Origin of the sequence: Photorhabdus sp. P32, from assembly GCF_038085095.1 — a bacterium.
Classification (GTDB): domain Bacteria; phylum Pseudomonadota; class Gammaproteobacteria; order Enterobacterales; family Enterobacteriaceae; genus Photorhabdus; species Photorhabdus luminescens.
On the sequence record NZ_JAZGJN010000290.1, the window covers coordinates 57,672 to 115,342 of the forward strand.

Below are 57,671 nucleotides of genomic sequence, written 5' to 3' on the forward strand. Positions count from 1 at the left end.
CAAGCCTTGCCCGGCGCCGATAACCATATTCGGGACCGAGAATCACCGGCTTGGCAGAAACCGTTACACCGGTTTCCCGTCTAATCAGATGTTCGAGGACGCTGGCTTTACTTTCACGTTGTAAATCCGGTGTAACATGTTGTTGCTGACAACCGCCACATACGCCAAAATGCGGGCAACGGGGATTTACACGATATGGACTGTCAGATAGACGCTTAACCAACTTTGCTTTGGCAAACTGGCGCTTCTCTTCCGTTAGTTGTACCTGTGCTTGCTCACCGGGCAATAATCCGGCGACAAAAATAGTTTTACCCTGATGGCGAGCTACGCCCTGCCCCTGGGCATCCAGATTATCAGCAGTGACTGTGATGATATGTCGATTTACTGTTCGGCGATTGGGGGAATAAAATTGCACCATGATTCTTACGGACTATGAATTATTAAGTTCTTATTTTCCCATAATGGACGATTATGACCAAATATAGCTTACGCATCCGCATGATGAGCCTGATTCTAGTGCCAATTTTACTGGTTGGCATGTTTTTCAGTATCTCATTCCTCTGTTATCACCATCGTGAACTGAAAAACCAAATTGTTCGATCTGGGATCAGTATTATCGAACCCCTTTCTATTGCCAGCGAAATTGGCATAAACCTGCATAACCGTGAACGTGTCAATTCATTGATAACCCGGCTTCATCGCAGAAATTCTGAGATAGTTCGGGCAATTGCCATTTTTAATGACGATAATGAACTATTTGATATATCAAACTATAAATACAATTCAGCTCAACTACAGATCTCGCCAGATATGCCTCTGCCAACCACCTTGACAAAAACGGAGGTTAAAAACAGTATTATCTTACGCATACCCATTATCTCAGAACACCACTTGTCTCAAAATCAGCAACATTCTGACACCCCATCTTTACGTCCGATTGGTTATATCGCCATTGATCTTGATTTACGGTCAGCTCATTTACAGCAATATAAAGAGATCATTATTTTTATATTACTCTTACTCATTTGCCTTGGTTGGGCATCGCTGTTCGCCTACCATTTGGTTCGTAAGATCACAAAGCCTATCAGCGATATGGTCAGTACTGTCGATAAAATTCGCCAAGGACAATTAAACAGCCGTGTCAACGGGAAATATTTTGGTGAATTAAATACGCTGAAAAATGGCATTAATGCAATGGCCAAATCGCTTTCCAGCTATAAAGAAGAGATGAAAAACGATATTGATCAAGCAACGTCGGATCTGCGGGAAACAATGGAGCAATTCGAAATTCAGAACGTTGAACTGGCGATAGCGAAAAAACGCGCTCAAGAAGCGGCCAGAATAAAAACGGAATTTCTGGCAAATATGTCTCATGAATTACGCACACCACTTAATGGCGTCATTGGCTTTACCCGCCAAACACTGAAAACACCTTTAACAATACAGCAAACTGAATACCTGTATATTATCGAGCGTTCCGCAAATCATTTACTGAATATTATCAATGATATATTGGATTTTTCACGGCTTGAAGCGGATAAATTGGTATTGGAAAACGTTCCATTCCTTTTACAGGATACAATTGATGAGGTCATGGTGTTACTGACACTGAGCGCCAAAAGTAAGAATATTCAGCTAACTCACCATGTTGATCCCCAAATACCGAATCTGGTCGTAGGCGATCCTACGCGCCTCCAGCAAATATTCACCAATATCATCGGTAACGCAATTAAATTCACTGAACAGGGTTCTGTGGAGATAAAGATCAATTTGCTACAACAGAAGCACCACAAAATCAATTTAGAGATTACGGTCAGCGATACAGGTATTGGTATCAGCCCTGAACAGCAACCTCATCTATTTCAGGCTTTTCATCAAGCAAATGCCAGCATTTCCCGCCGTTATGGCGGCACCGGCCTCGGTCTAGTCATTACACGGAAACTGATCCAAGAAATGGGCGGAAATATCAGTTTTACCAGCGAGCCGAAAAAAGGTTCTGTTTTCCGTTTTGATTTATGGCTAGGAAAAGACGATTTCATTCTAACCGACTCAGTTGTACCACAAAAAACGCTTACTCATCCCCCACGTTTACCGATGACCGTCATGGCCGTTGATGATAATCCAGCCAATCTCAAACTCATAGGTTCATTACTGGAAGAAATCGTGGAAAAAACCGTGCTATGTAGCAGTGGAGAAGCAGCGTTACAGTCAGCAACCTCTCACCATTTTGATGTCATTCTGATGGATATTCATATGCCAGGTATGGATGGCATCTGTACTTCCGACCGCATCCACCAGCTACGGCAACACCGCAGCACACCGATCATTGCGGTTACAGCTTATACCTGCCGACCAAAGAGCGATACAGATCAATCTCCATTTGAAGATTTCCTGACTAAACCTCTTGACGAAGATAGCCTGAGATCGGTATTAAATCGCTATGTCAAAACACCAGAATCACAACATATTAACTGGTCATTAGCATTACAACAGGCCATCGAAAAAGAACAGTTAGCTATAGATATGCTGCAAATGTTGGTAGATTTATTGCCAATGATTAAAACAATCACAGAAAAAGTTTTGTCAGGGGAAACGGTGGAGGATTATCAACAGCAGATCCATAAACTGCACGGTAGCTGCTGTTATAGTGGTGTGCCGCAACTTAAAGCCCTCTGCCAATTAATTGAACAACAATTACAACAAGGCGTTCAATTAACCGATATAGAACCTGAATTGTTGGAACTGACGGATGAAATTGATCATGTACTCACCGCTGCCCAAAAGATATTGAGTAACGGCGAGAATATCAATTGCATACAATAAACTTCCGATACTCTTCATAAGCATAATTATCTGTCATGCCACTGATGTAATCTTGGATAAGACGAGCACGGTAATAGAATTCCATCAGGTCTTTTTCAGATTCGTCAGTGGCGACAATTTTTTCCACTGCTTCGCCATAAGCCAGACGATGCTTGGTAGAAAGTTTGTGTAACAGTCGAGTTTCCATAAAATAATCCTTGTGGAAATTGTTCTGGTTTAATTCCACAAAATCCTGACGGGACATCTTCAATAACGGATAATAAAAATCCAATAGCCCATTAATAACTCGGTATCCCTGTAACTCCAATTCTTCAATTTCTGGATGATTAAATACTCTCTTACAAGCAATATTCTTCAACGTTTTAAGCAATCGATGTCCTTCACTTTTATCTTCAAGCAGCGCTTGATTAAATGAACCGGCAAATACAGCCGGCAGATGATCAATAAAACGACGAGCAGTGTAAGGCACAAGTTTACCGGTGATATAAACCCGCAGATACATAAAAAATTGATCCTGCTGGCTTCGACGTAATTCGTTACCATGAGTTCCCTTGTACGCCTTTCTAACCGTGACATCGAATAGATCCCCGACCCGATGACCGCCGTTCTCTTGCCACTCCTGTTCCAAATATCCCATCAGTGTATCGACGCTGAAAATCGCTTTTTCAACCGCATCATCCAAATCAGCAATACAATAAGAGATATCATCTGCGGCTTCCATAATATAAGTCAGCGGGAAGCGACAGAATTCACCCATTTTAAGTTCACGACGTAATTCACGCACAAAATGTTCTTCCGACCAATAAAAACCCGGTTTTTTCATCAAGTAATTAAATTGATTTGGTATTTCTTCAAGACGAAAAGCAGGACAAGTATATTTTAGAATACAGCCAACTTGGGCATAAGTCAGATTGAGTTTTAATAAGCTATGCACCATACGGATAGCCTGAGCATTCCCTTCAAACTGACATAAATCTTTACGCAACTGGCGACGAAAGAGATCTTTTTTCACATCGCCACATAAACGCAATGCGGGTATTTCGCATCGATCTTCCCGTTTAATATTTTCCAGGGAAAAATTAAGATCGAGCTTTCTGGCAAACCAATCTTTAATTGCCGCTTCACCAAAATGACCAAATGGCGGATTACCAATATCATGCATTAAACACGCCATTTCAATCAAACTTTCAAATGACAATAGCCGTTTATCCAACCCGTAATCGACCAGCAAATTACGTGTTTTCAATTCATTAATAATCGTTTTCGAAATATAGCGCCCAACCTGTTGCACTTCCAATGAATGCGTCAGACGACTGCGGACAGCGGCATTATTTTCCAATGGAAAAACCTGAGTTTTCTGCTGTAAACGGCGAATAGCCGCCGAATTCATAATCCGCCCACGATCACTTTCAAACTGGCGAATAATCTGCTCTTCATCATTAGGATCAATATGATACTGACGGTATTTACGCTGATAGTTAAGCTTCTGACTAAAGTCTATCCCGGACATTTATCCCCCGACTTGTGAGATAGCGCTGTTTTACATCACAGATTATCTGATTGTTTCGTATTAGATGTTAAAATCAAATATGGGATGATTCTATATGATTAATTAATCAACAGCGAGTATGACATCATGAAAGTAGGCGTGATAGGTGCTATGGAGCAAGAAGTGACTTTATTGCGCGATCAAATTGAAGATCGCCAAACACTGTCACGAGGTGGTTGCGAAATCTATACCGGTAAACTCAACGGCGTGGAGATTGCACTATTAAAATCCGGTATTGGTAAAGTTTCTGCCGCAATTGGTACAACTTTGCTGCTTGAACATTGTCAGCCTGATGTGATTATTAACACCGGATCAGCGGGCGGCCTTGATCCGAAGCTACAAATCGGTGATATCGTGGTATCCAGCGAAGTTCGCTATCATGATGCTGATGTTACCGCTTTTGGTTATGAACCCGGTCAGATGGCGCAATGCCCTCCGGCGTTTGTGGCGGATGACCAACTAATTGATCTGGCGGAAAATTGTATTCATTCTCTGAATCTGAACGCAGTGCGTGGGCTGATTTGCAGCGGTGATGCATTTATTAACGGCGCGGAACCTCTGGCGCGTATCCGGGCGACTTTCCCACAAGTGACGGCGGTGGAAATGGAAGCCGCAGCAATAGGGCATGTCTGCCACCAATACAACACTCCGTTTGTCGTTGTACGTGCTATCTCTGATGTGGCAGATAAAGAATCTCATATCAGCTTTGATGAATTTCTTGCCGTGGCTGCCCGCCAATCGACCTTAATGGTCAACGCAATGCTGACAACTCTGAGTAAAAATAAATAATATATACCCTATGGATTTCAAGATGCATCGCGACGGCAAGGGAGCGAATCCCCGGGAGCATAGAGAACTATGTGACCGGGGTGAGCGAGTGCAGCCAACAAAGAGGCAACTTGAAAGATAACGGGTATATTACTGACACGCCCTAATTAATATTTTCGGGCGTGCTTGCAATTTTAAAGAGCACACCTTAATGAAATGGATAAAAAGCGCGAGTTCAATTGGGTTATCGCTTTTACTGTTTCTCAGTAGTTTCAGTCATTTTCTGTATGCCGCTCCCTTACGGGTAATCAGTTTATCGCCGTCAACCACTGAATTAGCCTACGCCGCCGGACTAGGCGACAATCTGATCGCAGCCAGCGCCTACTCTGATTATCCCCCTCAAGCCCGTAAACTTGAGCAAGTAGCCAACTGGCAAGGCATCAATCTGGAACGCATTATTACCCTTAAACCTGATCTGATTCTGGCATGGCGCGGCGGTAATCCCCAACGTCCACTGGAACAACTTGCTGCTTTTGGTATTAAAATCTTTTATTCCGATCCCACCACCACCGAACAAATAGCGCAGGATTTAGAACGGCTCGCTGAATATAGCCCTCACCCAGAACAAGCAAAAAAATCCGCGACTGAACTTCGGCAACGATTTGCTGCGCTGAAACAAAAATATGCCGCTCCAACCCCAAAACTGGTGTTTTTACAATTCGGCACTTATCCTCTGTTTACCGCCTCGGGACATACACTGCAAAGTGAAGTGCTTTCAATCTGTGGCGGCAGCAATATTTTTGCCAACAGCCCCGTCCCTTGGCCTCAAGTCAGTCGTGAACAAGTACTCATCAGGAAACCTGAGATAATTGTTATCAGCGGTGGACAGGAACAGGTTAAATTAATTGAAAACTTCTGGCATCCACAATTGCGCGCCAAAATCATCACATTACATGAAGATTGGTTTCACCGCGCGGGACCGCGCATCATTCTGGCAGCCGAACAGCTATGCCAGCAATTGAACGATAACGGTTCCTGATAAATCAGAATCACTTAAAAGATGACAGGAATATCCCGCAAACAGGTCATATGATATTCACGTACCCATCGCGGGAAATCGCCTGAAATCAGATACTGAAAGAAGAACCACAACCACAGGTTGTCTTAGCGTTAGGATTCGTGACGATAAAACGTGAACCCTCAAGACCTTCGGTATAATCAACACAACCGCCAACCAAATATTGCAGGCTCATCGGATCAACAACCAACTCCACACCTTGTTTCTCAATGGTCATATCACCATCATTTATTTGATCATCGAAGGTAAAACCATACTGAAAACCACTGCACCCGCCACCGGTGATATAAACCCGCAAACGCAAGTTTGGATTTTCTTCATCCGAAACCAAGATTTTCACTTTGTTAGCAGCAGCATCAGTAAACTGCAAAGGTAATGCGATATCATCGCTCATCATTTTTTACTCCAGACTGGAACCCGGCAAAAACATTCAGAGATTTGCCGATCATTAATAGCTCGAATTATCCAATACCTGATTAGTTGGTTCAAGTTTTGTCATTTTGATAACACACGAACCGCAAAAAAATTATCACACATTTGTTTACCATCGATGCCGCCTTAGCGACAAATGACGACCTTTTACGATAGCCTCAAAGGAGGGTAAACCGTCACGTATAGTTAAACCCCCCGTCAATCAATTAACGGTTAAGGAGGAAAAAATATTGATTTATCATCATGATTAGTTACTTTATTGAATATTTTACAAAGTAACCACATGGAGTTCCTATGCGAAAAATGTTGCCGCTGATGCTTATTGTCACCTTAGCAGGCTGTGCCGCTCATAGCAGACAAGCCGATATTGACAGCTATACCTCGAAAAAAATTAATGAAATTATCGAAAACCAAGTAAAACCGGGAAACAAAGATAATCCAGGTGAAATAATAAAAAACGTCTCTTATCAATTCTTTGGCACCCCTTATGTCGCAAACAAACTTATTGGTTCCCCGACTGAACCTGAAAAATTAGTTATAGACTTCAATGGGCTAGACTGCTTTACTTTCCTTGATTATGTAGAATCGCTAAGGAAATCTAACGATCAAAATGATTTTGTAAAAAATCTCATCCAGACAAGGTATATTGATGGCAAGATTAATTTCTTACAAAGAAAACACTTCTTTACGGACTGGTCAACCAGAGAAAAATTAAATGCCAAAGATGTAACAGATGAAATAAGTTCTTCTTACATAAAAATCACCAAAAACCTGAATAGAAAGGCTGATGGCGGCGAATATATTCCCGGACTTGGCATTATCAAAAGAGATATTAAATATATTCCTGGCGATAAAATCGATGATGCCGTTATTAAAAACCTAAAGACCGGCGATTATATAGGAATATATACTCATCTTGCCGGACTGGATGTCACACATACAGGGATTTTTATTATGACAGATCATGGCCCAATGCTGAGGAATGCATCCTCACTTGCTGCAAATAAAAAAGTTGTCGATTCGCCATTTCTTGATTATGTCAAGAATAAACCCGGAATTATCGTTCTAAGAGCATTATAATCCGTGGGGCAAACGACAAACTCACTTAAAAATAGATTCAGGAGCCTTTCATGAGCCAGTCCGATATTCTTTATTCTCAGGCAAAGCAACTTATTCCCGGCGGCGTCAATTCTCCGGTACGTGCATTTAATGGCGTTGGCGGCACGCCGCTGTTTATCAAGCATGCTGATGGCGCTTATCTCTATGATGTTGATGGTAAAGCCTATATTGATTATGTCGGTTCCTGGGGGCCAATGGTACTGGGACATAACCACAGCGCTATCCGTAATGCCGTTATCGAAGCCGCAGAGCAAGGATTAAGTTTTGGCGCTCCCACCGCCGCGGAAGTGGAAATGGCGCAATTGGTGACTGAACTGGTGCCATCAATGGATATGGTACGTATGGTCAACTCAGGCACAGAAGCGACTATGAGTGCTATCCGGCTGGCCCGCGGCTATACCCATCGTGATAAGATCATCAAATTCGAAGGTTGCTATCACGGCCACGCTGATTGTTTGCTGGTGAAAGCCGGTTCTGGCGCGTTGACAATCGGCCAACCAAATTCACCGGGGGTTCCGGTTGATTTCGTCAAACATACGCTAACCTGTACCTATAACGATTTGAGTTCAGTTCGAGAAGCGTTTGAACAATATCCGCAAGAGATCGCCTGTATTATTGTTGAACCGGTTGCGGGTAATATGAACTGCATACCGCCACAACCAGAATTCCTACCCGGTCTGCGCGCGCTGTGTGATGAATTCGGCGCTTTGTTGATCATTGATGAAGTGATGACCGGTTTCCGCGTCGCTTTATCCGGCGCACAATCTTATTACGATGTCGAACCCGATATAACTTGCCTTGGCAAAATCATTGGCGGCGGTATGCCCGTTGGCGCTTTCGGCGGACGTTATGAAGTAATGGAGAAACTAGCTCCCATTGGCCCTGTTTATCAAGCCGGAACCTTATCCGGCAATCCGATTGCAATGGCTGCCGGCCTTGCTTGCCTGAAAGAAGTTTCTCAGCCCGGTGTACATCAACGTTTAATCGAGCTAACAGATAATCTGGCTGCTGGCCTGACGAAAGCCGCAAAAGCGGCCGGTATTCCTCTGGTGGTTAACCATGTCGGCGGTATGTTTGGCATTTTCTTTACCAATGCGGAGAAAGTATCCTGTTATCAGGATGTGATGAATTGCGATATTGAACGTTTTAAACATTTCTTTCACTTGATGCTTGATGAAGGGATTTATTTAGCGCCTTCTGCATTTGAAGCGGGTTTTATGTCTATTGCTCACACTGATGAAGATATTCAGCGTACTGTTGATGCAGCCGCTCGTTGCTTTGCCAAGCTGAAATAATTTCTTTATTTTTAAATAACAGCAGCGCCGTATTTTTACGGCGCTCAATCTTTCCACCCTGCGAATGGGTCACAAGATTGTTCTTGCTGATACCGCTCTTCTTTACTCAGAAAATCGTCGGGAATAGTTGTTCCCTTCAATGCCGCAAAAAATCCGGCCCAGTCGTGCGGCTTACAGGATAATATTACATCTCCTGTCTCAGGATCTTTTCGGATAAAAACTTCATCAGAGTCAAACCTATAAGCTGCTGGCAGACGTACCGCTTGACTGTTCCCATCCATAAACAATTTAGCTTTATGCCTCATACAACCTCCTGAGCAACAGAGCCGCTAAGAGACGGGCTATTTCAACTGAGAGTAGGCAACAAAGACATCACCAGAACAATTTTTGCTTATGCTAAGGGAAGAAGAATTTATATACTTCGCACATTTATAAAGAAAACCCCAAAGACTCCACCAACAGAAATCAAACTGGCATTACAAAGATTAGAGGAAATAACAGATGAAAGTTAAGGGTATTCCATTTGCAGAAGTGAAGGCGCAAGCCCTCTCATCCCCCAAAGCTCAGGCCGCTTATGAAGCAGCTAAACAGGAAGAAGAACTTTACGAGCTAATCCAAAGTATGAAACAGAAAGCAGGTATTAATAGTTCGCAGTTAGCTGAACGACTAGGAATTACCCCACCGGCAGTAGCTAAAGTTGAAAAAAACCCAATGAAAGCAAGTATTGCAACACTTGAGCGCTATGCAGCAGCCTGTGGAGTAAACCTCAAAATTACTATCGCATAATATGTTAATCCCAATACCCGATATCTTAATCAAACTTCATGATAAAGATATCGGGTAATCTGACCAAAGTTATAAACTTTATCCAAGAATTTTCGACACCACAAGCTCAAGTATAGCTGATAACAGTACCTATTCTGGCTTATTAATACTGCTTTCTATGAGAGAAACTATCGATATCTTAACTTCTATATATTCTGCTAATTAGGAGAATGTAATGAGCGCATCCCAATCACTTAGCCCTTGCCGCCGCGATGCATCTTGAAATCCATAGGGTATATAAATAAGGTTTCATAATTTCGCTACACGTGGTTTTATTCAACCCATTGTTATACATATGGTTTTTAGTAGATAAGGTGTAGCACCATTTTGGAAAGTTATTTATACCTCACACACCAGCTCCATATTCTGAATTGGGAACATCAGAATATAATCTAGGAAATCCTTTCCCTCTTTCACCTAATTTCTATTATTTTTTAAAGACAGGCTTGCCATTTTTAGCTCGCCATTCTTTAATATTTTTTGCTATTGCTTCAGGGGTACATTCACTATCAGAATTAGCATAATAAATAATATCTATTCCTGATGGATACTCAGTCACTTTCTCAAAATGAGATAATAATACATTTAGCTTTTCATCTGTTTTTGCAAGATTTTCTTTGAAAATTTCTTTCATAAATTCAATAAATTCAGCTTCCGTATAATCTTCCAATTTATTTTTTAAATTCATCCTACTTTTTCCTTTTATTGACGTGAATTTTTATATGCCTATTTTATAAGTAATTAATCCTTCATCATAAATATCTTGGTAGGTTCTACCTAAGCTATTAACTAGCGCTTCAACATTAACCGCCATTATTTGTATAACCCCTGTTATTGGTGAAACCAATTCATCTGCGATTTGGATTTCCAAGCTGCTCGCAAACGAATTGGCTCTTAAAAAATCTCCCATGTTTATTATTGACTACCAACGTACTTCTGATGTGGGTAAGAATGCTACTACTTTAACACATTCTAGTAAATCGTAATTAATTTGCATACTAGTTGTAAGACGAAAATCTAGTAGTGTATATAACTCTGTCCAGCCAGTATCTCTCTTTAATATTTTCTGTGGAGGAAGTGATTTTTCAGGATTTCCAAAATGCTCATGAACCCATTGCCGAGACATCATCGGAACTAATGGTGAAGGTAGCTCATTTGGAAACCGGTATTGTGGTTTCTTCTCGTCAATTAAAGTAAGCTCTATAGCAAATAAAACTTTATTAACCCTTCTAAAGGATAAGTAAACACCTTCTTTAGCCATATTTAAAGATATATCAGGATCTCCAGCAAACCCTGTAGGTTTGGTTTTATAAGGAATTAACCCTTCATTAAAAATTTCCTGATAAGTTCTTCCCAGATTGTTTATTAGTACCTCTACATTGACTGTCATTTATACAACCCTTGTTCCTCGTTTATTTTATGCATCCTCTGGCGAGCATTTTCAAGCTGTAAATAACTTTCCAAAATGGTGCTATACCTTATATACCAACAACCCTATGTATAACAATGAGTTGAATAAAACCATGTGTAGCGGAATTATGAAACCTTATTTACTTCTGTTGCACCATATCTTTTCAAGCTCGGTTTTATAGCATCAAAGTTCCTATCTAATGCCGCACGTAAATCTTGCGAATCTCTTTCAATCTGTTCTGACGAATTTCGCCCTCCATAAGTTTGACTGAGTTTTTGATGTACTTCTTCCGGAATAATAATTGCAGATACATTTTTAGAATCAGAATTTAATTCGGAAGGTAATAATTTAGGATATAACGCTTTTAACCTTGCCTTAACCGCAGCAGACGAAGGCATATGATCCGCATGTGTTCCATTTCTTAGCCTGCCCGCAAAGTTTCTATACAAATCCACTTCAAACAATTTCACCGGCGGTTTACTCAAATACACATACACCGGCGGCATATTCGGAATAGGGAGTACCAGAATATAATCTCGGAAATCCTTCTCTTCCGGCATAGGTAACGATTCAATATCGCTGCCCACTTTATCCAAGACAAACAATTAGAAATTACACTTAACTCAAATTTTCTTAAAAGTTATATTACTCACCCTCTGATCTGTAGAATACGCAAAAATTATTTGTGTATTTTGGTACTGATCGCTCATTCGGTCAATATAAGTATCCCATCCTCCAACCATTCCAATAACTGGCAATTTAACAGCCCCCTTTGTCTTTGATGGCTCTCCTAACACAGATTTAACTTTTGTCTTATCCATTTCAGACAAAAATGGGGGTGGCATTTCACCTCTATAAATCCTCATCCTTGGCCCAGATGCAATTAGAGTAATACCGACTGAGATTAACGACCTTGATTTATCTTCAAAAACTAACGTTAATCCATCTTCTGGTATACAGAGAAATTCATCATCTCCTTCAAAGAAATATTCAAATTTATTAGCCGAAATAATCTGTTTTTCAATTAGTTGCTCTGCTGTCTGCGCCAAGTTATCAATTAACTCTTTAATGTTGATTTCCATTATTTTATAACCAAAATCTGGTATGCAATAGAATAAAACTTCGATGTTAAACATGGGTAGTGGTTTGTGAGCCTCTACCCTATCAAAGCAGGAAACTGGAAAAATGACTCCAAATCGTATTTCTAAAAGAGAATTAATTCTTCCTCTGCTCATTCCGTTTTTAAGATATCTCTACCACGTAACATTTTCAGCACGAAGGAAAGTTATTGTCTCAACCTGCTCAAACAAATCATAGGATAATTGTATATAAATACTTTCCTCAGATTCAGGTACATTGTAAAGGTAGAGGTCTTTCCAGCCATATTGACGGTTAAACACCTTGCATGGTGGAAAGGACTTAATTGCTGGCCCCAAATGCTCCTTAATCCATTCACGTGTCATTGAATTAATCAGAGGAGGTGGCAATTGATTTGGGTAAACATAACGGGGCCGTTCTTCATCGATCAATGTCAGAGTGACATGTGTCAATTTCTTACTAACCCGATCGAAAGCTAGAAATACCCCCTCTTTCTGCATATCTAACGACACATAATCATCACCAGAGTCTCCTCTAGGCTTACTCTTATAAGGGATTAATCCTTCATCAAAAATTTCCTGATAGGTTATTCCTAAACTATTAATTAATGCATTAATATCGATCGTCATTATTTTCATAACCCCTGTTCTTGATTAAACTAAGGTTATATTCTCCGCTCAAAAACCAATCCTCTAACATGCAAATCAGCTAAATATAGGACACGAATATTTGTATCAGGATACATAGAGTGAAGTTTCTGGATATAGCAATCATGTCCGCCTACAACACCAATAACGGGAATTTTTGTTTCCCCTGAAGTAACATCGGGTTCCCCCATCAATGTTCTAACAGCAACTTTATCCATTGATAACGTAAATGGAGGCGGCATTTCTCCACGATATATTTCACTACTTCCTGAACTTCTAGAAGTACTAACCAATGTGAATTCAACAGACCTCAATTTTCTCGATTTATCATCGAATACCAAGATAAGGCCAGTTTCAGGTTCATAATTAAATGTTTCAACTCCTTCAAAAAGGTATTCAAACTTTCCAGCCGAAATAAGTTGATTTTCAACTAACGTATCGGCTGTTTTCCCCAGACAATTAATTAACGAATTAATATTAATCGCCATTATTTATATACCCCTGTTCTCGACTAAGCTAAGGTAATATTCTCCGCTTACCTCTCTAACATGCAAATCAGCTAAATATAATCGCGGAAATCCTTTTCCTCTTTTTACCAAATCCCTATTACTTTTTGAAGCCAGGTCTGCCGTTTTTAGCTCTCCATTCTTTTATCGCTTTAAGCACACCTTCAGGACTATCTTCAACTCCATTTTCTGGGTAGAAAATTAGTCCATTTCGTCTGGGATGCTCGGTAATCATCTCAATATGTTTTACTAAACTGTGATATTCGTACTCAGTTTTACATTCACCATCAAAAATTTTGTTCAGCAGAACTAAAAATTCAGCTTCTGTATAATCTTCCAATTTATTTTTCAAATTCACCCCACTTTACCCCCTCTATTAGCATGTATTTTTATATGCCGCTTCGGTGTCAATATGCGCAGATTATCCATGTTATAAACCTCACCACCTTCATTAATTGGTTTAACATGATGAATCTCAAATACTTCCCTACCTCCAACCTGCTCTTCGGGAATTGTATATGGAGAATAACCTTTAGGTACGTTTATCGCATTTGCTCTTGTGAATTGCTTAGACAATTCCGGATCATTACCAACCTCTTTCCAAAACGCCTTTCTGAAATCATCAAAGCTATTAAATGTCCTTCCACGCAATTTATCCGCTATCTGACTGGGGATCGGTGCACCCATATCTTGTCCTGCGCGACTTAGCCAGTTGCCTTCGATTTTTTGCCCCCGACCAGTTACCACTCCCGGTTGATTCCGAGGGGTATTAAACATCACATAGATCGGTTCCATACCTGAATCGGCTGGAAATACCAAAATATAATCTCGGAAATCCTTCTCTTCCGGCATAGGTAACGATTCAATATCGCTGCCCACTTTATCCGGGATCGGCAACACGGTTATTTGCGACGGAATAAATGGTCGTTCCTCATTCCCGGTATGGGCTGGAACCTTAAACTCCTGTTCATTCGGCGTCCATAAAATCGTCGGTCGGTTCTCTCCCGGTTCCCAGAACTCGTAATTACCGGTGGTCCGATTCAGCGTCATCATGCGAACCGGCACTTTATCCAGACCGCCTTCCGGGCTGACATGATATCCCTGAACCGTTATCCTGCCGCTTTTTTCATCTCTGATCCAGCGAAAACGCACTCGAGTAGAAGCTTTACCATACTGTTCCGCTATCTGTCTCAGGCGATAGGGGGTTAGGTAATCTTCCTCACCGTCATTCAACTTAGGTGAATAAAACAGCCCCATTAACCCAATTGTTACCGGATTCGGGGCCGCCAACCAACGCCCTGCACTGATGGCGCTACCACCAATGTAACGCATCACCAGCCCTTCCCCTTCCGCTACCGCGCTACGGGCAGTTGCGGCCACAGCGGTAGCGGCTGCTTCGGCTTTATCTTCACCATCACGGAACCACCGTTTATACCACGGTAATTTTTTATCCTGCGGTTTATCCGGTTCAGGTGGGTGTTGCTTGCCCTGTGGAGGCGGTTCTGGTTTTTGCGGCGTTACAGGAGCAGAAGATGACGGAACCTGATATATCGCCATTCTGCCAAAGTTATCTGCGGGTTCAGCTTCGGTTCCCGCATCAGTACAACCTTTACCCCGCAGGCAGGATTTCGTAAATACCGGTATCGGCGGCGGAGGCGTCGGCGTTACAGACGGCTTTGGCTGAATACTACCCGCTTCCTTTGTCGGCGAGGAGAAACTCTGCATCACTATATTCGCAGGAGCGACAACTCGGTCAGCAGCCTTATCCTGTTTCTCATAGCTGTCCATCTCCGAATTAATGAATCGGGCCCGGCAGGGGAAGTACTCACACTGTCCAATGTGCCAGCCAACTTGCGTCCCATATCAAACACATCGGATACGCCACCAACAATCGTGTAAGTACCGGGATGTTTGCCACAGGTAACCTTATCCCCTTCACGAGCGGTTGCCCGTCCATTGAATGTCATGGTGTGGTCACCAGTAATAATCTGTCCACCACAGGTTGTTTTGTCACCAACGAGCAGAAAATATCCTATTGCCATTTATTCACTTCTCCATTGACTAACCACATGAAGAGTGGATCTGACTGGAATTATCATGTTCTTACCACCTGTTACTTAATATTCATGATTAATAATTCATCAGATTTCAATTTAGAAAGATATAGGAATATTCCGAAAGTTGCCGATTTTTTCGTCTCAGATGGGGCCAAAAGTCCATATTTTGCAACATTTTTTATACAAATACGAAACATTTATGAGCATTACTACTGCGATAATGGTGTAAAGCCGAAAAGGTAATGACGCGGTATGTTTGGGAAACTGGTGAAAAAAACGGTGAAAGGTGGCTTTGCAGATGAAAAACAATATTCAGGAAAACGATATTCAGAAAGTCAAAACGCTGACCAGAAGATCAGCGTTTTGTCATTTATCTCATCAAATATTTATTATTGTCCAAACATCTCTCGTAACCAGCCCGGCGCTTCTTCTTGCTGTTGAACAGGCGCTGATACCGCAGTTTGCTGGCACAAACTCTGTGGATCATAAGTCCAAACCGGTAATGTTCGCCAACCACTGCCGCTACAGCTAAAGCTGCCATCTTGATTAACCGCCATATCGACAATGCCTTCCGGTGGAATGTTATTCAATATCAAAGGCGTCTGATTTTCCAGATAACGGCGATACACATTCAACGCCCCTGTAGCACCGGTCAGATTGGTCGGTTCGTTGTTATCGCGGCCAACCCATGCAATCACCACTTCTTTACCATCGATTCCCGCAAACCAGCTATCTCGTAGATCATTGGTAGTGCCCGTTTTACCCGCCAGATTATAGCGACCAAACTTGGCCGCCAGAGAACGAGAAGTCCCGCTCGCTACCACCTGCTGCATACCGTACAGCGTCAGATAAGCCGCCTGAGCCGGTACCGCCCGTTCAGCCTGTGGGTAACTCTGATATATCACGGTACCATCTTCCGTGATAACAGAACGTAATGCGGAAAGCGTCGCACGGTTGCCGCCGCTCGCCATCGTCTGGTATTCTTGCGCTGCTTCTAAAGGCGTCAAGCTGAGAGAACCCAGTAACATGGCCGGAACCTGATGAATCACTTCCTCCGGTACGCCAAGCCGGATCAAGGTGTTGCTGACATGATCAAGACCAACAGCCAATCCAAGATTCACTGTAGGAATATTCAGAGAATTCGCCAGCGCATCTATTAACATGACACGCCCACGGAAACGACGGTCATAATTTCTCGGTTCCCAAGCTTTACTGTTCGGCAGTTTTACTACCAGAGGTTCATCTGCCAGCCAGTTATTCAACCGATATTGATCAGGTTCACTTAATGCCGCCAAATAGGTAGAAGGTTTCGCCAGTGAGCCAATTGAGCGACGCGCCATCATTGCTCGGTTAAATCCCGCATATTGAGGTTGAGAACCGCCAACCATCGCCCTGATTTCACCACTGATGCGATCGACAATGACCATTGCCCCTTCAAGATCAGCAATTTTGCGGGTTTTTCTCAGGCTGGCAATCCCCTCCTCTACTGCGTTTTCAGCCGCATCCTGAGATACCGGGTCCAATGTAGTGAAGATTTTCACGCCGGACAGATCATTCACTCTATCCCCCAGTCTGTCCTGCAACTCCTTACGAACGAGCTGCATAAACGCCGGTTGTGGGGTAATAACACCACTTTTCGGTTTTACCCCCAGTGGACGAGCGCTCAGTAATTTATACAGGTCTTCATCAATAATTTGCTGGTTTTGTAACAGCTTGAGCACCACATTGCGACGCTGGAGAGCGAGTTTAGGATTACGCCACGGATTATAGAGTGAAGCGCCTTTCACCATACCGACCAGCAACGCCTGTTGATCTAAACTCAATTCATCCACTGGCCGACCAAAATAGTAGAGGCTCGCCAGCGGGAATCCTCGGATCTGCTCATCACCACTTTGGCCTAAATAAACTTCGTTCAAATACAGTTCGAGAATCCGATCTTTGCTGTAACGATAATCCATCAGCACAGCCATATAGGCTTCATTGGCTTTACGTATCAAAGTGCGTTCATTGGTCAGGAACAGGTTTTTAACCAATTGTTGAGTCAGGGTACTTCCCCCCTGAACCGTGCGCCCGGCAGTCAAGTTAGCCAATACGGCACGCCCAATGGAAAGAATACGGATGCCATCATGTTGATAGAAATGGCGATCTTCCGTCGCCAGCAAGGTGTTAACCAGTAACTCTGGGAAACCCGAACGTGGCACAAATAACCGCTGCTCCCCATTGGGAGACTGCAACATAGTAATCAGCTTCGGATCAAGACGGAAAAATCCAAACTGACGCTGATTTTCCAGATTTTCGATCCCTGTCAAACGATTATCGCTGAAAGTCAGCAAAGCGTGGATCTGTCCCTCTTTGCTGTCAGGGAAATCAAACGGACGGCGCAACATTTCAATGGTTTCACCTCTGACAGAAAACTCGCCTGGACGGGTAATTTTCGTCACCTGACGATACTGCATTCCTTCCAGCAGGCGCACCATCTCTTTCTTGCTGTAGTTCATGCCCGGTTCAAGATTAACCATGCGGCCATAAACTGCCGCAGGCAACTCCCAAACTTTTCCGTCAATGCGATCGCGGATTTTGGCATCCAGATAGACACCATAAGCCGCCAGCAATACGGCAAAAATAATAAATATCTTGAATAACAACCAGAACCAACGCCACTTTTTCTTCGGTGGACGGGAATACATTCCTTTCGTTGTCATGGGTTGATCCTCTTCATCATCGTAATCATCATCTTCATAGCCATTATCATCATCCAACAGATACCGTCTTTTTGACGGCCGCTTACGGCGGGATACCCATTTTTTGCCTTTACGTCCGATTGGTTGACGATCTTCACCAGACATTCCAAAATTCTCCAAAGCCGTTTAGATGCTAATTAATATCTTTTAATGAATCTATTCGCCGGCAAAAAAGTTGTTAAATTCTACTGCGAATATTTTTTTACCCGCCGAGTGGGTAACGTATTTGCCGGATCATCCGGCCATAGATGTTTTGGGTAACGCCCTTTCATCTCTTTTTGCACTTCTCGATACGAGCCTCGCCAAAAAGCGGCCAAGTCTTGCGTAATCTGCAATGGCCTTTGGGCTGGCGATAATAATTCAAGCACCACGGTTACCCGCCCTTTCGCCAGAGATGGGCTCTGCTGCTCTCCATACATTTCCTGCATCCGAACAGATAATACAGGTGGTTTATCACTGAAATAACAGATTGCTATCCGACTGCCAGTTGGGACAGTGTAATAAATAGGCAGTTCATTATCCAGACACTGTTGTTGTCGCCAATCCAGTAAACTTTCCAGTGCCGGCAACAAATCAATCTGTTTCAACCCTTTCAAATCACGCACACCAGTAAGAAACGGCATCAACCAATCATCAAGAGAAGCCATTAATGCATCATTATCTACTGCCGGCCACTCCAGTTCAGGCAACCATTTGGCCGCACATTGGATACGAATGCACAATTGAGCAGCCGCAGGTGACCAGTTCAACTCATGTAATCCCTCACTGCGTAACCAGTTTAGCAGGGCCTGTTGTAATTGCTCATTTGAAGGTTTTGCCAATCGTTGGGCTTTCACTATCAGATTGCCGCATTGCAGCCGATTCCAAGCCTGTAACGTCCCTTTATTATCATCCCATTCAACGGCACTCTGTTCGCTAAATAAATTCGGTTGTTGCTGTATCAGTCGTTCAATATCCAGAGGACAAGCCAGCAAAATACGCGCATCAGGATTTCTGCTGTTTTGTAATAATGAAGGAGCCACCAGCCACGATTCGCCGGATAACTTTTCTTCATCATCGATTATCGCGCCCAGACCATTCGCCAGTTGAAAACGCCCGCCCTTATCCCGATTTTTGGCGATTCGATCAGGGAAACCTTGGGCTAATAGCATTGCAGCAAGTCCACCGTCTGGCTCCCCAAAATGATCGCCCATATTCCTAGCTAACTGCTTTGCCCGCCGTAACCAATGAGCCTGTCGCTGCTCAACCCAATAAGTAATATCCGGCTGACCATCACGGGGCGGTTCCTCCAGAATCGCAGTCAGCATAGCGGCAGTCGCCAGCATATCAGCCCCTTGTTCTAAACCTGCACATAACATCGCCGCCAGGCGCGGATCACTGCCGGATTCCGCCATTTTTCTGCCTCTGGACGTTAACTGACCATTGTTATTGATTGCACCTAACTGCAATAACAGCGATTTGGCTACCGCCAAAGCTGCCGCAGGCGGCATATCTAGCCAATGAAGCTGAGAAGTATCACAGCATCCCCATAGCAATAAGGAGAGCCATAAGCTACTGAGATCAGCATTCAGAATTTCTGGCTCACTATGTTCTGACGCTCTTTCTGCCTGTTCCTGGCTGAATAGATGCCAACAAACGCCGGCTTCCAGTCGGCCTGCTCGACCCGCTCGTTGTGTCATAGACGCCTGACTGATGCGTTGAGTGATCAGACGAGTCAACCCATTTTTGGGTTCAAAATGCGTCGTGCGCTCAAGGCCGCTATCAACCACCAACCGGATACCTTCAATCGTTAAGCTGGTTTCTGCAATGTTAGTCGCCAAAACAACTTTACGGCGTCCACGTGGTGAAGGTTCGATAGCTTTTTGTTGCTCAGCCAATGACAACGCACCGTATAACGGGCAGAGATCGGTATCCTCGGCAACTATCTCTTTAAGCCGTCCACATACCCGTTGAATTTCCCCACTGCCCGGCAAAAACAACAGCACAGAACCTTGCTCCTGTTGGAGTAACCGCAATACAACTGAGGCTACACATTGTTCAAAAGGTTGGTGAGCAGGCAAAGGACAATAATGTCTGGTCACCGGAAAACTTCGCCCTTCTGAAATAATCACTGGCGCATTAGGTAATAAGGAAGAGAGCCGCTGATTATCCAGTGTCGCCGACATGATCAAAATTCGTAGATCATCCCGCAGCCCTGCCTGTACATCCAGCAACAATGCCAGCGCCAAATCAGCCTGCAAGCTGCGCTCATGGAATTCATCCAGAATCACCAGAGAAACCCCTGTCAACATGGGGTCCTGCTGTAACATTCGGGCCAAAATACCTTCTGTTACCACTTCAAGACGAGTAGTCGCACTCACTTTCGTTTCTGAACGCATCCGATAACCCACCGTCTGCCCGGTATTTTCATTCAATTGAGCAGCAAGGCGATTAGCAACACTGCGAGCAGCAATCCGCCGGGGTTCTAACATTATGATGCGCCCAGAAAAATCGGCTCTCTTCAGAATTTCCAATGGCAAGACTGTCGATTTCCCGGCGCCGGCCGGAGCATGAAGCAGGACCTGTTGTGAACTTTTCAACGCACTCAAAACAGGTTCGACGACCTCATATACAGGCAATAAAGACACAAACACTCCATACAAAGAAAGTTAACTTTCAACCGCCGGCATTGTAGCATTACCCGCTTCAATCTTATGCCATCAGTCATCAAGGAGTTTTTATGGAATTCCATCCACCCTTACAATCCGCCACGCTAATTCGTCGTTATAAACGCTTCCTGGCTGATGTCATTACACCGGAAGGTGAAACACTGACCATCCATTGTGCCAATACAGGCGCCATGACCGGCTGTGCGACACCGGGAGATACAGTTTGGTACTCCACATCTGATAATCCCAAGCGTAAATACCCCAACAGTTGGGAATTGACAGAAACACAGGATGGTCACTGGATTTGCGTTAATACGCTCAGAGCAAATGATTTAGTCGCTGAGGCCATTGCCAAAAATGCCATTCCAGAATTTTCTGAATATAAAAAAATCAGTCGGGAAGTAAAATATGGCGAAGAGAACAGCCGGATAGATCTATTGTTACAAGCAGAACAACAGGTTAATTGCTATATTGAAGTGAAATCAGTGACACTACTCCAAGAAAATTGCGGCTATTTCCCTGATGCTGTCACGACCCGTGGGCAGAAACACTTGCGGGAATTGCAGCACATAGCAGAACAAGGACAAAGAGCGGTGTTATTTTTTGCGGTCTTGCATTCTGGCATCAGACAGGTCGCTGCGGCCGCACATATTGATCATAATTATTCATCTCTTTTGGAACAAGCGCAAAATTCTGGGGTCGAAGTTATCTGTTACCAGGCCAACATGACAGGAAAAGGGATGATTTTAGGCGATAAGTTAACTTTTGTACTAAAATAATTAATTTATCGATTTACCTAATTATTTGCAGCCAGGTTGTACAAGGTGTAAAGGCATGCAATACATTTGCTTCCACACCATTGTGAAACTAATGGCAGGAACAATTGCCAACCCATGCTCCATCTGCTATTTATAGCGGCCTGTTTTTTTCCCCGCTAGGGGTTTGTTTGATAGTGCGTGTGTAGGAGAAGTATTATGCAAGAAGGGCAAAAACGTAAAACCTCGTCCTTAAGCATTCTCGCCATCGCTGGGGTAGAACCTTACCAAGAAAAGCCAGGTGAAGAATACATGAACGATGCCCAGTTGGCGCATTTCAAGCTAATTCTTGAAGCATGGCGCAATCAACTCAGGGATGAAGTAGATCGTACTGTATCTCATATGCAAGATGAGGCAGCGAACTTCCCTGATCCAGTTGACCGTGCGGCGCAGGAAGAAGAATTCAGTCTTGAATTACGTAACCGCGATCGTGAGCGTAAATTGATTAAGAAGATCGAGAAAACCCTGAAAAAAGTCGAAGATGACGATTTCGGTTTTTGTGAATCCTGTGGCATTGAGATCGGCATCCGTCGTTTGGAAGCCCGTCCAACCGCAGATTTGTGTATTGATTGTAAAACTCTGGCCGAAATCCGTGAAAAACAGATGGCTGGCTAATTAATGGTGTTCCGAATACGGCGTCTTCATGGCGCCGTATATACCCTATGGATTTCAAGATGCATCGCGACGGCAAGGGAGCGAATCCCCGGGAGCATAGATAGCTATGTGACCGGGGTGAGTGAGTGCGGCCAACAAAGAGGCAACTTGAAAGATGACGGGTATAAACAATCGCCGCTGATCCCCATATGATAAAATCTGAACGTCCCCGCGCTTATATTGGGCGTTTCGCCCCGTCACCTTCTGGCGACCTGCATTTTGGTTCATTAATCACTGCTATTGGCAGCTATTTGCAAGCCCGCGCTTGTCAGGGAAAATGGCTGATACGTATTGATGATATTGATCCGCCTAGAGAAGTTCCCGGTGCTGCCGACCGTATTCTTCATGCGCTTGAGCATTACGGTTTACATTGGGATGGTGAAATTCTCCATCAATCTCAGCGCCATGAGGCTTACCGCCATATCCTTAATCAATTGCAACAACAAAGCTTAAGCTATTACTGCACCTGTACCCGTCAACGCATTCACCAGACTAATGGTTTTTATGATAGAAATTGTCGTGAATTAAATTTGCCCGTTGATCATGCAGCAATTCGATTCAAACAACGTCATCCGGTTTACGGTTTTGAAGATAAACTGCAAGGATATCTGAACGCCGATCCGGTCATGGCTGAGGAAGATTTTATTATTCACCGTCGTGACGGCTTATTTGCCTATAATTTGGTAGTTGTTATTGATGATGATTACCAAGGGGTGACCGAGGTAGTAAGAGGGGCTGATTTGATCGAACCAACTGTCCGTCAGATTGCGCTTTATCAGCAGTTAAATCTGAAAATACCTGACTATATTCATTTACCACTCGCTCTGAATAAGGATGGCAACAAACTTTCCAAACAGAATCATGCTCTGCCGATCCCATTGGATGATCCCCGGCCATTACTGATTAAGGCATTATCTTTCCTTAATCAACCTGTCATAGAAAACTGGCAAGACCTTTCCCGTGATCAATTGTTGAAAAAAGCAACAGAACGTTGGGAGCTGGACCGAATTCCACGACAAGGTAAAATACATAGGTAACGTGAATAAAGTTACGGTTAGTCATAACAACCATTCTCAAAAAATACACAGTAGGCTATGATTAGCCGCTGTTTTTTATTTGTTTTATATGATTAGTTACTTATCGAGGTGTACCATTTTTAACCGAGTAGCAAATTTCTGCCGTAACTTATTGATCCGCGAAGGGAAAACTAACCGCGAACCACAGGCAGCCAGTGAAGGATCAATCACCGGATCTAATCGTTCTACTCAGGAAGAGTACGTAACTCTTCACTCTAATCGCCAAAACTACCATCAATCTTCATCCAATGTGAAAAGACAAAGGAAGATTGAACAGGAGAATCCTCATTCGGATTCATTGATAACGATAATTCCACGGGAACAACATCGTATTTCCCGCAGAGATATCAGTGAAAATGCGCTGAAAGTTCTTTACCGTCTGAATAAATCCGGCTTTGAAGCCTATCTGGTCGGCGGCGGCGTCCGTGATTTATTACTCGGTACGAAACCGAAAGATTTTGATATTGCCACCAATGCCACGCCAGAACAGGTACGTAAACTATTTCGCAACTGCCGTTTAGTTGGACGCCGCTTTCGTTTAGCTCATATTATGTTTGGTCAGGAAGTGATTGAAGTCGCAACATTCCGTGGTCCACATGAACAAACGGGTTCTGATGATAAAAATCAGTCACAACAAGCACAAAGCGGTATGTTACTACGGGATAACATCTTCGGATCAATTGAAGAAGATGCTATGCGCCGCGATTTCACCATAAATAGCCTCTATTACGGCATCAATGATTTCTCTCTGCGTGATTATGCTGGCGGCCTTCATGATCTGGAAACCGGTGTTATCCGTTTGATTGGCGATCCTGAAACTCGCTATCGAGAAGATCCAGTAAGAATGCTGCGTGCGATCCGGTTCGCCTGCAAACTCAATATGACCATCAGCGAAGATACCGCCGAACCGATTTCTCGTTTGGCTTTTCTGCTGAGTAATATTCCACCAGCCCGTCTGTTTGAAGAATCTCTAAAACTTTTACAAACCGGTCAAGGCTACAGCACTTATCAACTTCTGCGCGAATACCACCTATTTCAACCACTTTTCCCATTGGTTCAACGCTATTTCACCGAAAATAACGACTCGCCAATGGAATGTATGGTCAATCAGGTTTTAAAGAATACCGACTACCGGTTACAGAACGATAAACGAGTTAATCCAGCGTTTTTGTTCGCCGCGATGCTCTGGTATCCACTGGTTGAACATGCAGAAAAGCTGTCCCAAGAAGGCGGCCTGGCTTACTACGACGCTTTTGCATTGGCTATGAATGATATTCTGGATGAGCAATGCCACTCCATTGCTATTCCTAAGCGTCTGACAACCGTCATGCGTGATATCTGGCAATTACAGTTACGTCTGCCACGCCGTCACGGTAAGCGAGCAAACAAGCTGATGGAACATCCTAAATTCCGTGCTGCCTATGATTTGCTGGAACTGCGAGCCAATGTCGAAAACCGCAATGAACTAAAAGAGCTTGCCCATTGGTGGGGAGAGTTTCAGCAAGTCAATGCATCACAGCAGCGGAGTATGATTTCCGACTTGGGCAGTGAGATCGTCCGTCGTCGTACACGGCCGCGCCGTCACCATAAACCAAGACTAAGCAGGAACGGCTGATAATCATGGCTCGTGTTTATATCGCTATTGGCAGCAATCTGGCGGAACCTATGCAGCAAGTAAAAAATGCGCTTGCTGCATTAAAAGATCTACCGGAAACAGAATTTATTACCAGCTCCTCACTGTATCGTACTAAACCGATGGGGCCGCAGAATCAACCTGATTTTCTGAATGCGGTAGTCGCGCTGGAGACCATGCTAACACCGGAAGAGTTACTCAATCACACTCAAGCGATCGAACTGGCTCAAGGGCGGGTAAGAAAAGATGAGCGCTGGGGGCCAAGAACACTGGATCTGGATATCATGCTATTTGGCGATCGGGTGATTAATACCGAACGCTTGACCGTGCCTCACTACGGACTAAAACAACGCGAATTTATGCTCTACCCGTTAGCTGAAATTGCCCCTGACCTCATATTTCCTGATGGGGAAGCTTTATCTGAAAGACTAAAACATATCCCAGAAAACGGCCTGGCACTTTGGCTGCAACAGCAGTCCTCTGATTCTAATCATTACATATAAGGAATCTCAGTTCAGTCCGTGGCCGATTTCTGTACATAACAAGAAAAATTGCAGGAGAAGGAAAATAGATAATGAAACCAATAACCATGACTGATCTGAATCAGCTCAAGAAAGAAAAACGTAAGTTCGCGACTATTACCGCTTATGACGCCAGCTTTGCCCACCTGTTCGCTGAACAAGGCATCGATGTCATGCTGGTTGGCGACTCACTGGGCATGACAGTGCAAGGGGCTGATACCACTATTCCAGTGACAGTTGAAGATACTGTCTATCACACTCGTTGCGTCCGTACCGGAGCACCTTATACTTTTATTATTGCCGATATGCCCTTCATGAGTTACGCCACACCAGAGCAGAGTTGTGAAAACGCAGCTAAGCTTATGCGGGCTGGCGCTAACATGGTGAAACTTGAAGGCGGTAGTTGGTTATACGATACCATTAGTATGCTTACCGAGCGTTCTGTACCCGTTTGCGCTCATTTAGGGCTCACTCCCCAGTCAGTTCATATTCTGGGCGGTTATAGAGTTCAGGGACGTGATGAAGAATCAGCGAATCAATTGATAAAAGATGCAATTACCTTAGAAAAGGCGGGTATACAACTGCTGGTACTAGAATGCGTCCCTGTTGATTTGGCTAAACGTATCACCGATGAATTACAGATCCCGGTAATTGGTATTGGCGCCGGTAATGTGACTGATGGGCAAGTTTTAGTGATGCATGACGTACTAGGCATTACAGTCAGCCCGCCTAAATTTGTGAAAAACTTCCTTGAAGAAGCAGGAAATATACGTGATGCCATCCGCTTATATAAAGAACAGGTGGAAAGCGGCGTCTACCCAGGTAAAGAACACTCATTTTATTAATAAATTACCCTTATTAGCCCGAAGGCTGCAAACAGACTAAGGAGTATTAAGCAATGCTGATTGTCGAAACTGTACCGATTCTACGCCGTGAAATCCGCCGTTGGCGTCAGGAAGGAAAACGCATTGCACTGGTGCCGACAATGGGTAACTTGCACAACGGCCATATGACGTTAGTCGATACAGCCAAAGGGCAAGCAGATATTGTAATCGTCTCTATTTTCGTCAACCCGATGCAGTTTAATCGCCAAGATGATCTGGCAAGATATCCCCGCACTTTACAGGAAGATTGCGAAAAACTTCATCAACGCGGCGTCGATCTGGTATTTGCTCCCGCCGATAAGGAAATATACCCTGATGGTATGGAATATCAGACCTATGTTGACGTTCCTGGGCTTTCTACTATGTTGGAAGGGGCCAGTCGTCCCGGTCATTTCCGGGGTGTTTCAACCGTGGTGAGCAAACTATTCAATCTAGTACAACCAGATTTAACCTATTTTGGCGAAAAAGATTTTCAACAATTACAACTTATTCGCAAAATGATTGCCGACTTGGCTTATGATATTACGCTGGTTTCAGTACCCACGGTGCGCGATAAAAATGGTCTGGCTCTTAGTTCACGTAATAACAATTTAACAGCCGATGAACATCTAATCGCTCCAGAACTCAGCAAGATTATGCGATCTATCGCTGAAAAAATGGCGCAAGGCGAACGCTACACAGAACAATTGCTCACTCAAGCTTCCGCGCAGCTACACGAAGCGGGCTTTGTACCTGATGAGTTGTTTATCTGTGACGCCGAAACATTGGCGCCGTTAAATACCGAAAGCAAAAAAGCCGTTATTCTAATGGCTGCTTGGTTAGGGCAGACCCGTTTGATCGATAATCAGCAAGTAGATTTAACGCAATAATCGCCGTTGTTGTATCAGACGTTATTGATACAAAAAAGGTTCTAAGTTGTCATCGAATCAGGAGAAAAACCATGTTGCGCACGATGCTACAAGGGAAATTGCACCGGGTGAAAGTCACTCAGGCAGATCTGCATTACGAAGGTTCCTGTGCAATTGATCAGAATTTCATGGATGCAGCCGGTATTCTGGAATATGAAGCTATTGATATCTATAACGTGGATAACGGCGAACGTTTTTCCACTTATGCTATCGCCGCTGAACGGGGTTCTAGAATAATTTCAGTTAACGGAGCAGCAGCACGCCGTGCTGCGGTAGGTGATAAGCTAATTATTTGCTCATACGTACAAATCCCTGACGAAGATGCCCGTCACCATAAGCCTAATGTCGCTTATTTTGACGGTGATAATATAATGAGCCGTATAGCTAAAGCCGTGCCAGTTCAGGTAGCTTAAATTGAATTTAGTCCCCTAAAATTAGTAAGCAAAATTTAGGGGGCTTCAAAAATAGAAACTTTTAATAAATTACCGGATTTAGGTCCTCAACCCTCGCCCTGTTTCAATTAAATACCAGGCAACAAGATAAAAAACCACAATAAATGCGGTCAAAACACTTAATGTAATTATCAAAGAAACATCGGTAATACCCAGGAAACCATAACGAAAACCACTAATCATATAAACAATCGGGTTCAGCTTGGAAACCGCTTGCCAAAATGGGGGTAATAATGTCAATGAATAAAACACCCCGCCAAGATAGGTCAGTGGCGTTAATACGAAGGTTGGAATAATGCTGATATCATCAAACGTTTTAGCGAAAATCGAATTCAGCAAACCACCTAGTGAGAATAAAATGGAGGTCATCAACAACGTGACAACAATCATCCACCACGCATGAATATGAAGCGGAACAAAAAATAGAGAAACCAATGTCACCAGAATACCGACGCAAACACCACGGGCAACACCACCACCAACAAAACCCACAATAACTATGTGTGTCGGAACCGGCGCTACCAATAATTCCTCAATACTGCGCTGGAATTTCGCGCCAAAGAAAGAGGAAGAAACATTGGCATAAGAGTTAGTAATCACCGCCATCATAATCAGGCCAGGGACAATAAACTGCATATAATCGACACCGCCCATTTCTCCAATGCGCGAACCAATCAAGCTACCGAAGATAATAAAATAGAGCGACATGGTAATAACCGGCGGTAATAAAGTCTGTACCCAAATACGACCAAAACGGGTAATTTCTTTAATCCAGATAGTTTTTAGCGCCACCCAGTACAACTGAATCATTTACTCTCTCCTTGCTTGTTGTTCACTAAGCTGACAAATAACTCTTCCAGACGGTTCGCTTTATTGCGCATGCTCAGAATATGAATACCCTGAGCGCTTAATTGGGCAAATACGCTATTTATTCCCTGACCACGTTGAACATCCACTTCCAAAGTAGAGGCATCCAGCAGCCGATAATCATATCCTACCAGTTCAAGAGTTGGATTTTGCGTTGCCAGATCGAAGAAGAATGTTTCAGACTCCACCCGGCTGAGCAAATTTTTCATACTGGTGTTTTCCACCAATTCACCATGCTGAATAATACCAATATTACGGCACAGCATTTCTGCTTCTTCTAAATAGTGAGTCGTTAGAATAATTGTCGTTCCCTGTGCATTCAGTTGTTGCAAAAAACTCCACATAGAGCGACGAAGTTCAATATCAACACCGGCAGTCGGTTCATCAAGGATCAATAACTTAGGCTGATGCATCAAAGCACGTACAATCATCAAACGTCGTTTCATGCCACCAGACAGACGAATCGCCCGTTGGTTGCGTTTTTCCCACAGATCTAACTGCGACAGATAAGTTTTCGCTCTGGCTTGCGCCACTTTCCGCGGTACGCCATAGTAACCGGCCTGATTGAGAACAATCTGCAACACCGTCTCAAACGGATTAAAGTTAAACTCTTGCGGAACAAGACCTAACTGGCGTTTAGCATTCACAATATCGGTATCAATATCATAGCCAAACACTTTAACCTTACCGCTGCTTTTATTTACCAGAGAGCTAATAATGCCGATTGTGGTGGACTTCCCTGCACCATTCGGACCCAATAATGCGTAGAAGTCTCCAACTTCCACATTCAGGTCTATCCCACGCAGCGCCTTAACACCATCAGTGTAAGTCTTAGTAAGCTGCGTTAACTCCAATGCATAAGTCATAAATTACAAAACACCTTTATTATCTGGTCGCTTTTGCGTGCAATGTGGAAACATAATGCTCCTTTTCTGCCTGACTTTCTTTGCAAAAACAGCAGAAAGATTAAAAACAAACAGCAACAAAATATTAAAATTTTAATTGATGTTGTATATGATTCTATCTTAAAGAAACACTACCAGGCTATGAATCATGATGAAAAAAATAGAAGAGCTGCTTGCCAATAACAAGCAGTGGTCAGAATCGGTTAACGAAGAAAACCCAAGTTTTTTCAAAGAATTAGCAAAATCACAAAAACCTCGGTTCTTATGGATTGGCTGTTCAGACAGTCGGGTACCCGCAGAAAAACTAATTGATGCCGCCCCCGGTGACTTATTTGTTCACAGAAACGTTGCAAACCTGGTGATTCATACTGACTTAAATTGTCTTTCAGTTATTCAATATGCCGTAGACGTACTGGAAGTTGAACATATCATTATCTGCGGACACTACGGTTGTGGTGGTATCGAAGCCGCAATTGACGGCACCGAACTGGGATTGATTAACAACTGGCTGCTGCATATCCGTGATCTCTGGTATAAACACAGTTCTATGCTAGGTGAATTACCCCCGAATGAGCGTCTGAACCGTCTGTGCGAAATTAATGTTGTTGAACAGGTATATAACCTTGGCCACTCAACTATTATGCAAGCAGCATGGAAACGAGGCCAGAAAGTGATGATCCACGGTTGGGTTTACGGTATTCATAATGGTCAATTGCAGGATCTTGAAGTGACGGCTGATAGCCGTGAAAAACTGGAACTTGCCTATCGCCAGACCGTATCCAAATTGACGAATAAGAAGTAAGTTTTCAGATCACTAACAAAATACGCTGTAGAAAAGGTTATATTTAACCTCTTCTATAGTGTAATTAATAGCTATTTTTATTTTCCAAGTTTATATATATGGTAATAAAAAGAAAAAAATCCGAAAGATAAGCACAAATTTAGTTATATCCATCTGTAAATTAAGATCTACGAATAGATAAATCATCATCAATTAAAGGATTATTTAAGGTTGGTCATTAATCATTTTATCACCACGTTTTTTTCATATTCGCCGTTTTAATAAAAGGTTCATTTAAAACAGCCGGAGCATTAAGTTTAGCAATAAAAGCATTAAAAATTTCTGGCGATACAACCATAAAAGAATACCCCAATAAAGTATTTTCAGCATCACGCTTGATTGTATCAAGGATATATTCAGTAACGGTTTTCCCCTTCACTTTTGCTGCTCTATCTATTAAATCCCGATCCTCCTGCCTAATCCTCAAGTGGAGTGTCTTATTTTTACGACTCTCACTAATTACGATCATTTCAAGTCTCCTTATGCTATAAGTGATATAAATAATACACAAATATAACACTATTATCATCACACTTTTGGAGAGAGAAATTCACATTAGGCATTGGACAATGATGTTATTAACATTAAGATATAAGAGATTTTTAATTTATTTTCATAAGATTACACAATAGAATGCTCATTAGTGTAAAAATCAGTATTTTTTGATTGAATTAACACACTAAAGTATAATAGTAAAAACCTTGATTATGCAGAAATAAAACATCCAATAGTTAATTAACCCATTAAATGAATCAGGTAAATCAGGATATTATTATAATATTTTTTACAATTTCTGTAATTATTCCTAGAATCAAGAAATTACTTATCCTCAATAATGTAAAATGAGTAATTAACCTGAATATCCATTAATTACCATTCATTGAATAATTAAATATTACAGAAATTATATGTATTTATTGACATGCAATGACAACTTACGCATAGTGTGCATATACAGTATACGAGACTAGTATGATTAAAAGCTTCAAACACAAAGGATTGGAAAAATTTTTCAAAACTGGTTCTACCGCTGGCATTCAGCCTAAACATGCCCTAAAGCTGCAAATCCAGCTAACTGCATTGAATATGGCTAAAAAACCAGAAGATATGAATGCCCCTAGCTGGAAACTTCATCCACTAAAAGGCGCAAATCTTAACGGTCACTGGGCAATATCTGTTAACGGTAATTGGCGTTTAACATTTAGATTTGAGGGCGAAGATATAATTCTCGTTAATTATCAAGATTATCACTGAGGGCAATAAAATGAAAATGCATAAACCAGCACACCCAGGCATAGTTCTGCGTGAATATCTTGGTGACATATCTGTCACAGAGGCAGCAAAGGCTCTCGGTATAACCAGAGCTGCATTATCCCGCATATTAAACGGCAATGCAGGAATATCTGCTGATATGGCCCTGCGACTGGAAGCTGCATTAGGTACCAGTGCCGAAATGTGGACAGGAATGCAATCTCAGTATGAACTGTGGATTGCCTCACAACACAAAAGACCAGAAATAAAACCAATACTAGCCCACCTCTGATAGCGTAATAAGGAGGCTTTACTTAGCCAACCGCAACACTACACATCATGCCTGAATCACATAAGCCAAAAACGGCAACCCAAAAGTTGCCGCTTTCAAATGAGATAAAACTACTCTTCTAACAAAACCACATGGCCGATATAAGGCAAATGACGGTAAAGTTGCGCGTAATCGATACCATAACCCACCACAAATTTATCCTCAATTGAATAACCAATCCACTCAACCGGAACATCAACTTCACGGCGGGAAGGTTTATCCAGCAAGGTACAGATTGCCAGTGATTTTGGCTCACGCAGCGCCAAAATTTCACGCACTTTATTCAGGGTATTACCTGAATCAATAATATCTTCCACAATCAATACATGCTTACCGCGAATATCTTCGTCCAGATCTTTCAGGATTTTCACATCACGCGTGGAATTCATACCGCTACCGTAACTGGAAGCCGTCATAAAGTCGACTTGATGAGGGATCTGAATTTCACGGCATAAATCAGCCATAAAAATAAATGAACCTCTCAGCAATCCGACCAACACCAGCTCACTACCGCCGTCACGATAGTGTTCAGTAATCTGTTTTCCCAGTTCAGCAATACGTTGTTTAACCTCCTGTTCGGAGATCATAACTTCTACAGTGTGTTTCATTATAAAGTTAACCAATTGTTTTTAATGGTAATAATCAAGATAAAGATCAGTGAAAATCATGATTATTAGTATGTCGATTGATACACCGTTCTTTTGAACGGATAAAATAACACTTAGAAGCATCATTACAAATAAAATTGAAACAGGAAACTTTACGCCCCCTTTCAGTAATGCATAAATTCCGAACAACTACAATCGAATGGTGATTATCAAAAATTCTTCGAAAATATGGGGTATCTCAAACAAAGATTAAAGATGGTTTCTGATGATCACTATGTCTATGGCAACATCTTTAATTTGGGATTAGGTTGTAACAAAACATTAGCGGCAACTCTGTAAAGCTTAGTTTCTTCATCATAAGTTTTATTTATATTTTTCCCACTCACAAAATATAACGTCATCCCATCAGCACAAGGTAGAATTTCTATTAATTTTTTCCTTTTAAGAGTTCTAAGAGCCTTATGTAAATCATCAATGCTTATTTCCAATGTTTCTGCAAGGATTTCATCGGAACAAATAACCGAACTTTCAATAAAACAGCCAGAATTATAGGCCAAAAACGTATACAGTGAGGCTGAGTGAGGATGACTTACTGCTAAAACTTTAAGCTTTTTTTCTTCATCAATGATTCCCTGACTCAAAGCAACACATTCATTGCAGATGTAAACGCTTGGACCAGCAATCAATTTAGCTACTTCATCTTGCTTTTTCCCACAAAAGGAGCAGTACAAACATTTTTCAGTCATGATGCCTCCACCATTCAATAACTCATGACAAACTGAAATACTCCAGGTAGCGCCAGTTGTTACTGCTATTCTTTACTCATAGAAAACGCAAAGTTTCTATATTCTATCTGCCATGTATTGAACAACATTAAAAAAAGAGACTACCAAGTCTATCTTGTTAAATTTCTTCGGACTGATGAACTACAAAACCTATTTGAGATGTTTTACCTCAATTAGATTTATCTTTAATAACTTCCTGGAACTTATCATAGGTTTCAGGATTAAAAAGTGATAAAGACTCTATCTGATCGAGTGGAAGAACATGACGAAATTGATAAACACTCAAAGGCTTTGAAGTCAGTGTAATACCTTCATTCCTGTAATGATCAGCGTAATTATGCTCGACACAAAATGTCAGCGTATCTTTATCTCTATAACCGCTCATAAAAGGAATGATAACGATAGTATCAGTATCTAAATGATGAAATCTCGCTTCATCAACCATTCCAACATAAACTTTTCTCGACTTTAAAGTAATTAACAACAACAGACCACTTTCAATTGACTCCAAAAGAAGTCTTTCAATAGCACTGTTAGATGCGATTTCTTTAAAAACACCATTGCGTTTCTCAGGATTTCTGAAATCTTTCTCAGCTTTATAGGATGCACTGATACTTATCAACACTGTAAAACTTAACACAAGAACAGAAAAAACACTCAACCCCACCAACCGGTGGTTAAACAAATTATAAGCAAAAGTAAAAGGGATATATTTTACACCAAAATATGCTGGGATGTTCAGTAACATCATAACAGCAAAGATTAAACAGCTCAGTGTTAAAGCCAGACAAAAACCTACGATAAGAAAAAAGCCACCTTGTCGCGCTACTTCAAAGTAAGCATTCCAACCGATGGCTTTATTTTGCTTAAATCTAGATGGTAGATGACTATTTGTATAAACATAACCACATACTAAAACAACAATAATCACAGCTGCCCACATTGATGGTTATCCCTCTTTTTTAGTACTCAACCACTTAACGTTTGCAGCGAAAGCCCGTTGAACATCAGGATTACAACGATTCAGAGTAACCGTTCCAGTACGATTAATGATGAATTTTTCATCTTTCTGTTCAGTATCAAAACAAGTTTCTTTATGTGCGCCAACGAGACGTGTCATCACCCTTTCCGGAGAAATAAGAGCACATCCCACCCTCTTGAAAAAATTAGACACTTTTCTCCTCCTTTCATAAGAAAAAACAATCTACTGCACCACAGTGTAGTACCTACAGAATAGCTGTACAACGTTTTGTTGTGCTCATCACTGTTCATTAAGACATCTATCAACATCAGCTTATAATAGAAATCATTACATATAATTCTTATTCGATTATGTACACCATATGAGAATAATTCATTGAATTATAATTCAAAATGACATCGCCATGATTTACAAAGCACGATAAAACCATCTTCAATAAGCCAAATCAGAGTCAATCTTCTGGCAAGATTATAAATTATTTACTAACAGTAAAACCCACCATCATGCCGGTATCTTCATGCTCCAGTAGATGACAATGCGCCATAAATGGATGTTTCGCTCCCGCCGTATGCTTGAACTGAACCAGCACTTCACTCTCCTTACCTTCCACATGAACAATGTCTTTCCAACCACTGCGGTGAGCAGCAGGCTTACGGCCATTTTCACTCAAAATACGAAAGCGGGCGCCGTGGATATGGAACGGATGCAGCATCATATCGCCAACCCCAGAAATCACCCAACGCTCATACTGCCCCTGTTTCACATCAAAAGCAGGTTCCATCATGGAGAAAGCCCGTCCATTAATGGTGTTCGCATGATGGAAATTTAGTTCACCACCATGATGCATATCTCCGTGGTTCATATTCCCATGATCCATTTCCATACCCGCCATAGCACGCTCACCGTAGCGTTGAGACAACATCATCATTCCCTGCATATCCAGACGACTATCCATCGTCAGATGTAAACGACGCCGATTCAAACCGTTAAAAGAAGGCAATGTAGGAAGGGTGGCAAGCTGTTCCGACAGTATTGTGCGGCTAGAAAAAAGCTGAGGTCGAATACGTAAAACCGGCAGTGGCTGCTCAAATGGCGGTAATGTCATCCCTATCTGAACCACAGGCAACGTCACCAGATCGAAAGATTTGCCATCCGAGGCATCTATAACTACCTCAAAACGTTCTCCCGCCAGAATCGGTAACTCATTAACCGCAACCGGTTCTGCTAACAAACCACCATCACTGGCAACAACATACAACTGACGGCCATCACTGGTCGCAATATTGAGGCTACGAGCATTACAACCATTTAGCAAACGCAAACGTAACCAGCCGCGCGGCGCAGTATGTTGGGGCAAAACAACGCCATTGGTCAGCATCATATCGCCAAACCAACCAACAGCAGCGCTCATTACATCCAGTTGATAATCAATCTGACCATCGTTATTCAGGCGTTTATCCTGCAATATCACCGGAATATCATCCACGCCCCATTGATTTGGCAACCCCGTATTAATACTGTTCTCATCTTCAATCAGTACTAATCCACCAAGCCCCATTGCAACCTGATAACCCGTCTTGCCATGCGTATGTGGATGGAACCAACAAGTTGCTTCCGGTTGTTCAGGCGTAAAACTGACCGTCCGACTCCCACCTGGCGCAATCATCGCATGTGGGCCGCCATCAGCTTCCCCAGTAATCTCCAGACCATGCCAGTGAACCGTGGTCTCTTCCGGCAGATAATTACGAATATCAATGGTCACGGGGTTACCTGAAGTCAATTTCAGTGCCGGACCGAGCAAATCACCGTTGTAACCCCAAGTCTTAGTTACCGTTCCTGCTTTAAAACTGGATTTTCCCGCTTTGATTTCAATAGCGATTTTACCTGTCGCATCTGGCTCCAGTTGCGGGGGGATAGGTAGTGTCGGATAAGATTCAGCAAAGGAGAAACGGCTCCATACAGGCAACAAACTGGATACACCCATAATGGCGCTTAATCTGATAAAATCACGTCGTTGCATATTCACTTCCTAGTTAAATCAATCAAAAAATAGACAACAAAAAAACATCTCATAAAGGAAACCTAAGGGCTACCCTTACAGGAAGGTCAAGCGAAGGGAATGTGATTTAAGTCGATCTTTACAGTAATTTTAAAAAATAAATTTTTCCTAACAAATATATTAATATGTTAACGTACTATGACATTGATTGATTATAATAATACAAATGCGAAAATTAGCTCTCTTGACTTACATACTGGTTCTTTTCGGTTTTTCTCACCCCGCAAAAGCGCTGACAGAAAATGAAGCTGAAGATCTGGCCGATCTGACAGCGGTGTTTATCTACCTGAAATATGACTGTGGTTACAGCCAAATTCCTGACCGGGAAATTAAACGAGCCATTATTTATTTCGCTCAACGCAATAAGTGGGATTTAACTAATTACAACAGCCAATTGATGGACAAACTCAACGAAGAAAGCTACCAAGATCTAAAAGGAATTTACCTGTCCAATGCGATAAAGTGTCATGCTCTCGCCAGAGATTCGCTGAGTTTATTCGCCTACGTTAAATAGTCCTTTTCCTCATACCCCCAAAGGGGTAAATTTCACCGTGCAACTATGAGAATTGTTGGTTATTATGTGCACCCAATTTTCATGACTGTCACAGTGGAGGAAAAGCCGGGATATGTCACAAAAAGAAATTTGGTACGAAACCCTGCACGCCAACTTTGGTCAGTATTTTTCCGTTGATAAAGTGCTTTATCGCGATAAAACTGAGCATCAAGATCTGATCATCTTTGAAAACGCGGCATTAGGCCGCATTATGGCGCTGGATGGCACAGTACAAACGACTGAACGTGATGAATTTATCTACCACGAAATGATGGCTCATGTTCCTTTGTTCGCCCACGGGGACGCCAAACGAGTACTGATTATCGGCGGTGGTGATGGTGGTATGTTACGTGAAGTCTGCCGTCATCAATATCTTGAAAACATCACTATGGTTGAAATCGATGCTGGGGTAGTTGAATTCTGCCGTCAGTATCTGCCTAACCATAATGCCGGTGCTTATGATGATCCACGCTTTAATCTGATCATTGACGATGGCGTTAACTTCGTGAATACCACCGATCAGAAATTCGATGTCATTATCTCTGATTGCACAGATCCGATCGGTCCCGGTGAAGGATTATTTACATCTGAATTCTATCAAGGTTGCCAACGCTGCCTGAATGAAAATGGCATCTTTGTCGCCCAGAATGGTGTCTGTTTCCTGCAACAGGACGAAGCCGTCACCAGCCATAAAAAATTGAGCAACTATTTTGCTGACAGCAGTTTCTATCAAGCGGCTATTCCAACCTATTATGGCGGAATTATGACCTTTGCCTGGGCAAGCCAAAACCCGGCGCCACGCCATGTGGATCTGGCAACATTGCAACAACGCTTTGACAACGCAGGTTTTACCTGCCGTTACTACAATCCAGCAGTTCATGCAGGTAGCTTTGCTCTACCACAATATCTGCTGGATGCACTATCTGAGAACCCATAGTCACCCATTAGCCAGGAGGTGAAATAAATTGCACAAGCTGAAATTGCACGGCTTTAATAACCTGACAAAAAGCCTGAGTTTTTGTATTTACGATATCTGTTATGCAAAAAGCCGAGCTGATCGGGATAGTTATATCGCTTATATTGACGAACAATATAACGCTAACCGTTTAACGGAAATTCTTAGCGAAACGTGTTCGATCATTGGTGCAAATATTTTGAATATCGCCCGTCAGGACTATGAGCCGCAAGGGGCAAGCGTTACCATACTCGTCAGCGAAGAGCCGATGGACCCAAAAGATGTAGACAATACTGAAAATCCAGGTCCATTACCCGATTCCGTCGTTGCTCATTTGGATAAGAGCCATATCTGCGTTCACACTTATCCAGAAAGCCATCCGGGCGGCGGTATATGCACTTTCCGGGCTGATATTGAAGTATCAACCTGCGGTGTTATTTCACCTCTCAAAGCGCTGAACTATCTGATCCACGAATTAGAATCAGATATTGTCACGATGGATTATCGTGTCCGCGGTTTCACCAGAGACGTGAACGGCGTGAAGCACTATATTGATCATGAAATCAGTTCTATTCAGAATTATATGACAGAAGAAGTGCAATCGCAGTATTACATGATGGATGTTAATATTTATCAGGAAAATCTATTTCATACAAAAATGATGCTAAAAAGATTTGACCTGAATGATTACCTATTTAATGCCACACCAGAACAACTTAGTGAAACTGAAAAACAGGAAATTACCCATCTGTTGAAAAAAGAGATACAAGAAATCTATTATGGACGTAATTTACCCGCTGTTTAACTTTCACTAACTTATTATTTAACCTGAGGTTTGCTTAAGAAGGGGACTAAGCGCCTGAGGCACGATCAGAGTTTTTGCTAGATAAAACAAAATCGTGGAGATCCTCAGGCATGTCTCATTTAGAAGAACTTTACTGCGGCGTCGATGACTTTTGTCAAAAATTTATTCCTCTCTGGCATCAATAGTTAATTGAAAATGGCTTGCTCAAGCGTCGCCGCGACGCTTCCCTTTCTCTCAGTGAAGTGATGACGATACTCATTTTATTCCACATGAGCCATTATCGTGATTTTAAAACGTTTTATATTCAGTATGTTAAACTCTATCTTAAGACCGATTTTCCCAAATTGGTCAGCGACACCCGGATGTTAACCTTGAAGCAAAGGGCGCTCATTCCCCTCTAGTGCTTTTCTTTCGTCACGCAAGGCTGAAACCCAGCGAGGGAAAACAAGTACAGGCGGTTTTATGGCTTTAAACTTCATCTGATTATCAATGATTGTGGTGAACTTTTGGCGGTTAAGTTGACCTCAGGAAATAAAGATGATCGTCATCCAGTCAAAGCACTGGCACAAGGGTTAACAGAGTGTTTGTATGGCGAAGGGTATTTGTCACGGGCCTTGGCGCATTCAAGACACCGCAGTCAGCTCGGTTTTTTATTGGAAATCGTCGCTGGCTTAATTGCTTATACATTCCAACCTAAAAAACCGAGCTTGAATTTACGGGATTGTGATATAGCTATTTTTAAACGAAACTGAGGTTAGTCATGTCACTTTGGTATTCTTAAAAGAAAAAACCCGCTGTTAGCGGGCTTTTCATGGTTTTGATAGAGGGATTATCTTACGAGTGTTTCGACAGCTCACGCCGAGCCAATTCAGCCAAGAATCCGCTGCGGCTATGATACTCACGATGTGAGTTCACATATTCATCAATTCTACCCAACAAAAGTTGGGGCATAGTAATGTTTAGCTTGATGGCTTTTCCATCGTATTTAGTTAAATCCACGTCAACATAAGCCCAACTGCCGCCGGTGCAATCTTCATTGCTTAGATGGTCGGCAACAGTTCTGGCTTGTACTGGAGCCTCACCCTTTTCGCTCATGTATTCAAAATAAGTATCTAATGCGTTTTGAGCATCGCTAATAGCGTCGTCAATGGTATCGCCAGCAAAGTAACATCCGATCACGTCTGGCACAAAACCGGAAAACGATCCGTCGTCAGCCTGATGTAAATAAATAGGATATCTCATGCTTACACCTTCTCTTTGATTAAAGAGCGGCCTTTCAACCGCTTAATTAAGTTATTTCAGTCCTGCTTGTTTAAGTATTTTATTGAGCGTCCCGACCGCCAAATCTTTGCGCGGATGCGGAATTACTATCGGGCTGGATTCCCCTGATTTCTCGAAAACATGATGCGAACCATTGGCTCGCACAAAATTCCAGCCAACTGCTTTGATTTGCTTTATTAGTTCATCGCTAGACATTATTCCTCTCTTTAATCAAAACCAAGAGAATGATAGCACCGCTCATACCCACCATCAACACCAATACCCATGATGGGTATAAGAAATATTGTTCGGGTAGCCGACTATAACCCATTATTCCAATTTACATGACTAATGCAGTGCTCATTATAATTTCAGCACCGTAAATGGTTTTAAGGTAATCCAGAGCAGCTTGCTGATCGATGCCGGGAAAAACACACACAGCATCTGACAAAACTTTGATTTGATAACCGCGTATAAACGCACCATAAGCCGTATGTCTGACACAACAATGAGTATGTTGGCCGGTTAACACAACTTCCGTCACACCATATGCTTGCAAAACTTCTTCCAGATCGGTTCCATCGAAAGCCCCATAAAACCGCTTGGGCAAAACAATCTCACGTTCTGCTCCAATAGGCGCCAATGGTTCAATGACATTAGCACCTGGCGTTCCAGCCATTGCATGCCTGCCCCAAATACTCATTTCCCGATCACCGGCTCGGTGAGCATCATTAGCATAAACCACCAACCAATCCGGTTGACGCCGGGCATGATCAATCAGCCGTTTAATTACCGGTACGATCTTCATCGCATCCGCCTCATTGGCGAGTGCTCCTGTGACAAAATCGTTCAACATATCAATTACAATCAATGCTTTCATTAACTTTGCCCTTTAAATGGATTCTTAAAAAAACAATTGCTGTGACTTGCTTCCATCACTCAATTACAGACAATTCTGACAAGATTTTATTATGATTTATATTAGCTCATGAAACTGGACTAGTTAGCTTTTTAGCTATTCCGTTGGCTAATAACAACATCGGTATTCTCTAATCTTGACGCATAATATTGTAGGGTTACTATAATCCCATCAAGACAAAATAAGAGAGCTGGAGAATCCACTTCTCGGAGGTGTAAATGTTATATCCAGTTGCGATTGATAAAGGCCATTCATCCTTCGGCGTCCGTGTCCCTGATATCCCGGGTTGCTTTTCTGGAGGGGATAATTTTACAGACGCACTAGAAAGCGTCCGCGAAGCCATTGAAGCGCATATCGAGTTGCTGATCGATGATAATGAAGCAGTACCAGAAGCGACAAGCGTAGAAAACTACCTCGCCGACCCTGAATATATAGGAGCAATATGGGCATTAATTGATGTGGATATTACTCAGTTAATGGGAAAATCAACGTAATTCTTCCATCATTACTGATCCGCCGTATTGATCAATTCGTCACAAGCCACCCAGAATACAAGAGTCGCTCTGGCTTTCTATCACACATAGCGGCAGAAAAAATTATTGGCAAAATCTAAATTTAATTCATCTGAAATATTAATTTATTGACAATATGCTGATTTTTTTCCAATAAAACACCATCACAATAATGTCCCAAAATAATCACTGCCCCGAATAAAGTCATTTATTCAGGGCAGTTTAATAACACGGTAATTATTTCGATGGGGTCAAAGAAAAGGTCAACGTCTCGAACGGCTGAAGGGTAATCAGCGCTGTTTTATTGACAAACTTCGGCACCGAGCTATTCTCACCATAGTCTATCTTAACGTCATATACCGAAGGTTGATTATCAGGCAATTCAAGATCGCTTTGCAGATCCAGATAATATTGTTTCACTTCATCAGATGGATTGCGCAAAGTAATAATCGACTTTTTCGGACTCCAGGCTCCCCAACCGTACACCGCCAGATCGGTGGGATCTTTACCAATCCAATGGGTATCAAACAGCACATCTTTATTTTCCTCTGACCATTTCGCCGCGTTTGCCAGCGTATCCCAATCCTCGGTGGTCAACAATTCAGGCGTAATATACATTTCCTGTAACTGCGTGCCGCTGCCAAAATAGCTCCAAACCTGATCAGCAAAATCTTTAGGTGACTGTTTATCCAGATGCTTAGCCTGTTTAGCATAAACAATGCCATGCAGCATCAACGAATTCAGTGGGAACAACGGCCCCTTTGTTACGACATTACGATAAGTTTCCGCATCACGATAGGTAAGCCACTGCTGCACTTTGGAACCTGTACCGTAAAACTCCACATCATAGCCGCCACGCCAAATAGAATCGGCGAAAAATAGCCAGGAAGGCGTGGCTTTAGTGCCTGTGGTCAAGTTGATAAACAGTTCATTTCCTGTGCTGCGCATATCTTCAATAAGATGGATAGCGGCATCAAAATCACTGGTGAATGAACTCCCTTTAATCACCCGATCAGCATTGCCGGTGCCATCCAGCTTAAACATGGATACATTTTGTTGTTGAATCAGGTTGAGTACCCGTTTATGGAAATTGGCGTAGTAATTAGGGCCTGAAAGCGCAAATCGGCCATCTATCACTTCATAGCCAAACTCCTCCGCATGGGAAACACGTTGCTCACCAGGTTTACCATAACCGCCCCAAGGAGAAAGCCAAATACCTAAACGAGCACGATATTGATCTGCCGCCTGTTTAAGATTTTTGAATTCATGGGGAAATGCTTCGCTAAAACCCCAGTCTCCTTTAAGGTTATCCCAACCATCATCAAACAGATAGCCACCCAACTTCACACCGCGCTTAGTCACCAACTCCTGTCCAAACTGATTGATACGGGTCAACGACTCTTGTTCAGTATAAGGAGTGAAGAAACCAATATCGTACCAAGAGTTGTAATGTAGGTAAGGACTATATTCACGTGGACGCGCATTGTTCAAAAACTCATTGACGTTGCGCCGCAATTGCCCTTTTTGATAAACACCAATATACGTCTTATAACTTAGCGTTTTTCCCGGTTCTAACGGGATAGAGAGTGCAATTTTTTGCGAAGAGTTCCCTTTATAAGCCTCAGTGGTAATCAATGGATTACCGGGAACAATAAAGAAGCTATCGCTGATAATCGGTGAACTGACGATAGACCCGTGAACAAAAGCGGTTTTAGTGTGAAAGGGTATCAACGAGACGGAGCTGAGCTCCAACGCATTTTTCTGCGGTGTAATGGTGATTTCAAACGAGCCGTACTTATCTTTACCCTCCACAGTAATTATATTTTTTACCTGAATGTCGCCATGTTTCAGGGAGACAACAATACGATTGTGCTTTTTGCTGATATCAGTAATTTGAAAATCTTTAGCCGTGAGCTTCTCTCCTGATTTCAACGTGATTTCAAACAGATTGTCAGTAATGATTTGATCGTGGTTTTTTGGATTTTCAAATTTCAGTTGCGTCACTTTACCGTGTTCGTCGCTAACAGTTACGTGGTAATTGTTGCCGTCCAACAACCAGCTATCTGCCCAGACTGGAGCACTACACAACACGGAACTCGCTAATAAACTCAACGTGATTTTATTTAACGTTCTTATTTTCACAGCAGTTTCCTTATAGTCAGAATGAAAAAACAGAACCTTCACGAATACAGCTTGCCTGCACTGCCACAAATCCGGATCTTTTCTTCTACTACTGCCTGCATAGCCTGTTTTCCCGGCGCGATATATTTACGTGGATCATTCGCATCTGGATGCTGGATGAAGTAACGCTTTACCGCATCAGCAAAAGCAATTTTCAAATCGGTCGCCACATTGACTTTACATACGCCAAGACCAATCGCCTGCTGGATCATCACTTCAGGAATACCCGATGCCCCATGCAGCACCAACGGAATATCCACCTGTTCACAGATTGCCGCTAACCGATCAAAATCCAGATGCGGTTCACCATGATACAAACCATGCGCAGAACCAATCGCTACCGCCAGAGAATCAATACCGGTACGAGCAACAAAGGCTTTTGCTGCCAGCGGATCGGTAAAAAAACTATCGGCGCTGGAAACCTGCAAATCATCTTCCAGCCCGCCTAGCCGCCCCAATTCCGCCTCAACGCTAACATCGTAACGATGGCAAAATCGTACCACCTCAGCTACCTTACGAATATTCTCTTCAAAGGGTAAATGCGAGCCATCAATCATTACCGAACGCACACCTGCGGTCACTTTATGGCTGATATCCACCAGTTCCTCATGATGATCGAGATGCAACGCCAGCGGCAAATTGTGACGGCGAGCGGCATCCTGACAGATTGACACCAGATAATCAGTCCCCGCATAACTGAAAGTACTTGGCGTACCTGCCAGAATAACCGGTGATGCCAGACGTGCAGCAGTTTCCGCTACCACCTGGACAGTTTCCAGATTATGGACGTTAAAAGCAGGAACCGCATAGCCTTCACGCAGGGCCTTTTTCAACATTTGACGACTAGAAATCAGGTACATATAAACTCCTTAAATGCCATCCAGATTCGGGCTGTCATACCTGCGTTTCTGCTGTTCATGCCACAGGCTGGTTAATCCTCGCCGTCCACATTCCAGCGCCATATCACGAAATGTTTCCAAGGTTATATCTTCACGATCCAGCATCATCTCTACCGCCAATTGCATATTAGTCCCGGTGATAACTTCATAACATGGATTAGCTATTGCCAGTTGCGCCGCCTGCCGGAATGGTGACCCACCTAGTAAGTCACTGAGAATAATGACCCCCTCGCCACTATCACAGGCGGCGCAAGCCGCCTCCAGCAACACCAATAATTGTTGCGTACTGATTCCCTCAGGAAAATCGACAGCGCAGCACTGAGGTTGTCGTCCAACGACTTGTTCCACTGCCTGCAACAACCCACTGGCGAAATGCCCATGACCGGTGATTACAATACCTAACATTCCCTCTCCTCAGCGCCGTTTATTAAAGAAAACCAACAAACTTTCCTACAATCCCGATCACGACGGTCAAACCAATTAATTTGACCGGGGAAAATCCTTTTTTCATCAACCAAAACACCAACAAAGTGAAACACAACGGCAACAAATTCGGCATCAGTTTATCCAACACATCCTTCTGCAACGCCACACTGGCCTTACCGGCGTTTATCACCACCGGCGTCGAGAGATGGACATAGGAAGCCACTAACGCCCCGATTACCGTCATTCCGACTATCGAAGCGGCATGGGAGATCTTCTTGGTATGCTTTTTCAACAATGCCAACGCGCTGGTTCCTGCACGATAGCCATAATGCGCCAGACCAAAACGCAAGCCGAAATGTACGATATTGAACAACAACAGGAATATAATGGGACCGAACAGACTGCCCTGTAGCGCCAGAGAGGCCCCGATACCTGCGCAGATGGGTAGCAGAGTCAACCAGAATAATGCATCGCCAATCCCACCTAACGGCCCCATTAGCGCCACTTTCACCGCGCGAATAGTGGAAATTTTCTCTTTATTCCTCTCCATTGCCAGCACCAATCCAGACAGGAAGGTGACATCAAACGGATGCACATTGATAAACTCCATATGCATCTTCATCGAATTTGCCAGATCTTGCGGATTCTTGTGGATCTTACGCAAACCGGGGATCAAGGTGTACAACCAGCCTCCCGCCTGCATACGTTCATAGTTAAATGATGCCTGTAGCAACAAAGAGCGCCACGCCATACGGTTCAAATCGCCTTTGGTCAGATCCTCGCTCGGTATCGTGTCCTGATAGTCATCCTGCTCAACCTGACTGGTTGCCAGCGCCTGCGCCATCCTGCTCTCAGCTTTGGCGGCCATAGCCGCATCGGTGTCGTTAAATGCCATCTTCCATCTCCTGAGATTGAGTGGTAGGTACGCTGCGTTCAGCGGCCTCTTCCATACGGGAACGGTTAAAGAAATCGATCAGTGCAATCGCAAAAGCGCCAAGCGCTACAGCAATAATCGGCATATTAAGGAATGTGACTGAAATGAAACCCAAAATGAAATAAGCAATATAAGTCTTTTTCATCATGATCTTCATTAGCATAGAAAAACCGATCGCCGGCATCATGCCCCCCGCAACCGCCAGACCATCCAACAACCATTGCGGCGCCTTCTTTACCATGACGCTGGCGACATCGGCCCCGAAATAGACCGGTAGAAATGCCACGATAAAGTAGAAACAAAACAGAATAGCGATACCCAAATAGTTCACGCGCTCCACACCGCGCCAGTTCAACGCTTTCACCATCTGATCGCATTTATGCATCATGGGTGAGAACACCGTAAACAGCAGGGTGATGCAGCCTTGCACCGCAATGGAAAATGGCACCGCTATACCAATCGCGACTTTAGGATCAGCATGAGTCAAAATAGCAAATGCCGTACCAATCACACCACCAATCACCACATTTGGCGGCTGAGCGCCTGCCAGCGGCACCATGCCCATCCAGACCAGTTCCAGTGACCCTCCAACCAACAAACCCGTCTGTACATCCCCTAAAATCAGCCCAACCAACGGCCCAATCACGACTGGACGATGAAAATGAGTCAAGCCATCGAACAGATCCACCCCGGCCAATCCAGCCAGTAACCCAATCAATATCGCATCAATCAGCATAACTCACCCCTCAAGCCAGCAACTTAATGATAGGTTCTCCCGCTTCGTCAGGCACTCTCCGTATTTCACAAGTAACGCCCAGTCGCTCCAATTCACGAAACACCATCACGTCATTGTCATCAACCGAAACCGTCTTATGGATTTGACGCTTTCCTTCAGCAAAATGCATATTACCCACGTTAACGAAATGGATCGGCACACCACCTTTTATCAGCGTCAGTACATCCTGCGGCGTTTTACAGACAATGAAAATTTTCTGGCGCTCAGCCGCTTTATGAATCACATCAATGGTTTTTTGCAGGGTGAAATAACGCGTCTGAACCCCATCAGAAACCACCATATCCATCAGATTTTGCTGCATCAAATCACCGGCAACGTGATCGTTAGCCACCAATACCAAATTGGCCCCCAGGGAATTGGTCCAGGTCACACCAACTTGACCATGCACCAACCGGTTATCAATTCGGGTCATTAAAATATTCGGTATCGACATAATCACTCCTGCTACATTTTATTCTTTGTGAATACGGTGGATGATAGGGATAAATTTCTACCCCCTTCACCACACGATTGACCTCCCCTGTCGGACATGGATTGTCTGGCGTTATGCCCAGTGCCAGCGAGGTTTCAAACGCTAACATCTGCAAAAATATCAAATAGGGGAACAACAACCAGATATCATCTTGTTCACTGTTAACCACTGTGAACCCTTTCCCCTGAGTGCCGCTCAGTGCAACAATTTGACACGCCAATCCGTCATGATTCAGTTCATGCCATAGATCGAGATCATAACGACGACGATACTGATCAGCAGAGAGCATCATGACCACCAGCGTATCCCGTTCGATCATAAACTTCGGCCCATGACGCACTCCCATTGACGAATCGTAACGGGTAGCGACATGCCCGGCGGTCAACTCCAGCATCTTGAGCGCCCCCTCCTCGGCTATTCCAGTAAAACAACTGGAACCCAGACACATCATGCGTTTAAAACCACTGCGGGCCAGCCGCTTAATCTGAGCCTGCCACTGCTCTCTTTCCCGCTCACACAACGCAATCATCGCCATCAACGACGCCCCACTCTGTTCCAACGTTAACGGCCCTAGCAGCAAGACTGTTGCTAACGTCATACAACTGAAACTGGACGTCATAGCAAAACTCTGGTCATGAGAACCCTGTGGCATATTCAACGAGCAGACATGAGTGCGCCCTTCGGCATAACGCGCCAATGCGCCGCCGGGATTACAGGTCAGCATCAGGTGATAACAGCGTGGCAGAAGCTGATCCGCCAGTTTTACCGCCGCCACGCTCTCCGGGCTATTGCCTGATCGCCCATAGGAAATCAGCAAGGTTGAACGTGTTGGATCGAGATATTGCAAAGGAGAAGGCACAATATCTGTTGTGCTGTACGCAACCACATTCAATCCGCACTGCTCACGCAACCAAGGCGCCAGCGTGCGCCCGATAAACGCGGAGGAACCTGCGCCACATAACACTATCTGTAACTCTGAATCCGATAACAAAGGCTGCAAAAAGGATCGCCACAACGCTTCCTCACGTTGCAGATTTTGATATAACTGACGCCAAAGCTCAGGCTGTTGATGAATCTCTCTGGCAGTATGCAACGCATGATGCTCACGCAACCAGACTTCGGTATAGGAAAACAGCTCATTCATGCTAAAACTCCTTGTACCTCAGGCTCACAAGCCTGCGCATAGCTCAACAGCACAGAACGAATTTTATCGAGCACCCAAGCGTGTGGGTCATTATCCAACCTTCCGGCATTAACCGCCTGCGCCTGTTCAGGCAGGTACTGACTCAGTAGTGAAAGGGAAACCGGGCGACAACGCAGGTTATCCATCAAGGTATTCACTGCCTGTTGTACTTGCGGATGCGGCCAGTAGTAACGAACGCGATCACTCAAACTGTATTGACGATCAATAAACTGTTGATGCGGTGTACCATGATAATAACGGTTCCAGTGCTCCGGCTGCTCAAGCATGACCTGTTCTAACGTGGCGCACAGATGAGCCGCGCCCGGTTCCCCATTCCATTCACCATCGATTTTATCGAGTGCGAACAGCGCCTCACGTAGGGCAAAAGTCAAAGCCGGACCGACTTTCAGAATCGCAAAGTGATCACGTACCAATTCACGGTAAGCTTGCGCTGTTTGATAATCAGTGGAATGGGCTTCATAGACTAAATAGGGTTGAGATTCGATATATTGACTGAGTGCCGCTGCACGTTCAGGTTGATAATGTTCGATATGATGGTGATCGAACTCCACACCCGGCTGCACCACCAGCGCAATCACCCGCGGCCATATCGGCTCCAATCCAGCCAATTGCCAGGCTTGTTGATGTACACTCAACGTTGTAGCCGCTGCCTGAGGCGTCGTGACTTGCATTCCAGCTAATGCTTCTTTAGCTCCGCCCGGCACCGGCACCTCGGTACCGATCACATAAACCGGTGGTTCTCCCCCCACCTGCTGCCAGCAACGTTCCGCCACCTGACACAAACGCGCTGCACGTACCGCCACCTCCTTGTCGCCAAGCGGTGTTGGATCATCCAGACAAGACATCGAACAATCGAGATGTATCTTACGAAACCCCGCCGCCACATAATCGTGTATCAACGTTTCAGCCAGTTTCATTGCCTGTTCAGCGGGAAGATCCTGCCAAACATTCGGTCCAAGATGATCGCCTCCTAACCAAACACGATCACGCGGTAAACCGATGCGATCGGCCTGTTGCCAAACTGCATCCCGGAATTGAGCTGGTTGCATCCCGGTATAACCACCAAACTGATTGACCTGATTAGAGGTTGCTTCAATCAGCACCGAGGTTTTACGCTCTTTAGCGACGCGCAAAGCGCTTTCCAATACCCAAGGATGAGCGGAACAGACCGAATAGATCCCCACTGCTTCACCTGATTTGTGACGACGGATAAGTTGTAATAGTGACTGCATGGCGCCTCCCATGCGGGCAAGAATCTCTGTAAGAACTATTCGTCGGCAATAATCACATCCACGCCGAGTTCAATTAATGCCCGCCTGTAGTTATCGGGTATCCGACTGTCAGTAATCAGCCGATGAATCTGTCCGGCTTGACGGATCATGCAAAAACTTCTGCGCCCAAATTTACTGGCATCCACCACAGCGATAATTTCATGCGCCACCTCACACATTACGCGATTCAGGTGGGCTTCACCGGGATGTGGCGTGGTTATCCCTGCTTCCAGATCAAAACCATCGACGCCAAGAAATAGGGTGTCAAAGCGATATTGACGCAATTGCTGTTCCGCCGCCGGACCATAGAGCGAGTAGGAGTTTTGACGCACACTCCCGCCAAGCACCATCACCTCCATTCGGTCAAATCCCGCCAGTTCATAAGCGATATTCAACGCGTTAGTCATGACCACCAAATCACGCCGCTCTTTAAGAAATGGCACAATTTGCGTGGTAGTCGAACCGGAATCAAGGATCAGGGCATCTCCATCCTGAACAAACTGTGCCGCCCTGGCCGCAATGCGCGATTTCACATCACGATTTATCCGACCTTTATCTTGCAAGGGGCGATCAAAGGCGAATTGCTGATTCAACATGGCGCCGCCATAAGAACGCAATGCGCAACCTTTTTGTTCCAGATAACGCAGGTCATTACGGATAGTGACGCTGGAAACCCCAAAATGGGTGCTTAGATGCTCAACACGCACGCTGCCCTCATGACACAGCAAGTCGATAATCTGTTCACGTCTCTTTACGGTATCCACGGCCATTCCGCTATACTCCTCAGATTTTTAGCAATAAACCTACGTTACCTGTGATGAATTGCTTTCTCTCTCTTTCGATTTAATTACAGCAAAAGCAATTAAATGAAATTGTGATCGCTATTACAGTCTATTATATAGACAAAAATCGGCATAAAAGGTTTCGATTAGAAACAAAACGAAAGGAAATACCAAATTCTCTGGTTACTGACTATTTACCCAAAAATGAGTTTCTATCCGACTTTTGGATCATAATTGATATAAAGAAACGAAAGCGCTTGCTTTTCAAGCACCAAGTACAAAGTTTTATTTCGTCAGGTGATAAGGATCACAACTTTAAGATTAGATGTAAAAATCCTGATAATATCCAGAACCGAAAGATCTCACTGTAATTAAGGACACGCCACATGACAAAACGATTTTCGGTGCTGACTGGCGGGCTGCTGCTTGCCGCTTCTCTCGGCGCTCAAGCCTCGAATACACCCGATCAGACCCGTCTGACAAATACTGTTGATAAGACCATACACTCCCTGATGCAGGAACATGACATTCCAGGAATGGCGATTGCGGTGACTTTCCGCGGTCAACATTTTTTCTATCAATACGGTGACGCGTCAAAAGAGAGCAACACACCGGTCACCAAAGAGACAATCTTTGAATTAGGTTCGATCAGCAAAACCTTTACCGGCAGCCTGATTTCTTGGGCGCAGGTGACGGGAGCCATTTCCTTCTCCGATAAGGCCAGCCAATATTTTCAACCGCTTGCAGGCAGCGCCTTTGACAACATAAACCTGCTGAATATTGCCACCTATACCGCGGGCGGCCTGCCGTTACAATTCCCTGATGAGATCGACAGCAATAGCAAAATGGTGAACTGGTTTCAGCACTGGCAGCCAAAGTACACACCCGGAACCTACCGCCAGTATTCCAATCCCAGCATTGGCCTTGCGGGCTATATCGTTGCCCAACGCCTTGAAAAACCTTACTCAATACTGATGGAAAACCAGATCCTTTCACCGCTTGGTCTGCACCATACTTGGTTTAACGTGCCCACTCAGGAGATGAAAAATTATGCATTGGGTTATTCAAAAGAGAATAAACCGATTCGCATAACCCCGGGCGTGCTGGATGAGGAAGCCTATGGTCTGAAAACCAGCGCACAAGAGCTGATCGGCTTCGTTGATGCGAATATCGATCCTTCCCGCGTAGGTGACAGCAAGTTGGCGCAGGCCATTCGGGCAACCCATACCGGCTATTACCGGGTGGGTGAGATGATGCAAGGGCTGGGCTGGGAGCTTTATCACTGGCCCGTTACCCTTGAGCAGGTACTGAGCGGCAACTCGGCGCAGATCGCTTATCAAGCCAATAAAGCCACGGAACTATCGCCGCCAGAGCCGGCAACGGATGCGCTCTTTATCAATAAAACCGGTTCCACCAATGGCTTCGGCGCGTATGTCGCATTTGTGCCGCAAGAGCAAATGGGGATTGTGCTGCTAGCCAACAAAAACTACCCCAACGAGGCACGTATCAAAGCGGCCTGGCAAATCCTCAAGGCGCTGAAATAACGCGCAATGGCGTTAAATACAATGTCTGTTGGCTGCGACAACGCCTCCCCAAGAGGCGTTGTCCATGACATATCGAGTCGTCAAGCCAGTAAGGCTTCCAAACCTGCGGTCACCGACTCCATACGGTGACCACCTGAATGCTCAATCACATAACGCTTGCCTACCTGAGAAGAAGCATCCAGCCCCCAAACGCCATGTTCGACCTTTTGACTCAGCGGATCGCTACTGGTATTGATGTGGGTGACGTTGGCGCTATCCAACTTGTCGGCCAACCGATCCCGCAATCCTACATGCAATCCCATGCTGTTGAATGCGGTAACCTTGATCCCATGTTTGATACCCGCATATTGCGCCAGCCCGCCGCCCAAAGAGTGGCCCAGAACCTCAACCTTGCCGCCATATTGTTTAGTAAAAGCCTTGACCAAGCGGTCAGCATCCTGAAACGCGCTATCCTTGATCCCTAAAGCAGCGCCGACATCGCTCTTCACCGTACCTGGACGCTTGGTTGGCTGAGTGCCCACGAAGGAAAGCACCATCGTATCTTCACGCTTGTAGACCGCAACCTTGAGCGCAGACCAGGCATCTCCCTCAAGGATTAAAGGATCATTCGCCCCCTTGCCGGGACGAACATGCAGAGTTAACTCACTGCCGGTCCCGCCAGTGTCATCTTTCCGGCGAGCCAATATCGAGGAAGGAATATCAGCCAGAGTGGCATGGCTGTAACCTGCCGGCATATCCCGATAGCTACTGGAGCAACTGATTCTCGCCAATTGGGCCGCATCCATCACTGCTTTAGCTCCCACAGCATTCAACGGCTCTTGTTCCGCTTTAGCCACAAATGCGGGTTTGGCGATCACCTTGGCAGAATTCAGCAATTGCTCGGCACGCGTTCCAGCCTGCAAACGATCGGACGCGCCAAGCGGTAGATGCGAGATTCCCTTCGCGCCCGCTCCAGCCAGCCCCAAGGTAGAGGATGCCAGCAAACGCCCTGTGGATTCCGCCAGATTTTTAACGCCTGCAACCCCGACCGAAATAGCGCCACTTGTTACGCTACTGGCGCCGCCAGTAATATTAGCCAAGCCCTTGATAATAGCCCCAGTCCAGTAACGCGCCTTACCTTTAGCACTCTGCGCATGGGAGTCATGTCCTCCCTGTATGGCAGTGCCAATCTTGCGGGCTGGGGCACTCAATGTCAGATATTTCAGTGTAGTAGTCAGCACCTTGCCCGGCGACACCTGAGTACTAAGACCAGTGCTGGTGTAATGGGAAGCAAGCTGATGATGCACATTGTTATTGCGAGACGGCGTCTGTACTTCTCCGTTCGAAAGGGGCGCCAATGCCGTGACGTTGGGAGTGTGCCCAATACCTTGAATAGACATCTTATTATTCTCCTTGGTTATTCAGATGACCGAAATTCAGCATACGATGGCTGAGCCGGGTAATGGATGCAGCGCAGATGATGCTCCGTTCTGCTGGGTGTTGATCACCTGAAACTGGGCCTGCAAGCTGACTCCAAGATCGAGAAACTCACCCAGAGTCTGCATAAATGCGGTTTCGTCGAACATCTCGATCAACGCAGAGAAGCTCAACACCAGATAATTAGTACGACTGTCCAAACTGATCTGGCTGCCGCCGGTGGTAAGACCGAACATATTCAGTTCAAGGGCAGCCCGAGTCAGCATCAACTGGCCCGGTTCATCTACAGGCAATCGCAACAAAGGAATATAGAGATAAAATGCCTGAACATCGTCATTATCCGGTACTTCAACGATGCACTCTCCACCTTGTCCGAAAGGCACGGTACAGTGACCATCGCCGCCAAGGCTCAAAGCCACGCCTTGGCGCTCACCAACAAGGTGCAACCATTCCGATACTGTCTGTTGATATGCTTTCACTAATGATATTCTCCGCTCGTTGTCCCTTGCAGACAAAGGGTTTCGCACGCAATAAGAAGTGGAAGCATATTAACAATCACTGGCAAACAGTGATTTATCTCCGGGGCGAAGTTTTTTATATCGACGTCGAAATAGCGCCTGATCGGCAGTTGGGTCGCACCGCGCTCAGTTCGGTCAGCAAAAGTTGTCCTGATAGCATGGTGTAGACCATCTTGTCATGATCTCGCAGGTTAATTCATATGAGTTTTACGAGCCGGATCGTATTCCCACCACCACTCAAAGGAAGGAAGCCCTAGCGATTCGAAACTTTCCGGCGGCAGAATATCGGTGAATTCTCCCCCTTCAAATAGATTGTCGTAGGAAAGACCACTGATAGAACAATAGCGCTTACAAGTCCGAACCCAAAGCAAACAGCCACTGTAATAGGTAGTCAATCCATTAATGTAATCACGAACTTCAGGAGATGCGGTAATCAGTACCTCTTTTTGTAACCGCAAGAACAAACTAACTACCCGCCAACGTAATTCCCAACAATGCTCCATGCTCTGTTCAACCGTATAACCATATTGTCGACACATGACACTAATTACATTGTGCTGCTTATCATCCACCGCCCGTGCTTGCTCCTTAATATAGGCGTAGAGCTCGAGATCCCATGCAGTTAAGCTGCTTATCATCTCTGACAATGCACAAACTCGGCGATCTTTAAACTCATCTTGGCTAATATTAATACCTGCAATAATATGGTTGAGCACAGGATATGCCCAACTACCCCCACCATACATACGCATCACCAAATAATCGTCGAGCAAAGGTTTTGGTTCCACCGCTTTCCACATTTCAGCCATGATGTAAGTACGCATTCCTTCAAAAAAATGGCCTGCTAGAGTAGGGGATGCATAGCGATCTAATCGAATACGCAAGTCGCGCATTGCCATTGCGTAACGGTCATTGTTGACGGGATATTCAGGAGATTCAAGAGCACGCTGTAGCTGAGCCGCATTATGGATAAAAGCGGCGGGATTTACGCTTAATGGCCCTTCATCACAATATTCATCATCATAGGCAAAACCCCACATTACGAAATCTGAGCCCACTTGTAGCAATTCCTTGCTCCCCTTTGGATATATTAACCCCGCCAACCGCGCGCTTTCCATTTGCCATAAACGTTGCCTCTGTGTTTCGTTACTATATAAGCGAAAGCGATCCGCATATTCACGCGTAGCTATTTCAATCTCACAATTTTCCGGATCTTCCGCATTAACTAATGGATGTGACATATACGGGAATGGGTTAGGTATGGGAGGAATTTTAATAATATTCACGAATAATTGGCTCCATAAAGTAATTGACTGACGGAGTGTGGCTTAATAGTCATTAACTTATAGATGGATATCGGTTTTTTTTCCAATCAGTTCAATCTTTTGGATTAAATTAATTGTTGAAACAACAAGCAAGGTTAAACTGTGTGATGAAAATATCATATGTGATTTACTGAAATAGCCAACCGAGGTATTTATGAAACACGAATTGTTTGCCGATCTGCTAGCCAGTGCGGAAGAAATAGTGAAAATTGAAAAAGGTGAACTGACGCCAAAACCGGAACACGTTTACACTTTCACGGAAATTGATGTGAAAGCAATACGCGAAGCAACTGGCCTGAAACAACTCCCTCCATCTACTTAGCCATCCGACAACTCACTAAATTTGTTAGCTTTCTTACAAATTCAACTTATTAATTTGCACAACCTGCCTTTCCTGCACATCATGCAACTTATTGTACCTAGCATTATTCATTAAAAAAATTATGATTAGAGTTGCACTTATTGACGACCACGTAGTCGTCCGTTCCGGTTTTGCCCAATTACTGACGCTTGAAAATGATCTTGAAATTGCCGGGCAATACGCCAGTGCCAGCGAAGCTTGGTCGGGTTTACTCAGAACCCCGATTGACGTTGCCGTGATGGATATCGCCATGCCCGATGAAAGCGGTTTGCACCTACTCACCCGGTTACGGCAAAAACGGCCTGATTTTCGCACTATTATTCTCAGCATTTATGACACCACCGCATTTGTCCAAAGCGCGCTGGATGCCGGCGCCTGCGGCTATCTCACCAAACGATGCGGCCCGGAAGAGTTGGTACAGGCAGTACGCTCCGTACATCAAGGGGGATGCTATTTATGTGCTGATGCGCTAAAAGCACTGCGTCAAACCTCACAGAAAGTTACAGCACTGCAAGTTCTAACCCCCAGAGAACGGGAAATATTTGATCTGCTTATCAATGGCATTAATGTTAAAACTATCGCAGAACAACTCTATCTCAGTCATAAGACTGTTCATGTTCATCGTGCCAATATTCTTAGCAAACTCCAGTGTGATAGCACCATTGATCTGGTTCATTACGCCCTGCAACACCAGATTCTGATGGGGAATCCATGAACAGAGGATCACGATTCGGCCTGTTATCACTCTTTCTGCTGATCTTTTATTCACTGAGCTGGCTTGCTCTGTGGACCATCAGCTTCTACCTGAATGACAATGGGCAACAAGCTGCGCTACTTCTGCCACAAGGTTTACGGCTGGCACTGTTTATCCTACTGGGACGTCGTTACTTGCCAACCTTATTAGCCACTGAGATTATCATTTTGCTATGGCTTGGCAGCGAACAACTTATTACCCACAATATCATTCTGTTATCTCCCTTTCTCAGCCTAATACCCACCTTTATCGTGCAACAATTCTGGTGGCGCTATACCCTGTATTGGCAACGGCTCTCGATTCTGTTGGCTGGCGTAGCCGCCAATAGCATGTTGCAGGCTATTTGTCTGGGATTTACGCTAACTGCCGGCGCCAGCCACCTGTTTCTCACCTCGTTAACCGGTGGTGTTTTACTGTCACCGTTTGTTTATCTGATCTATGAATATCTACGTCAGCAACATTTAAAAAACATACTGCAACCGAGCAATCCCGATCCGCAGTTACGCCCTTCTTTGTTGATGTGGTGTTGTCTATTCTGCTTGCTAGGGCTGAGCGCCCAGATCTTTATGTCACCAGAAATTGAGAATCTTTTGGTGATTCTAATCTTTATCCCTAATGTCTTTATGGCCTACCGTTATGGCTGGCAAGGCGGCGTACTGGCCGCTTTGCTAGGGAGTCTGATGATCACGTCAGCGCGGCAATTCAATGGCGCTTTTAACGATTTAAGCGAACTGGAAATGTTCCTGACCATTCAGGCGTTATTAGGCATAGGTCTGGGGATAGCAATCAGCCGTCAACAACAGCTCGCTGAGAATTTGCAACGCTACCGTGAACTCTTAGAGCAGGAGTTAACCTCCCGCCATAATCTGATGAAGCAACTGGTTCACACAGAAGAAGACGTTTGTAAAAGTATTGCCCGCGAGTTACATGATGAAATCGGCCAGAATATTACTGCCATTCAAATTCAGGCAACGCTGATAAAACGTACCGCCACCACCCCGGCAGCAGAAATGATCGCAGGACAAATCAATAATCTAGCCCAACAGATCCACCAATCTACCCGCCAATTATTACGCCAATTGCGCCCACCGGTTTTGGAAGAGATGTCCTTAGAAAAAGCGCTTCACCATCTGATCCATGAATTTGCATTTAAAGAACGAGATATTGATTGCCAGTTGAATTACCAGCTTCCTCAAAATCCAACTCATGAAACGG

Annotated in this window: 58 protein-coding genes and 7 pseudogenes (2 of these 65 cut by a window edge); 27 read left to right on the forward strand and 38 right to left on the reverse strand. The window is 44.0% G+C overall.

The window, feature by feature from the left end:
* Positions 1-418, reverse strand: partial view of a 23S rRNA (uracil(1939)-C(5))-methyltransferase RlmD gene (gene rlmD / locus V2H77_RS20255; RefSeq protein WP_341500253.1) — the start only. Its footprint begins 899 nt before the window's first position; only the first 418 of its 1,317 coding nucleotides appear in the window; the start codon lies at positions 416-418; the stop codon falls past the left edge of the window.
* Between the two features lie 53 nt (positions 419-471).
* Here rlmD and V2H77_RS20260 point away from each other — a divergent pair, with 53 nt between their 5' ends.
* Positions 472-2,823: an ATP-binding protein gene (locus V2H77_RS20260; protein WP_341500254.1), complete on the forward strand. Its 2,352-nt coding sequence runs from the start codon at positions 472-474 to the stop codon at positions 2,821-2,823.
* On the opposite strand, the gene dgt is transcribed toward V2H77_RS20260, so the two are convergent.
* The gene (dgt, locus tag V2H77_RS20265; protein ID WP_341500255.1) at positions 2,807-4,333 is read right to left on the reverse strand and encodes a dGTPase; all 1,527 of its coding nucleotides are present in this window, start codon (positions 4,331-4,333) and stop codon (positions 2,807-2,809) included. The genes V2H77_RS20260 and dgt overlap by 17 nt on opposite strands.
* Positions 4,334-4,459: 126 nt before the next feature.
* On the opposite strand from dgt, the gene mtnN reads away from it, so the two are divergent.
* Together mtnN and btuF are read left to right on the forward strand one after the other, a co-directional pair.
* The gene (mtnN, locus tag V2H77_RS20270; protein ID WP_341500256.1) at positions 4,460-5,161 is read left to right on the forward strand and encodes a 5'-methylthioadenosine/S-adenosylhomocysteine nucleosidase; all 702 of its coding nucleotides are present in this window, start codon (positions 4,460-4,462) and stop codon (positions 5,159-5,161) included.
* Positions 5,162-5,351: 190 nt separating this feature from the next.
* Entirely contained in the window at positions 5,352-6,179 is an 828-nt protein-coding gene (gene btuF, locus V2H77_RS20275) for a vitamin B12 ABC transporter substrate-binding protein BtuF (protein WP_341500257.1), read from the forward strand.
* 88 nt (positions 6,180-6,267) lie between these two features.
* Here the strand turns inward: btuF and erpA are convergent, their stop codons facing one another.
* Positions 6,268-6,612 (reverse strand): iron-sulfur cluster insertion protein ErpA, encoded by a 345-nt coding sequence (erpA, locus tag V2H77_RS20280; protein WP_088371481.1) that lies wholly within the window; start codon positions 6,610-6,612, stop codon positions 6,268-6,270.
* A 332-nt stretch (positions 6,613-6,944) separates the two neighbouring features.
* On the opposite strand from erpA, the gene V2H77_RS20285 reads away from it, so the two are divergent.
* Positions 6,945-7,730, forward strand: coding sequence for a DUF1460 domain-containing protein (locus V2H77_RS20285; RefSeq protein WP_341500258.1), 786 nt, complete (start codon positions 6,945-6,947; stop codon positions 7,728-7,730).
* Between the two features lie 50 nt (positions 7,731-7,780).
* On the forward strand, positions 7,781-9,064 hold the full coding sequence (gene hemL, locus V2H77_RS20290; RefSeq protein ID WP_341500259.1) for a glutamate-1-semialdehyde 2,1-aminomutase: 1,284 nt from the start codon (positions 7,781-7,783) through the stop codon (positions 9,062-9,064).
* 44 nt (positions 9,065-9,108) lie between these two features.
* Here the strand turns inward: hemL and V2H77_RS20295 are convergent, their stop codons facing one another.
* Positions 9,109-9,369: an antitoxin gene (locus V2H77_RS20295; protein ID WP_341500260.1), complete on the reverse strand. Its 261-nt coding sequence runs from the start codon at positions 9,367-9,369 to the stop codon at positions 9,109-9,111.
* Positions 9,370-9,384: 15 nt separating this feature from the next.
* Between V2H77_RS20295 and V2H77_RS20300 the strand changes: the two are divergent.
* Together V2H77_RS20300 and V2H77_RS20305 are read left to right on the forward strand one after the other, a co-directional pair.
* Positions 9,385-9,576, forward strand: a pseudogene (locus tag V2H77_RS20300) (type II toxin-antitoxin system RelE/ParE family toxin); the annotation flags it as partial.
* Positions 9,566-9,850 (forward strand): helix-turn-helix domain-containing protein, encoded by a 285-nt coding sequence (locus V2H77_RS20305; protein ID WP_341500261.1) that lies wholly within the window; start codon positions 9,566-9,568, stop codon positions 9,848-9,850. The pseudogene V2H77_RS20300 and the gene V2H77_RS20305, both read left to right, overlap by 11 nt.
* A 466-nt stretch (positions 9,851-10,316) precedes the next feature.
* On the opposite strand, the gene V2H77_RS20310 is transcribed toward V2H77_RS20305, so the two are convergent.
* The 11 genes and pseudogenes from V2H77_RS20310 to hrpB form a co-directional block, all read right to left on the reverse strand.
* Positions 10,317-10,577 (reverse strand): bacteriocin immunity protein, encoded by a 261-nt coding sequence (locus V2H77_RS20310; protein ID WP_341500262.1) that lies wholly within the window; start codon positions 10,575-10,577, stop codon positions 10,317-10,319.
* A gap of 42 nt (positions 10,578-10,619) precedes the next feature.
* A pseudogene (locus V2H77_RS20315) lies at positions 10,620-10,703 on the reverse strand (DUF6392 family protein); the annotation flags it as partial.
* A gap of 108 nt (positions 10,704-10,811) precedes the next feature.
* Entirely contained in the window at positions 10,812-11,279 is a 468-nt protein-coding gene (locus tag V2H77_RS20320; protein WP_341500263.1) for a DUF6392 family protein, read from the reverse strand.
* 146 nt (positions 11,280-11,425) lie between these two features.
* The gene (locus V2H77_RS20325; RefSeq protein ID WP_341500264.1) at positions 11,426-11,887 is read right to left on the reverse strand and encodes an S-type pyocin domain-containing protein; all 462 of its coding nucleotides are present in this window, start codon (positions 11,885-11,887) and stop codon (positions 11,426-11,428) included.
* Positions 11,888-11,923: 36 nt separating this feature from the next.
* Complete coding sequence (locus tag V2H77_RS20330; protein ID WP_341500265.1) at positions 11,924-12,382, reverse strand: DUF6392 family protein; 459 nt, start codon at positions 12,380-12,382, stop codon at positions 11,924-11,926.
* 171 nt (positions 12,383-12,553) lie between these two features.
* Positions 12,554-13,027 (reverse strand): DUF6392 family protein, encoded by a 474-nt coding sequence (locus V2H77_RS20335; RefSeq protein ID WP_341500266.1) that lies wholly within the window; start codon positions 13,025-13,027, stop codon positions 12,554-12,556.
* 35 nt (positions 13,028-13,062) lie between these two features.
* On the reverse strand, positions 13,063-13,533 hold the full coding sequence (locus V2H77_RS20340) for a DUF6392 family protein (RefSeq protein ID WP_341500267.1): 471 nt from the start codon (positions 13,531-13,533) through the stop codon (positions 13,063-13,065).
* 118 nt (positions 13,534-13,651) lie between these two features.
* Entirely contained in the window at positions 13,652-13,909 is a 258-nt protein-coding gene (locus tag V2H77_RS20345) for a bacteriocin immunity protein (RefSeq protein ID WP_341500268.1), read from the reverse strand.
* A pseudogene (locus V2H77_RS20350) lies at positions 13,906-15,593 on the reverse strand (S-type pyocin domain-containing protein). The gene V2H77_RS20345 and the pseudogene V2H77_RS20350 overlap by 4 nt, the downstream one beginning before the upstream one ends.
* A 404-nt stretch (positions 15,594-15,997) precedes the next feature.
* Positions 15,998-18,454 (reverse strand): bifunctional glycosyl transferase/transpeptidase, encoded by a 2,457-nt coding sequence (gene mrcB, locus V2H77_RS20355; protein WP_341500269.1) that lies wholly within the window; start codon positions 18,452-18,454, stop codon positions 15,998-16,000.
* Positions 18,455-18,534: 80 nt separating this feature from the next.
* The gene (hrpB, locus tag V2H77_RS20360; RefSeq protein ID WP_341500270.1) at positions 18,535-20,976 is read right to left on the reverse strand and encodes an ATP-dependent helicase HrpB; all 2,442 of its coding nucleotides are present in this window, start codon (positions 20,974-20,976) and stop codon (positions 18,535-18,537) included.
* Positions 20,977-21,068: 92 nt separating this feature from the next.
* Here hrpB and sfsA point away from each other — a divergent pair, with 92 nt between their 5' ends.
* The 8 genes from sfsA to panD all read left to right on the forward strand — a co-directional run bounded on the left by sfsA (position 21,069) and on the right by panD (position 27,901).
* On the forward strand, positions 21,069-21,776 hold the full coding sequence (sfsA, locus tag V2H77_RS20365) for a DNA/RNA nuclease SfsA (RefSeq protein ID WP_036808210.1): 708 nt from the start codon (positions 21,069-21,071) through the stop codon (positions 21,774-21,776).
* 195 nt (positions 21,777-21,971) lie between these two features.
* Positions 21,972-22,427 (forward strand): RNA polymerase-binding protein DksA, encoded by a 456-nt coding sequence (dksA, locus tag V2H77_RS20370; RefSeq protein WP_011145244.1) that lies wholly within the window; start codon positions 21,972-21,974, stop codon positions 22,425-22,427.
* Between the two features lie 188 nt (positions 22,428-22,615).
* Positions 22,616-23,503 carry a tRNA glutamyl-Q(34) synthetase GluQRS gene (gluQRS, locus tag V2H77_RS20375; protein ID WP_341500271.1) on the forward strand — a complete coding sequence of 296 codons (888 nt, stop codon included), beginning with the start codon at positions 22,616-22,618 and terminating at the stop codon, positions 23,501-23,503.
* Positions 23,504-23,654: 151 nt separating this feature from the next.
* On the forward strand, positions 23,655-25,157 hold the full coding sequence (gene pcnB, locus V2H77_RS20380; protein ID WP_341500272.1) for a polynucleotide adenylyltransferase PcnB: 1,503 nt from the start codon (positions 23,655-23,657) through the stop codon (positions 25,155-25,157).
* 5 nt (positions 25,158-25,162) lie between these two features.
* Positions 25,163-25,678 (forward strand): 2-amino-4-hydroxy-6-hydroxymethyldihydropteridine diphosphokinase, encoded by a 516-nt coding sequence (gene folK, locus V2H77_RS20385; protein WP_341500273.1) that lies wholly within the window; start codon positions 25,163-25,165, stop codon positions 25,676-25,678.
* Between the two features lie 71 nt (positions 25,679-25,749).
* Complete coding sequence (gene panB / locus V2H77_RS20390; protein WP_265377873.1) at positions 25,750-26,541, forward strand: 3-methyl-2-oxobutanoate hydroxymethyltransferase; 792 nt, start codon at positions 25,750-25,752, stop codon at positions 26,539-26,541.
* 53 nt (positions 26,542-26,594) lie between these two features.
* On the forward strand, positions 26,595-27,449 hold the full coding sequence (panC, locus tag V2H77_RS20395) for a pantoate--beta-alanine ligase (protein ID WP_341500274.1): 855 nt from the start codon (positions 26,595-26,597) through the stop codon (positions 27,447-27,449).
* 71 nt (positions 27,450-27,520) lie between these two features.
* Complete coding sequence (panD, locus tag V2H77_RS20400; RefSeq protein WP_341500275.1) at positions 27,521-27,901, forward strand: aspartate 1-decarboxylase; 381 nt, start codon at positions 27,521-27,523, stop codon at positions 27,899-27,901.
* Positions 27,902-27,979: 78 nt separating this feature from the next.
* Here panD and V2H77_RS20405 read toward each other — a convergent pair whose 3' ends face one another.
* Positions 27,980-28,750, reverse strand: coding sequence for an ABC transporter permease (locus tag V2H77_RS20405; protein WP_341500276.1), 771 nt, complete (start codon positions 28,748-28,750; stop codon positions 27,980-27,982).
* Positions 28,747-29,673, reverse strand: a complete 927-nt coding sequence (locus V2H77_RS20410; RefSeq protein ID WP_341500277.1) for an ABC transporter ATP-binding protein — start codon at positions 29,671-29,673, stop codon at positions 28,747-28,749. Before V2H77_RS20410 ends, V2H77_RS20405 begins: the two co-directional genes overlap by 4 nt.
* A gap of 187 nt (positions 29,674-29,860) precedes the next feature.
* On the opposite strand from V2H77_RS20410, the gene can reads away from it, so the two are divergent.
* Complete coding sequence (can, locus tag V2H77_RS20415) at positions 29,861-30,514, forward strand: carbonate dehydratase (RefSeq protein ID WP_341500278.1); 654 nt, start codon at positions 29,861-29,863, stop codon at positions 30,512-30,514.
* A 229-nt stretch (positions 30,515-30,743) separates the two neighbouring features.
* Here the strand turns inward: can and V2H77_RS20420 are convergent, their stop codons facing one another.
* The gene (locus V2H77_RS20420) at positions 30,744-31,022 is read right to left on the reverse strand and encodes a type II toxin-antitoxin system TacA family antitoxin (RefSeq protein WP_341500279.1); all 279 of its coding nucleotides are present in this window, start codon (positions 31,020-31,022) and stop codon (positions 30,744-30,746) included.
* A 503-nt stretch (positions 31,023-31,525) separates the two neighbouring features.
* Between V2H77_RS20420 and V2H77_RS20425 the strand changes: the two genes are divergently transcribed.
* Positions 31,526-31,807, forward strand: coding sequence for a type II toxin-antitoxin system RelE/ParE family toxin (locus V2H77_RS20425; RefSeq protein WP_118986488.1), 282 nt, complete (start codon positions 31,526-31,528; stop codon positions 31,805-31,807).
* Positions 31,808-31,817: 10 nt separating this feature from the next.
* Positions 31,818-32,096: a HigA family addiction module antitoxin gene (locus V2H77_RS20430; protein ID WP_341500280.1), complete on the forward strand. Its 279-nt coding sequence runs from the start codon at positions 31,818-31,820 to the stop codon at positions 32,094-32,096.
* Between the two features lie 110 nt (positions 32,097-32,206).
* Here the strand turns inward: V2H77_RS20430 and hpt are convergent, their stop codons facing one another.
* The 5 genes and pseudogenes from hpt to cueO form a co-directional block, all read right to left on the reverse strand.
* Entirely contained in the window at positions 32,207-32,743 is a 537-nt protein-coding gene (gene hpt / locus V2H77_RS20435; RefSeq protein WP_112877030.1) for a hypoxanthine phosphoribosyltransferase, read from the reverse strand.
* Positions 32,744-33,351: 608 nt separating this feature from the next.
* Positions 33,352-33,489, reverse strand: a pseudogene (locus tag V2H77_RS20440) (ClpX C4-type zinc finger protein); the annotation flags it as partial.
* A gap of 208 nt (positions 33,490-33,697) precedes the next feature.
* Positions 33,698-34,471, reverse strand: a complete 774-nt coding sequence (locus V2H77_RS20445; protein ID WP_341500281.1) for a hypothetical protein — start codon at positions 34,469-34,471, stop codon at positions 33,698-33,700.
* Between the two features lie 6 nt (positions 34,472-34,477).
* Positions 34,478-34,648, reverse strand: a complete 171-nt coding sequence (locus V2H77_RS20450; RefSeq protein WP_341500282.1) for a hypothetical protein — start codon at positions 34,646-34,648, stop codon at positions 34,478-34,480.
* 337 nt (positions 34,649-34,985) lie between these two features.
* Positions 34,986-36,530 carry a multicopper oxidase CueO gene (gene cueO, locus V2H77_RS20455; protein ID WP_341500283.1) on the reverse strand — a complete coding sequence of 515 codons (1,545 nt, stop codon included), beginning with the start codon at positions 36,528-36,530 and terminating at the stop codon, positions 34,986-34,988.
* A gap of 205 nt (positions 36,531-36,735) precedes the next feature.
* On the opposite strand from cueO, the gene V2H77_RS20460 reads away from it, so the two are divergent.
* The 4 genes and pseudogenes from V2H77_RS20460 (at position 36,736) to V2H77_RS20475 (ending at position 39,634) form a co-directional block, all read left to right on the forward strand.
* Positions 36,736-37,083 (forward strand): YacC family pilotin-like protein, encoded by a 348-nt coding sequence (locus V2H77_RS20460; protein ID WP_036782614.1) that lies wholly within the window; start codon positions 36,736-36,738, stop codon positions 37,081-37,083.
* 112 nt (positions 37,084-37,195) lie between these two features.
* Positions 37,196-38,059 (forward strand): polyamine aminopropyltransferase, encoded by an 864-nt coding sequence (speE, locus tag V2H77_RS20465; RefSeq protein WP_341500284.1) that lies wholly within the window; start codon positions 37,196-37,198, stop codon positions 38,057-38,059.
* Positions 38,060-38,087: 28 nt separating this feature from the next.
* Positions 38,088-38,882, forward strand: a complete 795-nt coding sequence (gene speD / locus V2H77_RS20470; RefSeq protein WP_341500285.1) for an adenosylmethionine decarboxylase — start codon at positions 38,088-38,090, stop codon at positions 38,880-38,882.
* A 110-nt stretch (positions 38,883-38,992) separates the two neighbouring features.
* Positions 38,993-39,634: pseudogene (locus V2H77_RS20475) on the forward strand (transposase).
* A gap of 82 nt (positions 39,635-39,716) precedes the next feature.
* On the opposite strand, the gene V2H77_RS20480 reads toward V2H77_RS20475, so the two are convergent.
* From V2H77_RS20480 to V2H77_RS20490, 3 genes are all read right to left on the reverse strand, one after another.
* Positions 39,717-40,124 carry a type II toxin-antitoxin system HicB family antitoxin gene (locus V2H77_RS20480; protein ID WP_049583292.1) on the reverse strand — a complete coding sequence of 136 codons (408 nt, stop codon included), beginning with the start codon at positions 40,122-40,124 and terminating at the stop codon, positions 39,717-39,719.
* A 51-nt stretch (positions 40,125-40,175) separates the two neighbouring features.
* A complete protein-coding gene (locus V2H77_RS20485; RefSeq protein WP_341500286.1) occupies positions 40,176-40,358 on the reverse strand; it encodes a type II toxin-antitoxin system HicA family toxin in 183 nt (60 codons plus the stop codon).
* 124 nt (positions 40,359-40,482) lie between these two features.
* Positions 40,483-41,022 carry a cysteine hydrolase family protein gene (locus V2H77_RS20490; RefSeq protein ID WP_341500287.1) on the reverse strand — a complete coding sequence of 180 codons (540 nt, stop codon included), beginning with the start codon at positions 41,020-41,022 and terminating at the stop codon, positions 40,483-40,485.
* Positions 41,023-41,279: 257 nt separating this feature from the next.
* Between V2H77_RS20490 and V2H77_RS20495 the strand changes: the two are divergent.
* Positions 41,280-41,674 (forward strand): annotated as a pseudogene (locus V2H77_RS20495) (type II toxin-antitoxin system HicB family antitoxin).
* A 136-nt stretch (positions 41,675-41,810) separates the two neighbouring features.
* Here the strand turns inward: V2H77_RS20495 and V2H77_RS20500 are convergent.
* The 9 genes from V2H77_RS20500 to agaR are packed head-to-tail and all read right to left on the reverse strand — an operon-like array spanning position 41,811 to position 50,526.
* Positions 41,811-43,715: an enterotoxin gene (locus tag V2H77_RS20500; RefSeq protein ID WP_341500288.1), complete on the reverse strand. Its 1,905-nt coding sequence runs from the start codon at positions 43,713-43,715 to the stop codon at positions 41,811-41,813.
* 38 nt (positions 43,716-43,753) lie between these two features.
* A complete protein-coding gene (locus V2H77_RS20505) occupies positions 43,754-44,614 on the reverse strand; it encodes a tagatose bisphosphate family class II aldolase (RefSeq protein ID WP_341500289.1) in 861 nt (286 codons plus the stop codon).
* 9 nt (positions 44,615-44,623) lie between these two features.
* Positions 44,624-45,058 (reverse strand): PTS galactosamine/N-acetylgalactosamine transporter subunit IIA, encoded by a 435-nt coding sequence (gene agaF, locus V2H77_RS20510; protein ID WP_088371390.1) that lies wholly within the window; start codon positions 45,056-45,058, stop codon positions 44,624-44,626.
* A gap of 22 nt (positions 45,059-45,080) precedes the next feature.
* Complete coding sequence (locus V2H77_RS20515) at positions 45,081-45,974, reverse strand: PTS system mannose/fructose/sorbose family transporter subunit IID (RefSeq protein ID WP_341500290.1); 894 nt, start codon at positions 45,972-45,974, stop codon at positions 45,081-45,083.
* The gene (gene agaW / locus V2H77_RS20520; protein ID WP_341500291.1) at positions 45,964-46,749 is read right to left on the reverse strand and encodes a PTS N-acetylgalactosamine transporter subunit IIC; all 786 of its coding nucleotides are present in this window, start codon (positions 46,747-46,749) and stop codon (positions 45,964-45,966) included. Before agaW ends, V2H77_RS20515 begins: the two co-directional genes overlap by 11 nt.
* A 10-nt stretch (positions 46,750-46,759) precedes the next feature.
* A complete protein-coding gene (gene agaV, locus V2H77_RS20525) occupies positions 46,760-47,242 on the reverse strand; it encodes a PTS N-acetylgalactosamine transporter subunit IIB (RefSeq protein ID WP_341500292.1) in 483 nt (160 codons plus the stop codon).
* Positions 47,208-48,425, reverse strand: a complete 1,218-nt coding sequence (locus V2H77_RS20530; protein WP_341500293.1) for an AgaS family sugar isomerase — start codon at positions 48,423-48,425, stop codon at positions 47,208-47,210. The genes agaV and V2H77_RS20530 overlap by 35 nt, the downstream gene beginning before the upstream one ends.
* A complete protein-coding gene (locus V2H77_RS20535; RefSeq protein ID WP_341500294.1) occupies positions 48,422-49,717 on the reverse strand; it encodes a D-tagatose-bisphosphate aldolase, class II, non-catalytic subunit in 1,296 nt (431 codons plus the stop codon). The genes V2H77_RS20530 and V2H77_RS20535 overlap by 4 nt, the downstream gene beginning before the upstream one ends.
* Before the next feature lie 35 nt (positions 49,718-49,752).
* Complete coding sequence (agaR, locus tag V2H77_RS20540; RefSeq protein ID WP_265377861.1) at positions 49,753-50,526, reverse strand: transcriptional repressor AgaR; 774 nt, start codon at positions 50,524-50,526, stop codon at positions 49,753-49,755.
* Between the two features lie 398 nt (positions 50,527-50,924).
* On the opposite strand from agaR, the gene ampC reads away from it, so the two are divergent.
* Positions 50,925-52,082: a class C beta-lactamase gene (gene ampC, locus V2H77_RS20545; protein ID WP_341500295.1), complete on the forward strand. Its 1,158-nt coding sequence runs from the start codon at positions 50,925-50,927 to the stop codon at positions 52,080-52,082.
* 80 nt (positions 52,083-52,162) lie between these two features.
* On the opposite strand, the gene V2H77_RS20550 is transcribed toward ampC, so the two are convergent.
* From V2H77_RS20550 to V2H77_RS20560, 3 genes are all read right to left on the reverse strand, one after another.
* The gene (locus tag V2H77_RS20550; RefSeq protein ID WP_341500296.1) at positions 52,163-53,461 is read right to left on the reverse strand and encodes a phospholipase; all 1,299 of its coding nucleotides are present in this window, start codon (positions 53,459-53,461) and stop codon (positions 52,163-52,165) included.
* Positions 53,462-53,497: 36 nt separating this feature from the next.
* Positions 53,498-53,977, reverse strand: coding sequence for a CesT family type III secretion system chaperone (locus V2H77_RS20555; RefSeq protein WP_341500297.1), 480 nt, complete (start codon positions 53,975-53,977; stop codon positions 53,498-53,500).
* A 230-nt stretch (positions 53,978-54,207) separates the two neighbouring features.
* On the reverse strand, positions 54,208-55,302 hold the full coding sequence (locus tag V2H77_RS20560; protein WP_341500298.1) for a terpene synthase family protein: 1,095 nt from the start codon (positions 55,300-55,302) through the stop codon (positions 54,208-54,210).
* A 193-nt stretch (positions 55,303-55,495) separates the two neighbouring features.
* On the opposite strand from V2H77_RS20560, the pseudogene V2H77_RS20565 reads away from it, so the two are divergent.
* From V2H77_RS20565 to V2H77_RS20575, 3 genes and pseudogenes are all read left to right on the forward strand, one after another.
* Positions 55,496-55,645: pseudogene (locus V2H77_RS20565) on the forward strand (NadS family protein); the annotation flags it as partial.
* Positions 55,646-55,784: 139 nt separating this feature from the next.
* Complete coding sequence (locus tag V2H77_RS20570) at positions 55,785-56,417, forward strand: response regulator transcription factor (protein WP_049583308.1); 633 nt, start codon at positions 55,785-55,787, stop codon at positions 56,415-56,417.
* Positions 56,414-57,671, forward strand: partial view of an MASE1 domain-containing sensor histidine kinase gene (locus tag V2H77_RS20575; protein ID WP_341500299.1) — the 5' portion only. 287 nt of this gene lie beyond the right edge of the window; only the first 1,258 of its 1,545 coding nucleotides appear in the window; the start codon lies at positions 56,414-56,416; its stop codon lies beyond the right edge, outside the window. Before V2H77_RS20570 ends, V2H77_RS20575 begins: the two co-directional genes overlap by 4 nt.

What these genes read in the sequence shown, in the direction of transcription:
- V2H77_RS20260 (WP_341500254.1), top strand. Translation starts at nt 472, where the DNA reads ATGACCAAATATAGCTTACGCATCCGCATGATGAGCCTGATTCTAGTG.
- dgt (WP_341500255.1), bottom strand. Translation starts at nt 4,333, where the DNA reads ATGTCCGGGATAGACTTTAGTCAGAAGCTTAACTATCAGCGTAAATAC.
- mtnN (WP_341500256.1), top strand. Translation starts at nt 4,460, where the DNA reads ATGAAAGTAGGCGTGATAGGTGCTATGGAGCAAGAAGTGACTTTATTG.
- btuF (WP_341500257.1), top strand. Translation starts at nt 5,352, where the DNA reads ATGAAATGGATAAAAAGCGCGAGTTCAATTGGGTTATCGCTTTTACTG.
- erpA (WP_088371481.1), bottom strand. Translation starts at nt 6,612, where the DNA reads ATGAGCGATGATATCGCATTACCTTTGCAGTTTACTGATGCTGCTGCT.
- V2H77_RS20285 (WP_341500258.1), top strand. Translation starts at nt 6,945, where the DNA reads ATGCGAAAAATGTTGCCGCTGATGCTTATTGTCACCTTAGCAGGCTGT.
- hemL (WP_341500259.1), top strand. Translation starts at nt 7,781, where the DNA reads ATGAGCCAGTCCGATATTCTTTATTCTCAGGCAAAGCAACTTATTCCC.
- V2H77_RS20295 (WP_341500260.1), bottom strand. Translation starts at nt 9,369, where the DNA reads ATGAGGCATAAAGCTAAATTGTTTATGGATGGGAACAGTCAAGCGGTA.
- V2H77_RS20305 (WP_341500261.1), top strand. Translation starts at nt 9,566, where the DNA reads ATGAAAGTTAAGGGTATTCCATTTGCAGAAGTGAAGGCGCAAGCCCTC.
- V2H77_RS20310 (WP_341500262.1), bottom strand. Translation starts at nt 10,577, where the DNA reads ATGAATTTAAAAAATAAATTGGAAGATTATACGGAAGCTGAATTTATT.
- V2H77_RS20320 (WP_341500263.1), bottom strand. Translation starts at nt 11,279, where the DNA reads ATGACAGTCAATGTAGAGGTACTAATAAACAATCTGGGAAGAACTTAT.
- V2H77_RS20330 (WP_341500265.1), bottom strand. Translation starts at nt 12,382, where the DNA reads ATGGAAATCAACATTAAAGAGTTAATTGATAACTTGGCGCAGACAGCA.
- V2H77_RS20335 (WP_341500266.1), bottom strand. Translation starts at nt 13,027, where the DNA reads ATGACGATCGATATTAATGCATTAATTAATAGTTTAGGAATAACCTAT.
- V2H77_RS20340 (WP_341500267.1), bottom strand. Translation starts at nt 13,533, where the DNA reads ATGGCGATTAATATTAATTCGTTAATTAATTGTCTGGGGAAAACAGCC.
- mrcB (WP_341500269.1), bottom strand. Translation starts at nt 18,454, where the DNA reads ATGTCTGGTGAAGATCGTCAACCAATCGGACGTAAAGGCAAAAAATGG.
- sfsA (WP_036808210.1), top strand. Translation starts at nt 21,069, where the DNA reads ATGGAATTCCATCCACCCTTACAATCCGCCACGCTAATTCGTCGTTAT.
- dksA (WP_011145244.1), top strand. Translation starts at nt 21,972, where the DNA reads ATGCAAGAAGGGCAAAAACGTAAAACCTCGTCCTTAAGCATTCTCGCC.
- gluQRS (WP_341500271.1), top strand. Translation starts at nt 22,616, where the DNA reads ATGATAAAATCTGAACGTCCCCGCGCTTATATTGGGCGTTTCGCCCCG.
- folK (WP_341500273.1), top strand. Translation starts at nt 25,163, where the DNA reads ATGGCTCGTGTTTATATCGCTATTGGCAGCAATCTGGCGGAACCTATG.
- panB (WP_265377873.1), top strand. Translation starts at nt 25,750, where the DNA reads ATGAAACCAATAACCATGACTGATCTGAATCAGCTCAAGAAAGAAAAA.
- panC (WP_341500274.1), top strand. Translation starts at nt 26,595, where the DNA reads ATGCTGATTGTCGAAACTGTACCGATTCTACGCCGTGAAATCCGCCGT.
- panD (WP_341500275.1), top strand. Translation starts at nt 27,521, where the DNA reads ATGTTGCGCACGATGCTACAAGGGAAATTGCACCGGGTGAAAGTCACT.
- V2H77_RS20405 (WP_341500276.1), bottom strand. Translation starts at nt 28,750, where the DNA reads ATGATTCAGTTGTACTGGGTGGCGCTAAAAACTATCTGGATTAAAGAA.
- V2H77_RS20410 (WP_341500277.1), bottom strand. Translation starts at nt 29,673, where the DNA reads ATGACTTATGCATTGGAGTTAACGCAGCTTACTAAGACTTACACTGAT.
- can (WP_341500278.1), top strand. Translation starts at nt 29,861, where the DNA reads ATGATGAAAAAAATAGAAGAGCTGCTTGCCAATAACAAGCAGTGGTCA.
- V2H77_RS20420 (WP_341500279.1), bottom strand. Translation starts at nt 31,022, where the DNA reads ATGATCGTAATTAGTGAGAGTCGTAAAAATAAGACACTCCACTTGAGG.
- V2H77_RS20425 (WP_118986488.1), top strand. Translation starts at nt 31,526, where the DNA reads ATGATTAAAAGCTTCAAACACAAAGGATTGGAAAAATTTTTCAAAACT.
- V2H77_RS20430 (WP_341500280.1), top strand. Translation starts at nt 31,818, where the DNA reads ATGAAAATGCATAAACCAGCACACCCAGGCATAGTTCTGCGTGAATAT.
- hpt (WP_112877030.1), bottom strand. Translation starts at nt 32,743, where the DNA reads ATGAAACACACTGTAGAAGTTATGATCTCCGAACAGGAGGTTAAACAA.
- V2H77_RS20445 (WP_341500281.1), bottom strand. Translation starts at nt 34,471, where the DNA reads ATGTGGGCAGCTGTGATTATTGTTGTTTTAGTATGTGGTTATGTTTAT.
- V2H77_RS20450 (WP_341500282.1), bottom strand. Translation starts at nt 34,648, where the DNA reads ATGACACGTCTCGTTGGCGCACATAAAGAAACTTGTTTTGATACTGAA.
- cueO (WP_341500283.1), bottom strand. Translation starts at nt 36,530, where the DNA reads ATGCAACGACGTGATTTTATCAGATTAAGCGCCATTATGGGTGTATCC.
- V2H77_RS20460 (WP_036782614.1), top strand. Translation starts at nt 36,736, where the DNA reads ATGCGAAAATTAGCTCTCTTGACTTACATACTGGTTCTTTTCGGTTTT.
- speE (WP_341500284.1), top strand. Translation starts at nt 37,196, where the DNA reads ATGTCACAAAAAGAAATTTGGTACGAAACCCTGCACGCCAACTTTGGT.
- V2H77_RS20480 (WP_049583292.1), bottom strand. Translation starts at nt 40,124, where the DNA reads ATGAGATATCCTATTTATTTACATCAGGCTGACGACGGATCGTTTTCC.
- V2H77_RS20485 (WP_341500286.1), bottom strand. Translation starts at nt 40,358, where the DNA reads ATGTCTAGCGATGAACTAATAAAGCAAATCAAAGCAGTTGGCTGGAAT.
- V2H77_RS20490 (WP_341500287.1), bottom strand. Translation starts at nt 41,022, where the DNA reads ATGAAAGCATTGATTGTAATTGATATGTTGAACGATTTTGTCACAGGA.
- V2H77_RS20505 (WP_341500289.1), bottom strand. Translation starts at nt 44,614, where the DNA reads ATGTACCTGATTTCTAGTCGTCAAATGTTGAAAAAGGCCCTGCGTGAA.
- agaF (WP_088371390.1), bottom strand. Translation starts at nt 45,058, where the DNA reads ATGTTAGGTATTGTAATCACCGGTCATGGGCATTTCGCCAGTGGGTTG.
- V2H77_RS20515 (WP_341500290.1), bottom strand. Translation starts at nt 45,974, where the DNA reads ATGGCATTTAACGACACCGATGCGGCTATGGCCGCCAAAGCTGAGAGC.
- agaW (WP_341500291.1), bottom strand. Translation starts at nt 46,749, where the DNA reads ATGCTGATTGATGCGATATTGATTGGGTTACTGGCTGGATTGGCCGGG.
- agaV (WP_341500292.1), bottom strand. Translation starts at nt 47,242, where the DNA reads ATGTCGATACCGAATATTTTAATGACCCGAATTGATAACCGGTTGGTG.
- V2H77_RS20530 (WP_341500293.1), bottom strand. Translation starts at nt 48,425, where the DNA reads ATGAATGAGCTGTTTTCCTATACCGAAGTCTGGTTGCGTGAGCATCAT.
- V2H77_RS20535 (WP_341500294.1), bottom strand. Translation starts at nt 49,717, where the DNA reads ATGCAGTCACTATTACAACTTATCCGTCGTCACAAATCAGGTGAAGCA.
- agaR (WP_265377861.1), bottom strand. Translation starts at nt 50,526, where the DNA reads ATGGCCGTGGATACCGTAAAGAGACGTGAACAGATTATCGACTTGCTG.
- ampC (WP_341500295.1), top strand. Translation starts at nt 50,925, where the DNA reads ATGACAAAACGATTTTCGGTGCTGACTGGCGGGCTGCTGCTTGCCGCT.
- V2H77_RS20550 (WP_341500296.1), bottom strand. Translation starts at nt 53,461, where the DNA reads ATGTCTATTCAAGGTATTGGGCACACTCCCAACGTCACGGCATTGGCG.
- V2H77_RS20570 (WP_049583308.1), top strand. Translation starts at nt 55,785, where the DNA reads ATGATTAGAGTTGCACTTATTGACGACCACGTAGTCGTCCGTTCCGGT.